52 protein-coding genes (2 of these 52 cut by a window edge) are annotated in these 55,670 nt (G+C 70.9%); 25 read left to right on the plus strand and 27 right to left on the minus strand.

Annotated elements, in window-relative coordinates:
* The 6 genes from BM109_RS01850 to BM109_RS01875 all read left to right on the plus strand — a co-directional run.
* On the plus strand, positions 1-1,269 hold the 3' portion of the coding sequence (locus BM109_RS01850; protein WP_093340078.1) for an ABC transporter permease. Its footprint begins 441 nt before the window's first position; only the last 1,269 of its 1,710 coding nucleotides appear in the window; the start codon falls outside the window, past its left edge; its stop codon occupies positions 1,267-1,269.
* Entirely contained in the window at positions 1,266-1,952 is a 687-nt protein-coding gene (locus BM109_RS01855; RefSeq protein ID WP_093340080.1) for an ABC transporter ATP-binding protein, read from the plus strand. Before BM109_RS01850 ends, BM109_RS01855 begins: the two co-directional genes overlap by 4 nt.
* A 97-nt stretch (positions 1,953-2,049) precedes the next feature.
* Positions 2,050-2,745 carry a glutathione S-transferase family protein gene (locus BM109_RS01860; RefSeq protein WP_093340082.1) on the plus strand — a complete coding sequence of 232 codons (696 nt, stop codon included), beginning with the start codon at positions 2,050-2,052 and terminating at the stop codon, positions 2,743-2,745.
* A gap of 62 nt (positions 2,746-2,807) precedes the next feature.
* Positions 2,808-3,221, plus strand: coding sequence for a lactoylglutathione lyase (gene gloA / locus BM109_RS01865; RefSeq protein ID WP_093340085.1), 414 nt, complete (start codon positions 2,808-2,810; stop codon positions 3,219-3,221).
* Positions 3,222-3,227: 6 nt separating this feature from the next.
* On the plus strand, positions 3,228-3,836 hold the full coding sequence (locus BM109_RS01870; RefSeq protein WP_093340087.1) for a DUF1697 domain-containing protein: 609 nt from the start codon (positions 3,228-3,230) through the stop codon (positions 3,834-3,836).
* Positions 3,837-3,945: 109 nt separating this feature from the next.
* Positions 3,946-6,132 (plus strand): gamma-glutamyltransferase family protein, encoded by a 2,187-nt coding sequence (locus BM109_RS01875; protein ID WP_143129055.1) that lies wholly within the window; start codon positions 3,946-3,948, stop codon positions 6,130-6,132.
* 60 nt (positions 6,133-6,192) lie between these two features.
* Here BM109_RS01875 and BM109_RS01880 read toward each other — a convergent pair whose 3' ends face one another.
* The 4 genes from BM109_RS01880 to BM109_RS01895 all read right to left on the minus strand — a co-directional run bounded on the left by BM109_RS01880 (position 6,193) and on the right by BM109_RS01895 (position 10,185).
* On the minus strand, positions 6,193-6,924 hold the full coding sequence (locus BM109_RS01880) for a haloacid dehalogenase type II (RefSeq protein WP_093340091.1): 732 nt from the start codon (positions 6,922-6,924) through the stop codon (positions 6,193-6,195).
* A 7-nt stretch (positions 6,925-6,931) separates the two neighbouring features.
* On the minus strand, positions 6,932-7,579 hold the full coding sequence (gene eda, locus BM109_RS01885) for a bifunctional 4-hydroxy-2-oxoglutarate aldolase/2-dehydro-3-deoxy-phosphogluconate aldolase (protein WP_093340093.1): 648 nt from the start codon (positions 7,577-7,579) through the stop codon (positions 6,932-6,934).
* Positions 7,570-9,408, minus strand: coding sequence for a phosphogluconate dehydratase (gene edd / locus BM109_RS01890; RefSeq protein WP_093340095.1), 1,839 nt, complete (start codon positions 9,406-9,408; stop codon positions 7,570-7,572). The genes eda and edd overlap by 10 nt, the downstream gene beginning before the upstream one ends.
* Before the next feature lie 222 nt (positions 9,409-9,630).
* The gene (locus BM109_RS01895) at positions 9,631-10,185 is read right to left on the minus strand and encodes an OmpA family protein (RefSeq protein ID WP_256222270.1); all 555 of its coding nucleotides are present in this window, start codon (positions 10,183-10,185) and stop codon (positions 9,631-9,633) included.
* A gap of 69 nt (positions 10,186-10,254) precedes the next feature.
* Here BM109_RS01895 and BM109_RS01900 point away from each other — a divergent pair, with 69 nt between their 5' ends.
* Complete coding sequence (locus BM109_RS01900) at positions 10,255-11,064, plus strand: gamma-glutamylcyclotransferase (protein WP_256222271.1); 810 nt, start codon at positions 10,255-10,257, stop codon at positions 11,062-11,064.
* Entirely contained in the window at positions 11,061-11,603 is a 543-nt protein-coding gene (locus tag BM109_RS01905) for a superoxide dismutase family protein (protein WP_057597176.1), read from the plus strand. The genes BM109_RS01900 and BM109_RS01905 overlap by 4 nt, the downstream gene beginning before the upstream one ends.
* A 9-nt stretch (positions 11,604-11,612) precedes the next feature.
* Here BM109_RS01905 and BM109_RS01910 read toward each other — a convergent pair whose 3' ends face one another.
* Positions 11,613-12,197, minus strand: coding sequence for a nucleotidyltransferase family protein (locus tag BM109_RS01910; protein WP_093340099.1), 585 nt, complete (start codon positions 12,195-12,197; stop codon positions 11,613-11,615).
* A 32-nt stretch (positions 12,198-12,229) separates the two neighbouring features.
* On the opposite strand from BM109_RS01910, the gene pdxH reads away from it, so the two are divergent.
* Positions 12,230-12,883, plus strand: a complete 654-nt coding sequence (gene pdxH / locus BM109_RS01915; RefSeq protein ID WP_093341212.1) for a pyridoxamine 5'-phosphate oxidase — start codon at positions 12,230-12,232, stop codon at positions 12,881-12,883.
* Positions 12,884-12,887: 4 nt separating this feature from the next.
* On the opposite strand, the gene BM109_RS01920 is transcribed toward pdxH, so the two are convergent.
* The 8 genes from BM109_RS01920 to msrA all read right to left on the minus strand — a co-directional run bounded on the left by BM109_RS01920 (position 12,888) and on the right by msrA (position 21,479).
* Positions 12,888-14,096 carry an OmpA family protein gene (locus BM109_RS01920; RefSeq protein ID WP_093341213.1) on the minus strand — a complete coding sequence of 403 codons (1,209 nt, stop codon included), beginning with the start codon at positions 14,094-14,096 and terminating at the stop codon, positions 12,888-12,890.
* Positions 14,096-14,482 (minus strand): hypothetical protein, encoded by a 387-nt coding sequence (locus BM109_RS41110; RefSeq protein ID WP_177239219.1) that lies wholly within the window; start codon positions 14,480-14,482, stop codon positions 14,096-14,098. Before BM109_RS41110 ends, BM109_RS01920 begins: the two co-directional genes overlap by 1 nt.
* A 150-nt stretch (positions 14,483-14,632) precedes the next feature.
* Entirely contained in the window at positions 14,633-15,583 is a 951-nt protein-coding gene (locus BM109_RS01930) for an AEC family transporter (protein WP_093340103.1), read from the minus strand.
* Between the two features lie 67 nt (positions 15,584-15,650).
* On the minus strand, positions 15,651-17,750 hold the full coding sequence (locus BM109_RS01935) for a TonB-dependent receptor (protein WP_093340105.1): 2,100 nt from the start codon (positions 17,748-17,750) through the stop codon (positions 15,651-15,653).
* A 78-nt stretch (positions 17,751-17,828) separates the two neighbouring features.
* A complete protein-coding gene (locus BM109_RS01940; protein ID WP_093340107.1) occupies positions 17,829-18,239 on the minus strand; it encodes a hypothetical protein in 411 nt (136 codons plus the stop codon).
* Positions 18,239-20,428 (minus strand): TonB-dependent receptor, encoded by a 2,190-nt coding sequence (locus BM109_RS01945; protein WP_093340109.1) that lies wholly within the window; start codon positions 20,426-20,428, stop codon positions 18,239-18,241. Before BM109_RS01945 ends, BM109_RS01940 begins: the two co-directional genes overlap by 1 nt.
* 81 nt (positions 20,429-20,509) lie before the next feature.
* Positions 20,510-20,908, minus strand: a complete 399-nt coding sequence (locus tag BM109_RS01950; protein WP_093340111.1) for a hypothetical protein — start codon at positions 20,906-20,908, stop codon at positions 20,510-20,512.
* A 19-nt stretch (positions 20,909-20,927) separates the two neighbouring features.
* Positions 20,928-21,479 carry a peptide-methionine (S)-S-oxide reductase MsrA gene (gene msrA / locus BM109_RS01955; RefSeq protein ID WP_093340113.1) on the minus strand — a complete coding sequence of 184 codons (552 nt, stop codon included), beginning with the start codon at positions 21,477-21,479 and terminating at the stop codon, positions 20,928-20,930.
* Between the two features lie 100 nt (positions 21,480-21,579).
* Here msrA and BM109_RS01960 point away from each other — a divergent pair, with 100 nt between their 5' ends.
* The 4 genes from BM109_RS01960 to BM109_RS01975 are packed head-to-tail and all read left to right on the plus strand — an operon-like array spanning position 21,580 to position 24,928.
* On the plus strand, positions 21,580-22,293 hold the full coding sequence (locus BM109_RS01960) for a TetR/AcrR family transcriptional regulator (protein ID WP_093340115.1): 714 nt from the start codon (positions 21,580-21,582) through the stop codon (positions 22,291-22,293).
* Positions 22,294-22,334: 41 nt separating this feature from the next.
* Positions 22,335-23,012, plus strand: coding sequence for a protein-L-isoaspartate O-methyltransferase family protein (locus tag BM109_RS01965; protein ID WP_093340116.1), 678 nt, complete (start codon positions 22,335-22,337; stop codon positions 23,010-23,012).
* A gap of 14 nt (positions 23,013-23,026) precedes the next feature.
* Positions 23,027-23,365 (plus strand): rhodanese-like domain-containing protein, encoded by a 339-nt coding sequence (locus BM109_RS01970; protein WP_057596286.1) that lies wholly within the window; start codon positions 23,027-23,029, stop codon positions 23,363-23,365.
* Between the two features lie 24 nt (positions 23,366-23,389).
* Positions 23,390-24,928: a TolC family outer membrane protein gene (locus tag BM109_RS01975; protein WP_093340118.1), complete on the plus strand. Its 1,539-nt coding sequence runs from the start codon at positions 23,390-23,392 to the stop codon at positions 24,926-24,928.
* A 4-nt stretch (positions 24,929-24,932) separates the two neighbouring features.
* Here the strand turns inward: BM109_RS01975 and BM109_RS01980 are convergent, their stop codons facing one another.
* Positions 24,933-26,363 (minus strand): 3-deoxy-D-manno-octulosonic acid transferase, encoded by a 1,431-nt coding sequence (locus BM109_RS01980; RefSeq protein WP_256222272.1) that lies wholly within the window; start codon positions 26,361-26,363, stop codon positions 24,933-24,935.
* Between the two features lie 6 nt (positions 26,364-26,369).
* On the minus strand, positions 26,370-27,752 hold the full coding sequence (locus tag BM109_RS01985) for a phosphomannomutase/phosphoglucomutase (RefSeq protein ID WP_093340119.1): 1,383 nt from the start codon (positions 27,750-27,752) through the stop codon (positions 26,370-26,372).
* Positions 27,753-27,866: 114 nt separating this feature from the next.
* On the opposite strand from BM109_RS01985, the gene BM109_RS01990 reads away from it, so the two are divergent.
* From BM109_RS01990 to BM109_RS02000, 3 genes are all read left to right on the plus strand, one after another.
* Entirely contained in the window at positions 27,867-29,480 is a 1,614-nt protein-coding gene (locus BM109_RS01990; protein WP_093340121.1) for a DNA-3-methyladenine glycosylase 2 family protein, read from the plus strand.
* A 6-nt stretch (positions 29,481-29,486) separates the two neighbouring features.
* Positions 29,487-29,984 carry a methylated-DNA--[protein]-cysteine S-methyltransferase gene (locus BM109_RS01995; RefSeq protein ID WP_093340123.1) on the plus strand — a complete coding sequence of 166 codons (498 nt, stop codon included), beginning with the start codon at positions 29,487-29,489 and terminating at the stop codon, positions 29,982-29,984.
* 64 nt (positions 29,985-30,048) lie between these two features.
* On the plus strand, positions 30,049-30,981 hold the full coding sequence (locus tag BM109_RS02000; RefSeq protein WP_093340125.1) for a DMT family transporter: 933 nt from the start codon (positions 30,049-30,051) through the stop codon (positions 30,979-30,981).
* 7 nt (positions 30,982-30,988) lie between these two features.
* Here the strand turns inward: BM109_RS02000 and BM109_RS02005 are convergent, their stop codons facing one another.
* Positions 30,989-31,651: a DUF1345 domain-containing protein gene (locus BM109_RS02005; protein ID WP_093340126.1), complete on the minus strand. Its 663-nt coding sequence runs from the start codon at positions 31,649-31,651 to the stop codon at positions 30,989-30,991.
* Between the two features lie 180 nt (positions 31,652-31,831).
* Here BM109_RS02005 and BM109_RS02010 point away from each other — a divergent pair, with 180 nt between their 5' ends.
* Both BM109_RS02010 and BM109_RS02015 read left to right on the plus strand, forming a co-directional pair.
* Positions 31,832-32,590, plus strand: a complete 759-nt coding sequence (locus tag BM109_RS02010; RefSeq protein ID WP_371268768.1) for a c-type cytochrome — start codon at positions 31,832-31,834, stop codon at positions 32,588-32,590.
* Positions 32,591-32,600: 10 nt separating this feature from the next.
* Positions 32,601-33,893, plus strand: a complete 1,293-nt coding sequence (locus tag BM109_RS02015; RefSeq protein WP_093340128.1) for a c-type cytochrome — start codon at positions 32,601-32,603, stop codon at positions 33,891-33,893.
* 10 nt (positions 33,894-33,903) lie between these two features.
* Here BM109_RS02015 and BM109_RS02020 read toward each other — a convergent pair whose 3' ends face one another.
* Together BM109_RS02020 and BM109_RS02025 are read right to left on the minus strand one after the other, a co-directional pair.
* Positions 33,904-35,208 (minus strand): ATP-binding protein, encoded by a 1,305-nt coding sequence (locus BM109_RS02020; protein ID WP_093340130.1) that lies wholly within the window; start codon positions 35,206-35,208, stop codon positions 33,904-33,906.
* The gene (locus tag BM109_RS02025) at positions 35,205-35,945 is read right to left on the minus strand and encodes a response regulator (RefSeq protein WP_093340132.1); all 741 of its coding nucleotides are present in this window, start codon (positions 35,943-35,945) and stop codon (positions 35,205-35,207) included. The genes BM109_RS02020 and BM109_RS02025 overlap by 4 nt, the downstream gene beginning before the upstream one ends.
* 165 nt (positions 35,946-36,110) lie before the next feature.
* On the opposite strand from BM109_RS02025, the gene BM109_RS02030 reads away from it, so the two are divergent.
* From BM109_RS02030 to BM109_RS02040, 3 genes are all read left to right on the plus strand, one after another.
* Positions 36,111-36,581 carry a DUF2147 domain-containing protein gene (locus BM109_RS02030; protein ID WP_093340134.1) on the plus strand — a complete coding sequence of 157 codons (471 nt, stop codon included), beginning with the start codon at positions 36,111-36,113 and terminating at the stop codon, positions 36,579-36,581.
* 14 nt (positions 36,582-36,595) lie between these two features.
* Positions 36,596-37,756, plus strand: a complete 1,161-nt coding sequence (locus tag BM109_RS02035; protein WP_093340136.1) for a cytochrome c biogenesis protein DipZ — start codon at positions 36,596-36,598, stop codon at positions 37,754-37,756.
* A 189-nt stretch (positions 37,757-37,945) separates the two neighbouring features.
* Entirely contained in the window at positions 37,946-38,776 is an 831-nt protein-coding gene (locus BM109_RS02040; RefSeq protein ID WP_093340138.1) for a hypothetical protein, read from the plus strand.
* Between the two features lie 42 nt (positions 38,777-38,818).
* Here the strand turns inward: BM109_RS02040 and BM109_RS02045 are convergent, their stop codons facing one another.
* The 3 genes from BM109_RS02045 to BM109_RS02055 are packed head-to-tail and all read right to left on the minus strand — an operon-like array spanning position 38,819 to position 42,371.
* Complete coding sequence (locus BM109_RS02045; protein WP_093340140.1) at positions 38,819-40,372, minus strand: acyl-CoA synthetase; 1,554 nt, start codon at positions 40,370-40,372, stop codon at positions 38,819-38,821.
* Positions 40,373-40,375: 3 nt separating this feature from the next.
* The gene (locus tag BM109_RS02050; RefSeq protein ID WP_093340142.1) at positions 40,376-41,512 is read right to left on the minus strand and encodes a DUF5938 domain-containing protein; all 1,137 of its coding nucleotides are present in this window, start codon (positions 41,510-41,512) and stop codon (positions 40,376-40,378) included.
* 55 nt (positions 41,513-41,567) lie between these two features.
* A complete protein-coding gene (locus BM109_RS02055) occupies positions 41,568-42,371 on the minus strand; it encodes an SDR family NAD(P)-dependent oxidoreductase (protein ID WP_093340144.1) in 804 nt (267 codons plus the stop codon).
* A gap of 213 nt (positions 42,372-42,584) precedes the next feature.
* Here BM109_RS02055 and BM109_RS02060 point away from each other — a divergent pair, with 213 nt between their 5' ends.
* The gene (locus tag BM109_RS02060) at positions 42,585-43,268 is read left to right on the plus strand and encodes a TetR/AcrR family transcriptional regulator (RefSeq protein ID WP_093340146.1); all 684 of its coding nucleotides are present in this window, start codon (positions 42,585-42,587) and stop codon (positions 43,266-43,268) included.
* A gap of 1 nt (position 43,269) precedes the next feature.
* On the opposite strand, the gene BM109_RS02065 is transcribed toward BM109_RS02060, so the two are convergent.
* From BM109_RS02065 to BM109_RS02080, 4 genes are all read right to left on the minus strand, one after another.
* Positions 43,270-44,232 (minus strand): LysR substrate-binding domain-containing protein, encoded by a 963-nt coding sequence (locus BM109_RS02065; RefSeq protein ID WP_093340148.1) that lies wholly within the window; start codon positions 44,230-44,232, stop codon positions 43,270-43,272.
* Between the two features lie 92 nt (positions 44,233-44,324).
* Positions 44,325-45,947: a tannase/feruloyl esterase family alpha/beta hydrolase gene (locus BM109_RS02070; RefSeq protein ID WP_093340150.1), complete on the minus strand. Its 1,623-nt coding sequence runs from the start codon at positions 45,945-45,947 to the stop codon at positions 44,325-44,327.
* Positions 45,948-45,982: 35 nt separating this feature from the next.
* Entirely contained in the window at positions 45,983-47,398 is a 1,416-nt protein-coding gene (locus BM109_RS02075; protein ID WP_093340151.1) for an FAD-binding oxidoreductase, read from the minus strand.
* Between the two features lie 73 nt (positions 47,399-47,471).
* Positions 47,472-48,788, minus strand: coding sequence for an MFS transporter (locus BM109_RS02080; RefSeq protein ID WP_093340153.1), 1,317 nt, complete (start codon positions 48,786-48,788; stop codon positions 47,472-47,474).
* Positions 48,789-48,997: 209 nt separating this feature from the next.
* Here BM109_RS02080 and BM109_RS02085 point away from each other — a divergent pair, with 209 nt between their 5' ends.
* A complete protein-coding gene (locus BM109_RS02085) occupies positions 48,998-49,954 on the plus strand; it encodes a TIGR03571 family LLM class oxidoreductase (RefSeq protein WP_093340155.1) in 957 nt (318 codons plus the stop codon).
* A 3-nt stretch (positions 49,955-49,957) separates the two neighbouring features.
* Here BM109_RS02085 and BM109_RS02090 read toward each other — a convergent pair whose 3' ends face one another.
* Both BM109_RS02090 and BM109_RS02095 read right to left on the minus strand, forming a co-directional pair.
* Complete coding sequence (locus BM109_RS02090; RefSeq protein ID WP_093340157.1) at positions 49,958-51,211, minus strand: glutamate carboxypeptidase; 1,254 nt, start codon at positions 51,209-51,211, stop codon at positions 49,958-49,960.
* A gap of 114 nt (positions 51,212-51,325) precedes the next feature.
* The gene (locus tag BM109_RS02095) at positions 51,326-52,192 is read right to left on the minus strand and encodes an IclR family transcriptional regulator (RefSeq protein WP_093340159.1); all 867 of its coding nucleotides are present in this window, start codon (positions 52,190-52,192) and stop codon (positions 51,326-51,328) included.
* 171 nt (positions 52,193-52,363) lie between these two features.
* Here BM109_RS02095 and BM109_RS02100 point away from each other — a divergent pair, with 171 nt between their 5' ends.
* Both BM109_RS02100 and BM109_RS02105 read left to right on the plus strand, forming a co-directional pair.
* Positions 52,364-53,341, plus strand: a complete 978-nt coding sequence (locus BM109_RS02100) for a Bug family tripartite tricarboxylate transporter substrate binding protein (RefSeq protein WP_093340161.1) — start codon at positions 52,364-52,366, stop codon at positions 53,339-53,341.
* A gap of 26 nt (positions 53,342-53,367) precedes the next feature.
* A protein-coding gene (locus BM109_RS02105) for a cytochrome P450/oxidoreductase (RefSeq protein WP_093340163.1) crosses the window boundary here: on the plus strand, positions 53,368-55,670 show its 5' portion. The gene runs 55 nt beyond the window's last position; only the first 2,303 of its 2,358 coding nucleotides appear in the window; it begins with the start codon at positions 53,368-53,370; its stop codon lies off the right edge, out of view.

Genomic DNA, 55,670 nt, shown 5'->3' on the forward strand with positions numbered 1-55,670 from the left:
GACCTGCGCTCGATGGGCGGCGCGGTCTTCGTGCTCGGCTTCGTGCTCTATCCCTACGTCTACATGACGGCGCGCGCGATGTTCATGAGCCAGCCCGCGCACCTGATGGAGGCCGCGCGCATGCTCGGCGAGAACCGGCGCGGCGCCTTCTTCCGCGTCGCGCTGCCGCTGGCGCGCCCGGCGCTGGCCGTGGGCCTGAGCCTGGCGCTGCTCGAGACGCTCAACGACATCGGCGCGTCCGAATTCCTCGGCGTGCAGACGCTCACCGTGGCCGTCTACACGACCTGGATCACGCGCTCCGACCTCGCGGGCGCGGCGCAGATCGCCTGCGCCATGCTCGCCATGGTGATCGCGCTGGTCTGGCTCGAACGCAACGGCCGGCGCCACCAGCGCTACGGCTCGGCGCAGCGCATGCGCGCGCTGCAGCCGCGGCCGCTGCGCGGCGCCATGGCCTGGGCCGCCACGGCGGCGGCCTCGCTGCCGGTGCTGATCGGCTTCGTCGCGCCGGCGCTCTACCTGGTCTGGGAAAGCGCCAAGCGACTGCGCCAGGGCGGCGGCATCTCGCACGGGCTGCTCGCGAGCCTGGCCAACACCATCGCGCTGGCGGCCGGCGTCACGGTGGCCGCGGTCGCGGCCGGGTTGCTGGTGGCCTGGGCCGCGCGCAACCCGGGTGGCCAGGGCGGCGCCGCGCGGCGTGGCCGCTGGCCCGCGCGCGTGGCCACGCTGGGCTATGCGGTGCCGGGCACGGTGCTGGCCATCGGCCTGCTCACGCCGGCGCTGGCCTTCGATGCCGCGCTCGCCACCGCGTTCGGCTGGCAGGGCCTGCCGCTGATGGGCGCGGGCGTGGTGCTGGTGGCCGCCTGCACCATCCGCTTCCTCGCGATGCCGGTCGGCAGCATCGAGGCCGGGCTCGCGCGCATCCCGCCGGCCATCGAGCAGGCCGCGCGCCTGCTCGGCGAGACCGCCCTCGGCGCGCTGCGGCGCGTGCACCTGCCGCTGCTGCAGCCCTCGATCGCCGCCGGCGCACTGCTGGTCTTCGTCGACGCGATGAAGGAGCTGCCCGCCACGCTGCTGCTGCGGCCCGCCAACTTCGACACCCTCGCGACCTGGCTCTATGCCGAGGCCGCGCGCGGCACCTACGAGGAAGGCGCGATCGCGGCGCTGCTGATCGTGGCGGCCGGGCTGCTGCCCGTGATGCTGCTGGCGCGCAGCCAGCTCGCGGCCGCGCACTCGGCCGATCCCCTGCCCGTATCCTCCGCCACGCCATGAGCGCCAACCTGCACATCGACGCCCTCCGCCTCGCCTACGACACGCCGCGCGGCCCGCACGTCGTGGTCGACGGCTTCTCGCTCGCGCTCGCGGCCGGCGAGATCGCCTGCCTGTTCGGCCCCTCGGGCTGCGGCAAGACCACGGTGCTGCGCGCCATCGCGGGCTTCGAGCCGCTGCGCGCGGGCGAGATCCGGCTCGGCGAGCGCACGCTGTCCTCGCTGCAGCAGCACCTGCCGCCCGAGGCGCGGCGCGTGGGCATGATGTTCCAGGAGTACGCGCTGTTCCCGCACCTCGACGCGGCGCGCAACATCGCCTTCGGGCTGCGCCGGCTGCCGCGCGCGCAACAGCAGGCGCGCGTGGCCGAGATGCTGGCGCTGGTCGGCCTGGCCGAGGCCGGCGAGCGCTATCCGCACGAGCTCTCGGGCGGCCAGCAGCAGCGCATCGCGCTGGCCCGCGCGCTCGCGCCGGCGCCGGCGCTGCTGCTGCTCGACGAGCCCTTCTCCAACCTCGACGGCGCCACGCGCGAACGGCTCACGGTGGAAGTGCGCGCGATCCTGCGCCAGGCCGGCCAGACCGCGATCCTCGTGACCCACAACGAGGCCGAGGCGCAAGCGATGGCCGACCGCATCGGCGTGATGCACGGGGGGCGCATCACGCGCTGGATCGAGACCTCGGCCCGCTGAGGCCTAGCACAAGACGCTCTTTTGCCGAATGGGCTTTTCGGGAAAAGGTTGTTCGCCCCCGGAAGAATCCGGCCCCACCGATTCATCCGGAGCGCCCATGTCCCAGCCCCTCACCCTCGTCAGCCACCTGCTGTGCCCCTATGTGCAACGCGCCGCGATCGCGCTGCACGAAAAGGGCGTGCCCTTCGAGCGCGTCGTGATCGACCTCTCGGCCAAGCCCGACTGGTTCCTCGCGATCTCGCCGCTGGGCAAGGTGCCGCTGCTGCGTGTGCAACGGCCCGACGGCGGCGAGACCGTGCTGTTCGAGAGCAACGTGATCTGCGAATACCTCGAGGAGACCCAGCCCGGCGCGCGGCTGCATCCCGAGGACCCGCTCGCGCGCGCCGAGCACCGCGCCTGGATGGAGTTCGGCTCGGCGATCCTGGCCGACCTCTGGGGCTACGAGACCACCAAGGACGCCGAGGTGTTCGCGCAGAAGCGGCAGGCCCTCGCCGACAAGTTCGCGCGCGTCGAAGCCGCGCTCGGCGACGGCCCCTTCTTCGCGGGCGAGCGCTTCAGCCTGGTCGACGCGGTGTTCGCGCCGGTGTTCCGCTACTTCGAGGTGTTCGACCGCCTCGTCGACTCGAAGCTCTTCGACGCCCTGCCACGCGTCGATGCGTGGCGCAAGGCGCTGGCCGCGCGGCCCAGCGTGCGCGCGGCGGTGGTGCCCGAGTACCCCGAGCACCTGATGGACTTCCTGCGCAAGCACGAGTCGCTGCTGCTCACGCGCGCCGAGGAAGTCCGAGCGGCTTGATCGGGACGCCGGGAGACCGACAATAGCGGGCTCCCCACGACAACACCCACGGACTCCACGCGATGAGACTCCTCCACACCATGCTGCGCGTCGGCAACCTGCAGCGCTCGATCGACTTCTACACGAAGGTGCTCGGCATGAACCTGCTGCGCACCTCCGAGAACCCCGAGTACAAGTACAGCCTGGCCTTCGTCGGCTACGACGAGGGCAACCCCGGCCAGGCCGAGATCGAGCTGACCTACAACTGGGGCACCGAGAGCTACGAGCTCGGCACCGCCTACGGCCACATCGCGCTCGGCGTGCCCGATGCCTACGCGGCCTGCGAGAAGATCAAGGCCGCAGGCGGCAACGTCACGCGCGAAGCCGGCCCAGTGAAGGGCGGCACCACGGTGATCGCGTTCGTGACGGATCCCGATGGCTACAAGATCGAGTTGATCCAGCGCGCCGAGCAGGCGGCCGGCGGCGGATTGCGCTGATCGGCGATGGCCACCGGCGCCGCGAAGAAGAAACCGGCCGCGAAAAAGGCCGGTGCCAAGGCCGGCACAAAGGCCGGTAACAAGGCCGTGCGCCATGTCGCGCTGCTGCGCGGCGTCAACGTCAACGGCATCACCATCCGCAGCGCCGACCTGCAGGCGCTGTTCGTCGAGCTCGGCTTCGGCGCGGTGCGCACCGTGCTCGCGAGCGGCAACGTGCTGTTCGACACCGACGAGATCGACATCGCTACGCTGCGCCAGCGCATCGAGCAGGCGCTGCGCGAGCGCTTCGGCTACGAAGCCTGGATCGTGCTGCTCGCGCAGGCCACGGTGGCGCGCATGGCCGCGGGCTATCCCTTCGAACGCGTCGACGAGGAGCGCCATCCGTACATCGTGTTCGGCTCCGATCCCGCGATGCTCGACGAGGTGATGGCCAAGGCCGAGGAACTCGAGACGTACACCGACCGGCTGCAGCGCGGCGACGGCGTGCTCTATTGGGAGCTGCCGCGCGGCGAGAGCACCGACACGCCGGTGGCGAAGCTGCTCGCGAAGACGCGCTACAAGTCGAGCACCACCACGCGCAACCTGCGCACGGTCGAGAAACTGATCGCGGGTTGAGCCGCCCAGGGGCCACGGCATAGGGGCAACCGCCCCTGCGCAAGGCACGGGATTTGCAATAGATTGAAAGGCCGACCGACGCGTCGGCCTTTTTCATTCGAGCGCCACGATGCACCCCTCCAGAATCATTCCAACAGTCCTGCTCGCCGTGACCGCGGCGACGCTTTCCGCCTGCGGCGGCGGTTCCAGCGGCGGCTTCGCCGCGCTTCCCATCGGCAGCGCGCCGCCGCCACCTTCCGCGCCCCCGCCCGGCGCGCGCTTCGATCCCGCGCTGTGCGTGCAGCAGGCCGGCACGCCGCACGGCCAGACGGCCGGCATCAGCGGCACCAGCCTGATGGTGACCTCGGCCCACTACGAAGCCTCGAAGGCCGGCTGCAAGGTGCTGGCCACCGGCGGCAGCGCGATCGACGCGGCCATCGCGGTGCAGGCGGTGCTCGGCACGGCCGAGCCCTTCGCCTCGGGCCTCGGCGGCGGCACGCTGATCACCTACTACGACGCGGCCACCCGGGCCGTGCGCACCTTCGACGGCCTCTCGGCCGCGCCCGCGGCCACCGGCGGCGCGGCCACGCTCTACCAGGCCGTGGCGCAGGACGTGTCGAGCGCCGCGCCCTACAACGTCTGCAAGAGCGGCCTCGCGGCCGGCGCGAGCATCTCCTCGCAGCAGGGCAACACCAACATCTCGGCGCGCGCGGTCGGCATTCCCGGCACGGTGGCGGTGCTCGACCTGGTGCACCGCGCCTACGGCCGCAAGGCCTGGAACGCCCTGTGGGACGACGCGATCGCGCTGGCCGAGAACGGTTTCCCGATGACCCGGTACATGTACTCGACGCTCTATGCCGACAGCGCCGAGTTCGACGACGACGGCAACCCGGTGGACGCCGGCAGCGGCGTGCCGGCCTGGGTCAACTCGGCCGGCACGGTGCGCGGGGCGGCGCGCTGCAAGTATCCCGACATCGCGAAGCGCTACTGCGACCCGGCCGACGCCACGATGCAGAAGCCGCTGCCGATCGGCACGCTCATCAAGAACCCCGAGCTCGCCCAGACCATGAAGCTGGTGCGCGACGGCGGCAGCGCGGCCTTCTACGATCCGGCCCGGCCCACGGTGCAGGCGATCGTGCAGCGCACCACCGCCGGCAGCCTGCCCTGCCGCTCGGTCCTGCCGACCGCGGGCACGCCCGCCAGGCCGGCGGTGGCGACCACCATCGCCTCGATCCCGAGCCTGATGCAGCCGACCGACTTCGCGGCCTACCAGGCGGTCGAGCGCAAGCCACTCGTGGGCACGCGCTTCGGCACCACGATCTACACCCAGCCCGCGCCCTCGTTCGGCGGCTTCGTCACGCTCTATTCGCTCGGCATCCTCGAGCGCAAGAAGCTGCAGGACGAGAAGGCGCTCGACACGCCGCGCTTCGTCTATTACGCCGCGGAGGCGAGCCGGCTCGCCAACGTCGACCGGCGCGCCGTGATCGGCGACCCCGCCTGGTCGAACGTCAACGCGCGCGCCTCGGTGCTGCTGGGCGAGGCCGAGCTCGACCGCCGCGCGGCGCAGATCGGCGACAAGGCCTTCGACACCGCACCCGCGGGCAACATCGGCAGCTTCGTGGCGGCTGACCCGGCGGGCTACGACACCATGACCGCGCTCGGCAAGGGACGCGCCGCCGCGCCGGCCACTCGGCTGGCGCAGGCTCGCCCCACGGCGCGCGACGAGGACTGGAACACCACCAGCAACGTGGCGGTGGTCGATGGCTACGGCAACGCGCTGTCGATGACGACCACGATCAACACGCACTGGGGGGCGCACATGGAGGCGGCCGGCATCATGCTCAACGACGTGATGTCGAACTTCTCCGCCGGCTCGAGCGCGCCGCCGAGCACGGGCTCGGACGTCAACGGCTACCAGGGCACGAAGCGGCCGCGCACCTCGATCGCACCCGCGATCGCCTTCGATGCCGAGGGCCGGCTGCGGCTGGTCTGGGGGTCGGCGGGCGGCGGCCCGATCCCCGACTACATCGTCAAGAGCTTCATGGGCCACGTGGTCTACGGCCTCGACCTGCAGACCGCGATCAACGCGCCCAACTTCACGGGCCAGAACGGCGTGGCCGAACTCGAGGCCGGCTCGGCGCTGGCGCCGCTGGCCGACAGCCTGCGCGCGAGCTACGGCTACGACACCGACACCCTGCGCGTGACGGGCCTGCTCAGCGGCCTGAGCGGCATCGCGGTGACGCGCGACGCGAACGGCCGCGCGGTCTACAGCGGCGCGGCCGACAACCGGCGTTCGGGCGCGGCCTTCGGCTACTGAGCCCGCGCGGCGCACACGAAGAAAAGCCTGGCGGTGCCAGGCTTTTTCGTGTGGCGCGGATCAGCAGCCGAGCAACTCGGCCAACTCGAGGATGTCGCGCGCATGCAGGTTGTTGGCCGCCACCGGCGTCACGTCCTTGGGCTGCGCGCGGCCGAACTCGAAGGGCCGCTCGATGTAGCCGGTCTTGAGGCCGCAGGCGCGCGCGGCCGCGAGGTCGTCGTGGTGCGCGGCCGCCAGCATCACTTGGCCCGGCGTGGCGTCGAACACGCCGGCCACGCCGAGGTAGGTGCGCGGGTCGGGCTTGTAGGCCTTGAAGACCTCGGCCGACAGGACGCAGTCCCAGGGCAGTCCCGCGCGCTTGGCCATCTCGGTCAGCAGGCCGATGTTGCCGTTCGACAGCGAGCAGATGGTGAACTTGCGCTTGAGGCGCGTGAGCCCTTCCACCGCATCGGGCCAAGCCGGCAGCCGGTGCCAGGCGCGGCTGAGTTCGCGCCGCGCGGCGGCATCGAGGCGGTCGCTGAGGCCGAAATCGCGCAGCACCTGCTCGAGCATGCTCAGGTGCAGCTCGTCGAGCAGGGTGAAGCCGCCCTCGCCCGCGGCGATGCGCTCCATCACCTGCTTCATCGCGGGCTGGTAGCCGGCGCGCCAGGCCAGCGCGAAGGTCGCGCCGTCGACACCCGGCAGGGCCTGCTCGGCCTCGGCGGCGATGCCGCTGTGCCAGTCGACCACGGTGCCGAAGACGTCGAAGGCCACGACCTTGAGGTCGCTGGTGTCGAAATCCGCGTTGCCCATGGCAGCCTCAGCGCGCGAGCTGGCTCGCGGCGCGCGCCAGCTGTTCGATGCGCGCCCAGTCGCCGTCGCGGATGGCGTCGGTCGGCACGATCCACGAGCCGCCCACGCAGGCCACGTTCGACAGCGCGAGGAACTCGGCCGCGTTGCCCGCATGGATGCCGCCCGTGGGGCAGAAGACGACGTCGCCGAACGGGCCCTGCCAGGCCTTGAGCATCGGCAGGCCGCCGGCCTGCAGCGCGGGGAAGAACTTGAGCTGGGTGTAGCCGTCCTCCTGCGCCGACATGATCTCGCTGCCGGTGGCCACGCCGGGCAACAGCGGCAGGCCGAGGTCGTGGCAGGCCTTGCCGACCGCGCGCGTGTAGCCCGGGCTCACGCCGAACTTCGCGCCGGCCAGCGCCGAGGCCTGGGCATCGGCCGCGCTGCGGATGGTGCCCGCGCCGGCCACGGCCTCGGGCACTTCCTTGGCGATGATCTCGATGCATTCGAGCGCCTGCGGCGTGCGCAGCGTCACCTCGAGCATGCGGATGCCGCCGGCGACCAGCGCGCGCGCGAGCGGCACGGCGTGCTTCACGTCGTTGAGCACGATCACCGGGATCACCGGCGCGTCGCGCATCACGTCGAGGGAAGTCAGTGCGTTCTTGTCGTTTACAGCCATGAGCAGGCTCCTTCTTCAGCAGTCAATGCATTGCGCCGCATGCCGGCGAACAGTTCGCGCCCCAGGCCGTGGCCGTCGGCGATGCGCTGGGCCTCCGACAGCGTGGCGGCCTCGCGCTCGGCCCACTCGTCGGCGGGCAGCAGGACCTCGAGCGTACCCGCGACCGCGTCCAGGCGTATGACGTCGCCGTCGCGCACCTTGGCCAGCGGCCCGCCCGCGGCCGCCTCGGGCGACACGTGGATGGCGGCCGGTATCTTGCCCGACGCGCCGCTCATGCGGCCGTCGGTGACCAGCGCCACGCGGAATCCCTTGCCCTGCAGCACCGACAGCGGCGGCGTGAGCTTGTGCAGCTCGGGCATGCCGTTGGCCTGCGGGCCCTGCCAGCGCACCACGCAGACCACGTCGCGCTCGAGCTCGCCGGCCGTGAAGGCCTTCTGCAGCGCGGCCTGCGAATCGAACACCCGCGCGGGCGCCTCGACCACGTGGCGGTCGTCGGGCACCGACGAGACCTTGATGACGCTGCGGCCGAGGTTGCCGCTCAGCAGCTTCAGGCCGCCGGTGGCGCTGAAGGGCGCGGCGGCGGGCCGCGTGACGGCGTCGTTCTGCAGCGCGGCGGCTGGCGTCCAGCGCAGGCGCTTGGCATCGGCCTCGTCCTCGAGCGACGGCACGCCGGCGAATTCGCGGATGCCGCCCGAACGCACCGTCAGCACGTCGGCATGCATCAGGCCGGCCTCGACCAGCTCGCCGATCACGAAGCCCGGGCCGCCCGAGGCCTGGAACTCGTTCACGTCGGCGCTGCCGTTGGGGTACACGCGCGTGAGCAGCGGCACCACGTCCGACAGCTTCGAGAAATCGTCCCAGTCGATCACGATGCCCGCGGCACGCGCCACGGCCACCCAGTGGATCAGGTGGTTGGTGGAACCGCCCGTGGCGAGCAGCGCGGCCATGGCGTTGACGATGCAGCGCTCGTCGACCATCTCGCCAATGGGCGGGCACTGGAAGGCGGCTTCACCCGCCTTGCCCAGCACCGTGCGCACCGCCTCGCGCGTGAGCGTCTCGCGCATCGCGTCGCCCGGTTGCACGAAGGCCGTGCCGGGCACGTGCAGGCCCATGGCCTCGAGCAGCATCTGGTTGCTGTTGGCGGTGCCGTAGAAAGTGCAGGTGCCGAGCGTGTGATAGGCCGCCATCTCGGCCTCGAGCAGGCCCTGGCGGCCCACGAGCCCCTGCGCGGCCTGCTCGCGCACCTTCGACTTCGCGTTGTTCGACAGGCCCGAGGGCATCGGCCCCGCGGGCACGAACACGGTGGGCAGGTGGCCGAAGTGCAGCGCACCGATCAGGAGGCCCGGCACGATCTTGTCGCACACGCCGAGCATCAGCGCGGCATCGAACATGTCGTGCGTGAGCGCGACCGCGGTGCTCATCGCGATCAGGTCGCGGCTGAACAGGCTCAGCTCCATGCCGGGCGTGCCCTGCGTCACGCCGTCGCACATGGCGGGCACGCCGCCGGCCACCTGCGCGGTGGCGCCGAGGCGGCGCGCCTCGTGCTTGATGATGTCGGGATAGCCCTGGTACGGCGCATGGGCCGAGAGCATGTCGTTGTAGGCGGTGACGATACCGATGTTGGGCGCGCGCTCGGCGACCACGCGGAACTTGTCGTTGGCCGGGATGCCGGCCACGGCATGCGCCACGTTGGCGCAGCCCATGCGGTCGGAGCCGCGGTCGCGCTGCCGCAGTTCGGCGAGGCGCGCGAGGTAGGCGTCGCGCTGCGCCTTGCTGCGATCGCGGATGCGATCGGTGACGTCGAGGACGGTGGGGTGTGTGCTGCTCATGGGGATGTTGTCGGTGGCTCTGCCGATGGGGTCGCCACTGTCGCGTGGGCGACCTCGAGATGGGTTCATCGTAGCAAGGACGACGCCAGGCCTCGATGGAAATCGGGCACCGTGCCAATACGAATCCACGCCCGGATACGGATGCTTGCAAAACACCCTGACGCGGGCTCGCGCAAGCCCGCGTGGCGGCGCATTCCGCGCGCCGCGGCGGCCTGCCCGGCCTCAGTCGAGCAGCTTGACCTCGACCCGGCGCGCCTGCGCGTCGTTGCCGCTGCCGGCCGTGACGGGCGGGCGCAGCAGGTCGATCTTGTCGGCCGGCACGCCGAGGCCGACGAGCACGTCGCGCACCGTCTCGGCACGCTTCTTCGCGAGCTGTTCGTTGACCGCCGCATCGCCGGTGGTGTCGTGGAAGCCCGAGACCACCGCCTTGCGGCCGGCCTCCACGCCCTTGATGACCGCGGCCAGCGCTTCCGCGGCACCGGGTGCGAGGTCGGCGCTGCCGGTGGCGAAATAGAAATTCACCACGCCGTTGGCGACGCGGATGCTGGCGCCGTCGGGGATCGTGACGGTGACCGTCTCGGTCACCTCGGCCACCGTGGTCTGGGTGGCGGGCGCCGCGGCCGGCACCGTGATGGCGGTCCGTGCCGTCGCGGAAGCCTTGGCGGGCGTCTTGTGCCATGCCGCGAAGGCGATCACCCCACCGACGATCAGCAGCAGCAGGATCGCGATCAGTCCGAGGGCGAAATTCTGCTGGCTGTCGTCGGTGTTGTTCGTCACGCGTGCTCCATAGGATGAAAGCGGCCGGTAAATAATGGGGTGGTCAACCATGATCAGGAAATTGTAGGCATGGGTCCTTCTCCCGACACTGTAGGCGCTGGCCCCACCTCGGGCTCGGACCCGGCGCCCAATCCCGGGCCGCCGGGTCTGGATCCGCTGCCCAAGCCGCTGCGCGACCCGCAGCCGATGCTCGAGCGCACCATCGCCGAATGGGGCGGCCACGAGGACCTCTGGCTGTTCGGCTACGGCTCGCTGATCTGGCGGCCCGAGTTCGATTTCATCGAACGCCGCCCGGCCTGGGTGCGCGGCTGGCACCGCGCGCTGAAGATGTGGAGTCGCGTCAACCGCGGCAGCGTGCAGACGCCGGGCCTGGTGTTCGGCCTGCTCTCGGGCGGCAGCGTGCGCGGCATGGTGTTCCGCGTGCCGGCCGCGCAGGGCCTGGACACGCTGCGCCGGCTCTGGCTGCGCGAGATGCCCACCGGCGTCTACGACCCCAAGTGGCTGCGCTGCACCACCGCTTCGGGGCCGGTGAGCGCGCTGGCCTTCACGCTGTCGCGGCGCAGCCCCAACTTCACGGGCGAGCTCAGCGACGAGCGCTACCGCCACATCTTCGCCAATGCCGTGGGCCGCTACGGCAGCTCGCTCGACTATGCGCAGCAGACGCTCGAGGAGCTGCGCCGCCATGCGATCCACGACGTGGCGCTCGCGCGGCTGGTGGCGCTGGCCGTCCCCGCCGACACATCGGCGGCGCACACTGCATCGCCGGCCCCGACCGATTGCGATGTGGTGCCGCCTCCGGTATACGTCGCAGGGTCTTCCGACAAGAAATCCTCTCAACCTTCCGGACCCTCCGGATCTCCCGACAAGGACCAACAATGAAGAACTCCTCCCGCCGCCTCGCCGGCGCCGCCACCGCCGTGCTCGCGGCCTCGCTGCTGGCCGCCTGCGGCACGCTGGGCGGCAAGCCCGCCACCACGGTCGAGCTGGTGCCCACCGGCGCGATCACGCCGAACCCGACCACGGGCACCGTCACCTTCACCGCGCTCGAGCATGGCGTGCGCGTGGCCGGCATCGTGCGCGGCCTGCCGCCGAACACCGAGCACGGCTTCCACATCCACGAGAAGGGCGACTGCGGCGACAACGGCAATGCCTCGGGCGGCCACTTCAACCCCAGCGGCGGCACGCACGGCAAGTTCGCCGCGCCGGGCAGCCATGCGGGCGAACTGCCGAGCCTGGTGGCCAACGGCGCCGGCGAGGCCCGCTTCAGCGTCGAGAACCATGCGATCTCGCTGACGCCGGGCGCCGCCAACAGCGTGATCGGCCGTGCGCTGGTGGTGCACCGCGACAAGGACGACTTCACGACCCAGCCGGCCGGCAACTCGGGCCCGCGCATCGCCTGCGCGGTGATCGGCAAGTAAGGGCTTCGTTCAGCCGGCGCGCGGTGCGCCGGCTGCCTCGCGCGCGCGCCACAGCGCCTCGGCGCGCGCCAGGGCCTCGGGAGTGTCGATGTCGGTCACGACGCCGGCATCGTCGAGCGCCAGGTCAGCTACCGAATCCATAGCACGCAAAGCCCGCAGGACGGGCGCCGCGCCGAAGTTGCCTTCGAGCGCGGCGAGCGCCGCATGGCAGCCCGCGGCAAAGCCCACCGGATGCCCGCGCTCCCCTTGGTAGCTCGGCTGCGCCGCCTGCACGCCGCCCGCGAGCGCCGCGGCCACGGCGCGCATGGTCTGTGGCAGCACCAGCGGCAGGTCGCCCGGCAGGATCAGCCAGCCGGCCGCGCCCGCCGTGACGCGCACCGCGGCCGCGATCGAATCGCCCATGCCCGGATGGCCCGCATCCTCCACATGCCACGGCAGGCCGCTCGCGCGCACCGCGTCGAGCGTGCGTTCGAGCACCGGTTTGCCGGCCAGCGGCGCGCGCAGCTTCGAGCCGCTGCCGCCGGCGGCCACGAAGCGTTCGCCGCGGCCCGAGGCCAGCACGATCACGGTCGGGGGATTCGCGAGGGTGGTCACGGCGCGAGTATCGCTTGGGCAACAATGCCGGCATGACTTCCCCGACTTCCAAAGAATCGCTGGCCGCGCTGCGCAAGAGCTACGAGCGCGCCGAGCTCGGCGAGGCGCACAGCGCCGACGATCCGCTGCGCCAGTTCGAGCGCTGGCTCGACGAGGCCATCGACGCCCAGGTGCCCGAGCCCAACGCGATGACCTTGTGCACCGTCGGCAACGACCTGCGGCCCTCGAGCCGCATCGTGCTGATCAAGGGCTACGACGCGCGCGGCCTGGTCTGGTACACCAACTACGAGAGCCGCAAGGGCCGCGAGCTCGCGGGCAACCCCTATGCCTCGCTGCAGTTCCACTGGGTCGAGCTCGAGCGCGTGGTGCGCATCGAGGGCCGGGTCGAGAAGGCCGGCGCCGACGAGAGCGACGCCTACTACGCGAGCCGCCCGCTCGATTCGCGCCTGGGCGCCTGGGCCAGCCCGCAGAGCGAGGTGATCGGCGGGCGCGAGGTGCTGGTGAAGAATGCGGCCGTCGCCGCGGCGAAGTACCTGCTCTCGCCGCCGCGCCCGCCGCACTGGGGCGGTTACCGGCTGGTGCCCGACCGCTGGGAGTTCTGGCAGGGCCGCAAGAGCCGGCTGCACGACCGGCTGCGCTACCGGCTCGAGGCCGGCCAGTGGACACGCGAGCGGCTAGCCCCCTGATAAATCAGGCCTCGCAGGCCGTCACCTTGAATTCGACGCGACGATCGAGCGCGTCGCTCGCATCGTCGGCGCCCGTGCCCACGATGTTCTCGCGGAAGCCGGCGCCGGCTTCGCGCAGCTTCTTCGCCAGCGGCGGAGCCTCGCCCACCAGCCGGGTCTTGACGGTCACCGCGCGCTGCAGCGACAGCCGCTCGTTGACCGCCTCCGAGCCCGTGCGGCTGGTGTGGCCGGTCACGACCACGCAGGAATCGATCTGCGCCGCCTGGCGCGCGATCTGGCGCAGCCACATCGGGTAGGCGGCGCTGATCTTCGGGTCGGCAAGGAAGTCGGTCGAGCCCGGCTTGAACAGGAACTTCACGCTGAGGTTGTTGGTTTCGAGCCCCAGCCGCGCGAGCGTGCCGAAGGTCTTCTCGGCATCGGCGGTGCGACCGAGCTGCGACTGCGTGAGGTACAGGCCGCTGTAGACGCGCAGCTGCTGCCCGTCGGGGCGGCGCGAGGCGGCGTCGTAGCGCGCCAACGCCTCCTGCAGCCGGCCGGCCTCGTAGGCGGCGGTGGCCTCCTGCATCACGGTCGCGGTCGGCAGGCGCTCGAGGTAGAGCGCGTCGGCGGCCTGGCCCGGCTGGGTCTCGGCGGTGCGGATGTAGCCCTCGACGCCGCGGTCCTTGCCGTTGACCGGGCTGTCGCGGAAGAAGGCCGTGGGCCGGGTGTCGAGCGAGGCATCGCTGATGCGCGCCACCGACTGCGCGATCACCACGCCGCTCTTGATCTCGGTCAGCGCGAGGTTCAGCCGGTAGGGCGAACCGCCCGCCTCCTTGTCGCGCACCAGCGTGCCGTTGAGCACGTACTGCGCGGTGGCGATCTCGGTGCTGTTGAACGGCGTCACTGTGAACTGCTTGAACTGCGCCTGCATGCGCTGGACGATGCGCTGCTCGGCCACGCGCGTGACCTCGGTCTGCTGGCCGCTGGCGCTCTCGAGCAGCGGGTCGATGACGATGCGGCTCTGCTTCATCGACGACTCGACCTTGGCGAGGAAGCCCGGCAGCTTCTTGGTCTGCACCATCAAGTCGTCCACCGCCTGGTCGACGGCCTGTTCGAAGGGCATCGCGTTGCCCGGCTGCGGGCGCTGCGCCGCGCAGGCCGCGAGCAGCACGGCGGCGGCGCCGAGCGCCATCGCGCGCAGCGCGCTGCGCAGGCTGGAGGGGATCTTCATCATCAGCATTGGCTCCTCAAGTACGTCATGTCCTGGTCCGACAGCGGCTCGCCCACGGCGGCGCGCATGTTGATCTCGGTGCAGCGCTTCGTCGGCGCCGGCCGGCGCACGGGCGCGGGCCGGTCGGCCTCGTGCTCCGCCACGCGGGCCGGCGGCGCCTCGGCCGGCGCGCGCGGCTTGGGCGGCGGCCGCGCGGCCGCCTTCTCGCTCGGCCGGTCGACGGCGGCCGGCGGCTTCGCCGGTTCGGGCGCCGGTTTTTCCTCCGGCTTGGGCACGGCCAGACAGGGCGTGCGGCACGGCTTGGCCTGCGCCGCCGCCGGCGTGGCGGCGCCCAGCAGCAGCCATGGCGCGATCGCCGTCGCGATCAGCACCATCGCAGCAACGGGCATGGATCGCGTCTGGCAAATCATCAGCGGGGAAATGTAGAGCGGCCGGCGGCGCTCCACATCTCGCCAAACGGCCACCCTGCCGAACGGCATAGGGGCACGGGGCGAGGAGGAGATCGAAAGGCTACGGTTTCGCGTGGCCCGGGACGGATGTCAGGGCAACCACTGCACCCAGAGCATCACCAGCGTGAGCGTGACCAGCGCCAGCAGCGTGGAGACCGCGACGCTGGCGGTCACCAGGTCCTCGGCGCTGCGGTAGCGCTGCGAGAACAGGAACACGTTGGCACCGATCGGCAGCGCGGCCGCGACCACCATCACCGTGAGCGGAATGCCGCGCACGCCGAGCGCCCAGCCGATGATCGCCACCAGCAGCGGATGCAGCAGGTTCTTGACGCCGGCCTGCACCATGGCGCTGCGCCAGTGGCGCCCCACCGGCGTGAGCGCCAGCGTGATGCCCACCATGACCAGCGCCACCGGGCCGAAGGCCTGGCCCAGCAGCTCGATGGTGCGGTCGACCGGCTGCGGCATGACCCAGCCGCTCTGCGCGAACAGCAGGCCCGCGATGATCGGCAGCGGCACCGGATGGATGATGGCGTTGCGCAGCGCGCGCAGCACGGTGCGCAGCATCGAGCGCTTCTCGGCGCCGCCGACCACCGCATGCTCGCGCGCCACCGCGAGCTCGAGCACCACGGTGGCGCTGGTCATCAGCACCAGCGAATGCAGCGAGATCAAGGTCAGCAGCACCACCATGCCGGCCTCGCCATAGGCCAGGCCGACCAGCACGATGCCGATCATCACGGTGTTGCTGTAGGTGTTGGCGAGCGCGAGCACCGCGCCCGTGCGGTTGAAGCCGCGCAGCGCCAAGGTGGCCGCGAACAGCAGCCCCGAGGCGATGAAGTAGGCGGCCACCGGCTTGAAGCGCAGCTCCTCGACGTGCACGCCGCTCATCGCGCGGAACAGCAGCGCCGGCGCGAGCAGCAGGAAGATCAGGTTGGAGAGGTCCTTGACCGCGGGGCCGCCGATCCAGCGGCGCCTCCCGGCCAGGTAGCCCGCCGCGATCAGCAGCACGACGGGCAGGAGGGAGGAGATGACGAACGAATTCACCGGTCGAGGATAGCCGAGCGTTCGCGCCCGCCTCCCTCCCCCGCCGGGGGAAGGAGGCCCCGTCCGGTCAGAAGGTCACGCGCACGCCCACCTTCAGCGAGCGCCCCGGCAGCGGCGCGGCCGGGTACACCGTCGTCGTCAGGATCGAGGTCGCGCTGTAGGCCAGCTTGTTGCCGATGTTGTCGACGCGCGCATACCAGGTGAGGTTGGCGCGCTGCACCTTCATGCGGTAGGCGATCGAGGCGTTCCACAGCGTGTAGGCATCGGTCTCGCGCGCGCCGACGCCCGGCACGCGGTGCTGCGCGGCGTTGTAGTCGAAGCCGACGCGGCCGCTCCACGGGCCGTTGCCGTAGACCAGCGTGGCGCCCACGCGCACCGGCGCGATGCGCGGCAGCGGCTCGCCGGTGTCGGTGTTCTTCGCGCGCACCAGGTCGCCGCGCCACTCGAGGTCGAGCGTGCCGGCGTCGTTCATGCGCGCGAAGCCGTCGCTGCCCAGCAGGCGCAGGTTGCCGCTGGCCTCGATGCCGGTGAAGCGCGCGCGCACGCCGTTGTAGAGGTACTCGGCCAGCGTGTCGGTGACCTCGGGATCGGTCACGACCTGGCCTTCCTCGTCGAGCGTGCGGCCCGAGGCGGTCAGGCCGATGTAGTTGCGAAAGCGCGTGACGTAGGCATTGACGCGCGCCGTGTTCGGTCCCGACTTCCATTGCGCGCCGAGGTCGAAGCCGGTCGACTGCTCCTTGCTGAGGTTCGGGTTGCCGACCTCCCACGCGGCCGTGGCCACGTGCGGGCCGTTGGCCAGCAGCTCGTAGTCCTTGGGCGCGCGCTCGGTGTAGGCGATGTTCGAGGTCAGCTGCCACTGCGGCGCGAGGTTGATCAGGGCGCCGAAGGCGGCGCTGTTCGGGTTGAAGGTGCGCTCGCCGATCGCGAAGCGGTTGATGCTGGGATCGTCGGGATAGCCGAGCGAGCGCACGGTGACGCGCTCGGTGCGCGCGCCGAAGCTCAGCTTGCCCCATGAGGTGCCCATCTCCTCGTAGAGGAACAGCGCGCGCGAGCGCGTGCGGCTGTGCGGCGCGAAGGCTTCCTCGCCGTCGGCTGCGAAGCGGTTGGTCTCGGCGCTGAAGCCCATCAGGCCTTCCAGCGGGCCGATCTTCTCGTGCCGCACCTCGACGCGCAGGTCGTTGCTCATGTTCGAGAAGGTGGTGCCGGCCTCGGCGCCCTCGAACTCGGTGTGGCGGTAGTTGGTGTGGCTGAGCTTGGCGTGGACGCTGCGGATGATGCCGCCCGGGCGCCATTCGCCCTCGATCGCGTAACGGTCGGACTTCATCGCGATGGTCACGTCGTCCTCGGCCACGGTGCCGTAGTTGCTGCGGTAGGTGCTGGCCGAGGCGCCGATCCAGCCCCGGTCGAAGAACAGCGTACCGCCGATCGCGCCGCCGTGCGCCTCGTTGGCCGAGTTGCAGATCTTGCGCGCGCGCCAGGGCGAGCCGGGCTTCTCGCAGTTGAGGTCGATCGGCGCCGAGACGTCGCTCGAGTCGCGCTTGAAGGCATCGGCATGCAGCGCGAAGCGGCCGTTGCCGCCCTCGAGCATCACGGCGCCGTTCTTCTCGCGGTTGCCGGTGGCATAGCCGAGGTCGACACGGCCGCCGAAGCCCTCGATCGGCTCGCTCGGGATGCGGTTGTCGATCAGGTTCACCACGCCGCCGACCGCGCTGCCGCCGTACTGCAGCGCCGACGGGCCGCGCAGCACCTCGACGCGCTCGGTGACCAGCGCGTCGACCGGCACCGCGTGGTCGTAGCTCAGCGCCGAGGCGTCGGGCGCGCCGCCGCCGTTCTGCAGGATGCGGATGCGGTCGCCGTCCTGGCCGCGGATGATCGGCCGGCTGGCATTGGGGCCGAAGTAGGTGCTGCTGACGCCGGGGATGTTGTCGAGCGTCTGGCCCAGCGTGGACTGCGAGCGCAGCAGCAGTTCGTCGCCCGAGAGCGTGGTGGTGGGCGCGATCAGGTCGCTGGCGCCGAGCGGGTTGCCGGTGACGGTGATCTCGCGCAGGCTGGTGGTGGGTTGCGGGTTCGGCGAGGGATCGGCGGGTGCGGTCTGGGCCAGGGCCGCGGCCGAGGCGAGCGAGAGAACGGCAGCGCCGATGGCGTTGCGACGGAATTGGGGGGTCATGATGAAAACTCGTTGAATCGATGAGCGACCGCCGGCCACCCGTGCGCGACGGGTGGCGGCGAATCGGAAACGGAAAATTCAGCGAGCGACAGGCGGCCCGCGGGCCTCGAACGGCGCGGCCCAGCGGACGATGGCCTCGCCCTGCAGGTAGGCGAAGCGCGCCGCCGGCAGCTGCATCGGCAGCAGCACCAGCGGCACGCCCAGGGCGCCGGAGCCGTGCGCGAGCCGGTCGTACAGCCGGCACTCGGCATCGGTGCGATCGCCGAACAGCGCATGCAGCCAGCCGTGCCGCGCGGCGGAAGCATGCGCCTGCGCCTCGTGCACGCCCTGCGTCGCATCGGCGGCCGCGGCCATGCGCCGGGCCTCCACGGTGCGGGTCCAGTCGCCCGGCACGTGCAGCGTGGCATGCACGAGCCCGAGGGTCGACGCCGCCCACACCGCGAGCAGCAGCGTGAGAACGACGGCGCGCGACAGCCTCGAGTGCTTCATCAGAAGTGCGTGGTCATGCTCATGTAGACGCTGCGCCGCGTGCCGTATTGCGGTGCGCCCACGCCAACGCCGGTGCCGTCGCGCAGCAGGTAGCTCTTGTCGAACAGGTTCAGGATCGCGACGCGGCCGACCACGTCGCTGCCCGAGGCGTACTTCCAGGTGTGGGCGTAGGCGGCGTTGACCACCGTGTAGTTCGGCAGCGCGGCGCTGTTGGGCGCGCCGCCGTCGGGCGTGCGACGCAGGCCGCTGCCGAAGATCACGTCGCCGCTGATCTGGTCGTCGCCGAAACGGTAGCTGGCGCCGGCCGAGGCCGTCCAGGTCTGGTCATGGTCCAGGTACACGTCATGGTTGGCGATGTAGCCCAGCTCGTCGGCGCCGAACAGCGACTGGCTCGACACGATGTTCCTGCCCATCGCCTTCTGGTGGGCCAGGTTCGCATAGGCCGACCAGTGCTCGTCGTTGTAGCGCGCCGACAGCTCCACGCCGCGCGCGAAGCCGTCGGCGTAGTTGAACGGCGACAGGATCAGCGCCTGGCCGAACTGGCCTTCGTCGACCAGGTTCGTGATGTTCTTGTAGTAGACGTCGGCCGACAGCGACAGGTTCGGGCTCAGCTTGTGGTCCACGCCCAGGTCGAAGTAGTGGGTGCGCTCGGCCTTCACCGGATCGGACACCGCGATCTCGGGCTGGTTGGTGGTGCCCGCGTAGAGGTTGATGCTCTGCTGCGACGCCAGCTCCTGCGGCGGCGGCGTGAAATAGCGCGCGTAACCCGCGTGCAGCGCCGTGTCGTCCGACAGCTTGTACGCGAGGTTCAGCCGCGGGCTCCACTGGTGCTCCTTGGTGAAGGCATCGACGCTGTCGTAGCGCAGGCCGTAGTTGAGCGTGAGCTTCGGGTCGATGCGCCACTCGTCCTGCAGATAGAGGCTGGCGAGCTGGCCGACCTTGCCGGAGTTGTCGTTGATCAGCACGGGTGTGTCGCCGGCCTGCGCGCCGCTGTCGTCGACCGGGAACACGTTCACCGCATTGATGCTGCGCGTGGTCTGCCGCGTGTAGGCGCCGCCGAAGCGCAGCGTGTGCGCGCTGCCGAGCTTGTACGAGGCATCGGCCTGGAGGCCGTTGGACGAATTCGAGCGCAGGGTGTCCGAGGCCACGCCGTTGTAGACCAGGTCGCCCACGGGGTCCGGCAGGTAGTGCAGGTTCGAGTACTGGTGGAAGGCCGAGACCTGGAAGTCGAGCGCGCCGAGGGTCTTCTGGAACGACAGTGCGACGAAGCGCGTGGCCTCGGTCTGCCGCTCGCGCACGTCGGACGACGGCAGCGCGTTGAAGCCCGAGCCCAGGTCGCTGAAGCCGGCGAGCGAGAAGGCCGGGGCCTGGCCGGGATTGGTCGGGATCTGGAACTTGCCGTTGTAGGTGCCGAACATCAGGCCCAGGCGCGTGTCGGCGTCGAGGTAGTACGACAGGGTGCCGAAGGTCTTGCCCTGGCGCGTGCGGTCGTTCTGCGCGTTGAGCGTGGGCTGGGGGTTCTCGATGCCGCTGGTGTTGGACACCAGGCTGCCCGACAGGTAGTAGCTCAGGTTGCCCGTGGTGCCGTAGAACGACGCGTTCTCTTCCAGCGTGTTGTGGCTGCCGAAGGTGAAGCCGAGCGAGCCGCCGGGCTTGCCGAGGCCCTGCCTGGTCTGGATGTCGACGATGCCGGCGGTGCGCAGGCCGTACTGCGCGGGCAAGGCGCCGGTGAGGAAATCGACCGAGTCGATGTAGCGCGTGTCGAGCGACTGGCCGAAGCCCGAGATGCCCTCGGGCAGCTGCACGCCGTTGACGCGGTACTGCACGTTGCCGTGGTCGTCGCGCACGTGCAGCGAGCCCGAGGCCTTGGAATCCTTGGCGACGCCCGGCAGGGTCAGCAGCACGTCGTCCAGCGGCGTGGCGTCGCCCTTGCCGAGCGCGTCGATGGCCGAGCGGTCGATGCGGTAGACCGTGGCGCCGACCGCGGGCGACAGCTCCATGCGCGCCTTCTTGAGGCGCTCGGACTGCGCCTCCACCGTCACCGCCGGCAGGGCACCGGCGGCGGGCAGCGCGCCCGCGGAAGCATCGGCGGCGGGCGCCGGCGCGGCGAGCTCCTGCGCGACGGCTGCCAGCGACAGCAGGGAAAGAACGGCAACGCCGATGGCGTTGCGACGGAAATGGGGAATCATGAATGGACACTCGTTGAATCGATGGGCGGCCCGCCGCCACCCGTGGCGAACGGGTGCGGCGAACCGGGACACAAGGGGGATTCAGCGAGAGGAAGGCGGGCCGCGCGCGTCGAACAGCGCGACCCAGCGGGCGAGCACCTCGCCCTGCAGGTAGGCGAAGGTGGCCGTCGGCAACAGCATCGGCAGCACCACCAGCGGCACGCCCGGTGCGCTGGAGCCGTGCGAGAGCTGGTCGTACAGGCGGCACTCGGCATCGGTGTGCTCGCCGAACAGGCCGGCCAGACCGTGCGCGGCATGGTCGTGTCCGGCGTGGTCGTGGTCCACGTGCGCGGCCGCGGCCGCGGCCGCCGCGGGCAGGCCCGGCGCGTGCAGCGAACGGTGCATCAGCCCGAGCGTGCCCGCGAGCCACAGCGCGATCGCCAGCGCGAAGACGAGCGCGCGCTGCGAGCGGGTCGGGCCGGACGAAAGGGCGAGGTGCACGGGCGCGGCGGAAAGAGGATCAGGCCTTGACGCGCGCGGCGAAGGTCTTCTGGAACTTCTCGACCTTCGGCCCCACGACGAAGGCGCAGTAGCCCTGATTCGGGTGGTTCAGGAAGTAGTCCTGGTGGTAGGCCTCGGCGGTCGAGTAGTTGTCGAGCGGCTTGACCTCGGTCACCACCGGCGAGGCATAGGTTTTGCCGGCCTCGATCTCGCGGATGACGTCGTCGGCCACCTGCTTCTGCGCCTCGGTCGTGTAGTAGATGCCGCTGCGGTACTGGGTGCCGACGTCGTTGCCCTGGCGGTTGAGCGTCGTGGGATCGTGCACCACGAAGAAGATCTCGAGGATCTCGCGCAGGGCGATCTGCGCCGGGTCGAAGGTCAGCTTCACCACCTCGTTGTGGCCGGTGCGGCCGGTGCAGACCTGCTCGTAGCTGGGATTGACCGTCTGGCCGTTCGAATAGCCCGATTCCACGTCGACCACCCCCTGCACGCGGTCGAACACCGCCTCGGTGCACCAGAAGCAGCCGCCGCCGAGCACGATGGTTTCGGTGGTGGAAGGCGAAGAGGTCATGGGGGACTCCAGGAACGGACTGACAAGGGAACCCGATATTGTCGCGGCTTGACGCATTCGATGCGGCTCACTACATTACTAACCCGCGAGTCATTAAACAATGCCCACTCCCCGATTCCTTGCCGACAAGATCTGCCCGGTCCGCGCCAAGCGCGAGCGGCGCAAGGAGGCGCGCCCCGGCGAACTGCTGGCGGCGGCGCTCGATCTGTTCGTCGAGAAGGGCTATGCCGCCACCCGCTCGGAAGAAGTGGCGGTGCGTGCCGGCGTCTCCAAGGGCACGCTGTTCCTCTATTTCCCGAGCAAGGAAGAGCTGTTCAAGGCCGTGGTGGTCGAGAACCTCGGCGGCCGCTTCACCGAGTGGAACCAGGAATTCGAGACCTTCGAGGGCACCACGGCCCAGATGCTGCGCTACTGCATGCGCGTGTGGTGGGAGCGCGTGGGCCTGACCCAGGCCTCGGGCCTCACCAAGCTGATGATGAGCGAAGGCGCCAACTTCCCCGAGCTGGCGGACTTCTACCGCCAGGAGGTGGTGCGGCCGGGCCATGCGTTGCTTCGGCGCATCATCCAGCGCGGCATCGACCGCGGCGAGTTCCGGCCGGTCGACGTCGACCACACCATCTACTCGGTGGTCGCGCCGATGATCTTCCTGATGCTCTGGAAGCACTCGGCCAACCTGTGCGTCGACGAGGGCGACAACTTCGACCCGCTCAAGTACATCGAGATGCAGGCCGACGTGGTGCTCTACGGCCTCAGCACCCAGCCGCGGGCGCAGGCGGAACCCGACGAAGCCGCTGGCCCGTCGGGTGCCGCCTAAAATTGAAGGTTTGTCCTGACCCGCCCCCAGAAGGAAAACCCATGAGCACCGCCCCCACCCTCGAGCGCTTGCGCTTCAACATGATCGAACAGCAGATCCGCCCCTGGGATGTGCTGGACCTGGAAATCCTCGACCTGCTGGCGGTCATCCGCCGCGAGGACTACGTGCCCGAGGCGCACCGCGCGCTGTCCTTCTTCGACATGGAGCTGCCGCTGCTCGACGGCTCGGTGCCCGGCGAATTCATGCTGTCGCCCAAGGTCGAGGCGCGCACGCTGCAGGACCTGCACGTGCAGAAGCACGAATCGGTGCTCGAGATCGGCACCGGCTCCGGCTTCATGGCCGCCCTGCTCGGCGCCCGCGCCGCCAAGGTGCTGTCGCTCGAAATCAACCCCGAGCTGGCCGCCCGCGCCGCCGAGACCCTGCGCCAGAACGGCGTGACCAATGTCGAGGTGCGCCATGCCGACGGCGCCGTGCCGCTGCCCAGCGGCCCGAGCTTCGACGTGATCGTGCTCAGCGGCTCGGTCGCGCGCATTCCGCAGAACCTGCTCGGCTCGCTCAAGGTCGGCGGCCGCCTGGCGGCGATCGTCGGCGACGAACCCATGATGCGCGCCCACTTCGTGACCCGCAGCAGCGAAAGCAAGTGGGACACGATCCAGCCCTGGGACACGGTGGCGCCGCGCCTGCTGAACTTCCCCGAGCCGTCGCGCTTCGCGTTCTGATCCGGGCCCGCCGCATGATCGATCAAGTCCGCCCCGCCGACCTCGCCGCCTGGTTTGCACAGGACGCCGACGCACCCGCCGTGCTGCTCGACGTCCGCGAGCCCTGGGAGCTGCAGACCGCGAGCGTCGCCCCGGCGGGCTTCACGCTGCTGGCGATCCCGATGAACGAGATCCCCGCGCGCCTGTCCGAGCTCGACGAGAACCAGCGCATCGCCTGCCTGTGCCACCACGGCGCCCGCAGCCAGCGCGTGGCCGCCTTCCTGCACCAGAACGGCTTTGCGCAACTGGCCAACGTGGCCGGCGGCATCGACGCCTGGTCCGCGCAGCACGACCCCGCCGTGCCGCGCTACTGATTCTTCCGCTCCCAAGGACTTTCAATGCCTCCCAGGCCCCGGCTCCTGCCTCTTTCCGCAGCCATCGCAAGCCTTCTTGCCACGCTGCTCGCATCGCCGGCCCAGGGCCAGACACTGAACGAACTCTACGAATCGGCGCGTGGCTTCGATGCCACCTACCAGGGCGCGCGCGCCCAGTACGACGCCAGCGTGGCGCGCGCCGCGCAGGCCAGGGCCGGCATCCTGCCGGCCGTCGGGCTCAGCGCGGGCGTGAACCGCAACAACCTCGACATCGACGTCATCACGGGCAACCAGCAGGGCAGTTCCTCGCGCGACTTCACGCAGCAGAACGTCGGCATCAACGCCACCCAGCCGCTGTACCGGCCCGCCAACTGGGCCACCTGGGAGCAGGGCAAGCGCCAGGCCGAGATCGCGCAGTCGGTGTTCACCATCGCCGAGCAGGACCTGATCGTGCGCGTGAGCCAGGCCTACTTCGACGTGCTCGCGAGCCAGGACAGCCTGTCGCTGGTGCGCGCGCAGAAGGCGGCCGTGTCCGAGCAGCTCGCCTCGGCCAAGCGCAACTTCGAGGTCGGCACCTCCACCATCACCGACTCGCGCGAGGCCCAGGCCCGCTACGACCTCGTGGTGGCGCAGGAGATCGCGGCCGAGAACGACCTGCGCGTGAAGAAGATCGTGCTCGACCAGCTGGTCGGCCGCCCCGGCAGCGTGCCGGTGCCGCTGGCCGTGCCGGTGGTGCTGCCGACCGCGCAGCCGGCCGACATCGAGGCCTGGGTCTCGCAGGCCGATGCGGGCCACCCGGCGATCCGCCAGGCGCAGCTCGGCGTCGATGTGGCGGGCCTCGAGATCGAAAAGGCGCGCGCCGGCCACAAGCCCACGCTGGACGCCAACCTCGGCTACAACGTCACGCGCAACCCGAACGGCACCAGCACCAGCACCGTGGGCACGCGCATCAACGCCGCCACCGTGGGCGTGACCTTCAACCTGCCGCTGTTCGCGGGCTTCGCGACCGAGAACCGCATCAAGGAAACGCTGGCCCTCGAGGACCAGTCGCGCAGCGTGCTCGACGGCACGCGCCGCAACGTGGCGCAGGCCACGCGCGCGGCCTACCTCGGGCTGGTCTCGGGCGCGGGCCAGGTCAAGGCGCTCGAGGCCGCCGAGGCCTCGAGCCAGAGCGCGCTCGACGCCAACCGCCTGGGCTACCAGGTCGGCGTGCGCATCAACATCGACGTGCTCAATTCGCAGAGCCAGCTCTACCAGACCAAGCGCGACCTCGCGCAGGCGCGCTACAACGTGCTGCTGGGCAACCTGAAGCTGCGCCAGGCCAACGGCACGCTGACCGTGGCCGACATGGATGCCATCAACGCCACGCTGGCGAAGAACGGCAGCGTGCCCGCGGTGCCGGCCCCATCGACCACGCCGGCCGATCCGAACGCCGTGGCCGTGCCGCCCGCGCGGCCCAGCGTGCCGGTGGTACCGCCGGTGCCGGTGGCGCCGTTCAATCCGCCGCCGCCCGCGATCCCCGTGGCACCGCCGCCGCCGCCGGTGCTGAACCCGGGGCGCTGAGACCCTAGTCGAGCGTGGGCTCCGCGCGCTCGCGCGGACCTTCGGGCGCCGGCTGCGCAGCCTGGACCGGCGGCTTCGCCGGCTCGTCGGCCAGCGCCGGCTCCACCGGTTCCTCGGGCTCGGCCGCCATCGCGATCGTGAGCACCGCGGCCGCCGTGCGCTCGGCCGCGCCGCGGTTCGAGGACGAGAAGGCCTGCGCGGCCTGCGACATCGCCTCGCGGCGCTCGCGGTTCTCGACCAGCTTGAGCGCGCTGGTCACGGCCTGTTCCATGGTCTCGACGCGCAGCGAGGCACCGGCCGCGAGCGACAGTTGCGCGGCTTCCGCGAAATTGAAGGTCGACGGCCCCATCACGACCGGGCAGCCGCAGGCCGCGGGCTCGATCAGGTTCTGACCGCCCAGGGGTTCGAAGCTGCCGCCGAGCAGCGCGACGTCGGCCAGGCCGTAGTACAGCGCCATCTCGCCGAGCGAATCGCCGAGCCAGATCTCGGCCTCGGCCGGCTGGCCCGCCGTGCTGCGGCGCGCCACCGCGAAGCCCTCGGCCTCGATCAGCGCGGCCACCTCGTCGAAGCGCTGCGGATGGCGCGGCACGATCATCCACTGCACGTCGTGCACCCGCTTCGAGATCGAGCGGACCGCGCCCTGCTCGGGCGGCACCGGCGCGGTGGCGCCGAAGCGCCGCAGCACCTCGAGCAGCAGGCGCTCCTCGCCGTCGCGCGAACTGGCCAGCACCACGATCGGCTTGGGCAGCGTGCCGCGCAGCTTGGCGGCCGCATGCAGCTGCCGCACGTCGGGCGTGGCGTCGAACTTGAGGTTGCCGTAGATGCCCGAGACCTTGGCGCCCAGCGACACCAGCCGGTGCGCGTCGGCCTCGGTCTGGGCCCAGACCGCGCTCAGCGCCGAATAGGCCGGCCGCGCCAGCCAGCCCAGCCGCTCGGCCGAGGCCAGCGATTTCTCGTTGAGCCGCGCATTGGCCAGCACCAGCGGGATGCGGCGCTCAGCGCAGGCCGCGGCCATCTCGGGCCAGACCTCGGTTTCCATCAGCACGCCGATGCGCGGCTGGAAGCGGTCGAGGAAGCGCGCCACGGCGCCCGGCGTGTCCCAGGGCTGCCAGACCTGCGTGTCGCCCTCGCGCAGCAGCTTGGCGCCCTCCTCGCGGCCGGTGGCGGTGCCGTGCGTGAGCAGGATCGGGATCTCGGGGAACTGGCGCCGCAGCTCCTCGATGAGGATGGCGGCGGCGCGCGTCTCGCCGAGCGAGACCGCGTGCACCCAGCACTGGGCATGGCCGGTGGTGGCGGCGTCGTAGTGGCCGAAGCGCTCCTCGACCGCCACCGCGTAGCCGGGCTCGGCCGCCGCGCGGCGCCGCAGCTTGCGGCGCACCAGCGGCTGGGCCAGGGTGGTGAAGGCGCCGTACAGGCGCAGCAGCAGCGAACGCACGGTGTCCTAGTGCGCCGCTTCGGCCAGCGTGGCGTCGGGCTTCACCGTCTTGAGCAGCGCCAGCATGCGGGCCTCGATGCGCTCGAGCGCCGCCTGGGTCTGGCCCTCGAAGCGCAGCACCAGCACCGGCGTGGTGTTGGAGGCGCGGATCAGGCCGAAGCCGTCGGGCCAGTCGACGCGCAGGCCGTCGATGGTCGACACCTGCGCCGGGGCCTCGAAGCTCGCGCTCTTCAGCAGTTGTTCGACCACCGCGTGCGGCTCGCCCTCGGCGCACTTCACGTTGAGCTCGGGCGTGGAAAAACTCGTGGGCAGCGCGTTGAGCACGTCGCTGGCATTCGGGCTCTTGCTGAGGATCTCGAGCATGCGGCAGCCGGCATAGGTGCCGTCGTCGAAGCCGAACCAGCGCTCCTTGAAGAAGATGTGGCCGCTCATCTCGCCGCCCAGCGGCGAATCGAGTTCCTTCATCTTCGCCTTGATCAGCGAATGGCCGGTCTTGAAGATCAGCGGCTTGCCGCCCGCGGCCTCGATGGCCGGGCCCAGGCGCTGCGAGCACTTCACGTCGTAGACGATGGTGCCGCCCGGCACGCGCGACAGCACGTCCTGCGCGAACAGCTGCATCTGGCGGTCGGGGAAGATGTTCTGGCCATCCTTGGTGACGATGCCCAGCCGGTCGCCGTCGCCGTCGAAGGCCAGGCCCAGTTCGGCGTCGCCCTGTTGCAGCGCGGCGATCAGGTCCTTGAGGTTCTCGGGCTTGCTGGGATCGGGGTGGTGGTTCGGGAAGTCGCCGTCGACCTCGCTGAACAGCTCGGTCACCTCGCAGCCCAGCGCGCGGAAGATCGCGGGGGCCGAGGCGCCGGCGATGCCGTTGCCCGAATCGACCACGATCTTCATCGGCCGCGCCAGCCGCACGTCGCCCACGATGCGCTGCACGTAGGCCTCGGTCACGTCGACCTCGCGCACGCTGCCGCCGGGCGCGAGCGTCGCGCTGCCTGCTTCCATGGTCTTGCGCAGTGCCTGGATCTCGTCGCCGTAGATCGCGCGGCCGGCCAGCACCATCTTGAAGCCGTTGTAGTCCTTGGGGTTGTGGCTGCCCGTGACCTGGATGCCGCTGGTGGCGAGCGTGTGGGCCGCGAAATACAGCATGGGCGTGGTGACCGCGCCCACGTCGATCACCTCGACGCCGGTGGCCACCAGGCCGCGGATCAGCGCTTGCGAGAGCGCCGGGCCCGACAGGCGCCCGTCGCGCCCCACGGCCACGGAGGTCTCGCCGGCCGCGCGGGCCGCGCTGCCGAAGGCCCGGCCCAAGGCTTCCGCCACCTCGGGATTCAGCGTGGAGGGCACCACGCCGCGAATGTCGTAGGCCTTGAAGATCGACGCGCTGAGCTGCATGAAAAAGGATTCCTCTGTGGATTCGTGGACCCCGGGGATTGTAGGCATCGCCAGGGGTACCCACATGTCCGAAAACGGCCAGTCGAAACGCCTCGAAACCTTAACATTCGAGCCATGACAAACGCCAACGCCTCCCCCGACGTGCTCGAGAGCGATGCCTGCTACCTGGCGCTGAAGACGCACGACGCGCGCTTCGACGGCTCGTTCTTCACCGCGGTGACCTCCACCGGCATCTACTGCCGCCCGGTCTGCCGCGTGAAGCTGCCGCGGCGCGAGAACTGCCGCTTCTTCCGCCATGCGGCGCAGGCCGAGGCCGAGGGCTTCCGCCCCTGCCTGCGCTGCCGGCCCGAACTGGCGCCGCGGCCCATGGGCACGGCCAACTGGTCGACCGAGGATGCCTCGCGCATCCTCGCGCAGCAGGCGGCGCGGCTGATCGACGAGCCCGACGCCTGGACCGACGAGGGCCCGGGCGCCGCGCAGATCGCGGCCCGGCTCGGCGTCAGCGACCGCCACCTGCGCCGCATCTTCGAGGCCCAGTTCGGCGTCTCGCCGCTGCAGTACCTGCAGACCCGCCGCCTGCTCGCGGCCAAGCAGCTGATCGCCGACACCCGCCTGCCGATGACGCAGGTGGCGCTGGCCAGCGGCTTCGCGAGCGTACGTCGCTTCAACGCGGCCTTCGTCGAGCACTACGGGCTCAATCCGAGCGCCTTGCGGCGCGCCGGCGGCGCCGAGGGCGGCGACGGCCGCGCGATCGAGGTGCGGCTGGGCTTTCGCCCGCCCTACGACCCGAACGCGATGCTCGGCTTCTTCGCGCGGCGCGCGCTGCGCGGGGTCGAGAGCATCACGGCCGAGGACGGCAAGGTGCCCACGGCCGGCAAGAACGCCAAGGCGCCGGCCCCGGCCTTCACGCGGCTGGCGCGCACGCTGCGCGTGCAGCACGGCGCGCAGGTGCATGCGGGCTGGCTGCAGCTGCGCTTCGACATGGCGCGCGAACAGATGCTGCTGTCGGTCAGCGATTCGCTGGCGCCCGTGCTGCCGGTGGTGATCAGCCGCGCCCGCGCCATGCTCGACATCGACGCCGACCCGATGGCCATCAACGCCGCGCTGCACGAGGCCTTTCCGCATGGCGACGGGCTGCGCGTGCCGGGCACGGTCGACGGCTTCGAGCTCGCGGTGCGCGCGGTGCTGGGCCAGCAGATCACGGTGGCCGCGGCACGCACGCTGGGCTCGCGGCTGGTCGAGGCCTTCGGCGAACCGATCGCCACGCCCATCGACGGGCTCGACCGCCTGTTCCCCACGCCCGCCGCCATCGCGGCCGCCAGCGGCGATGCGCTGGGCCAGCTCGGCATCGTGCGCCAGCGCCAGGCCGCGCTGCATGCGCTGGCGCGCGCGGCGGCCGAAGGCCGGCTGCCGCTGCATGCGGGCGCCGATGTGCCCTCGACCATCGCCGCGCTGCAGGAACTGCCGGGCATCGGCGCCTGGACCGCGCAGTACATCGCGATGCGCGCGCTGCGCTGGCCCGATGCCTTTCCGGCCGGCGACGTCGCGCTGCAGAAGGCGCTGGGCGTGAGCACCGCGCGCGCCGCGAGCGAGGCCTCGCAGGCCTGGCGCCCGTGGCGCAGCTACGCGGTGCTGCGCGCCTGGCACGCACCCGTCCCTTCCACGCCGTCCGCCGAGCCCACCGCCGCGGACATCCCTTCCACTCCCACGGCAGGCCTCACCGCCTGAGAAGCCATGAAGTTCAAGAAGACCGTCATCTACACCTCGCACTACGACAGCCCGCTCGGCGGCATCACCATGGCCGCCACCGACGCCGGCCTGGCCGGCGTCTGGTTCGACCAGCAGCGCCACTGGCCCGACACCACGGGCTGGCAGACGCGCGACGACCACCCGGTGTTCGTCGAAACGGCCGCGCAGCTGCGCGACTATTTCGCCGGCAAGCGCGACCGCTTCGAGTTGCCGCTCGACCTGTCGCACGGCACCGCGTTCCAGCAGAGCGTCTGGCAGGCGCTGCTCGCGATCCCCGCGGGCGCCACCACCAGCTACGGCGCGCTGAGCGCGAACGTCGGCAACCCGGCCGCGGTGCGCGCGGTGGGCGCGGCCGTGGGCCGCAACCCGATCAGCGTGATCGTGCCCTGCCACCGCGTGCTCGGCGCCAACGGCTCGCTGACCGGCTATGCCGGCGGGCTCGAGCGCAAGAGCGCACTGCTCGAGCTCGAAGGCGTGCGGTAGGCTCGCGGGTCGGGAACGCCTGGCCCACGGCCAGGCGCAAGAGAACACACAACGACAACACCGCATGACCACCTCCACCACCACCGCCGCCGGCGCGCCCAAGCCCAAGGGCTGGCTCGTCGACCTCGTGCTGCTCGGCGCGCTCTGGGGCGCCTCTTTCCTGTTCATGCGCATCGGCGCCGCCGAGTTCGGCGCGCTGCCGACCGCGGCCGTGCGCGTGAGCATCGCCGCGCTGTTCCTGCTGCCGATCGCGCTGCTGCGCGGCCAGGGCCCCGCACTGGCGCGCCACTGGAAGCCCAGCTTCTCGGTCGGCGTCTTCAATTCGGGCCTGCCGTTCGCGCTGTTCAGCTTCGCGGTGCTCAGCATCAACAGCAGCCTCGCGGCCGTGCTCAACGCGGCCACGCCGATGTTCGGCGCGCTGGTGGCCTGGGCCTGGTTCCGCGAGCGGCCCGACGGCTCGCGGCTGGTCGGCCTGGTGATCGGCTTCATCGGCGTCGCCATGCTCGCCAGCGGTGGCGCCGGCCTGCACACCGGCGCCAGCAATCTCGCGGCCCTGTGGGCCATGCTGGCCTGCCTCGCGGCCTGCCTGTGCTACGGCATCTCGGCCAGCGCCACGCGGCGCTTCCTCACGGGCGTGCCGCCGCTGGCCACCGCCACCGGCAGCCAGATCGGCGCCTCGCTGTTCCTCGCCGTGCCCGCGATCTGGCTCTGGCCCGCGCAGATGCCCGGGGCGCGCGCCTGGCTCGCGCTGCTCGCGCTCGGCATCGCCTGCACCGGCGTGGCCTACATCCTGTTCTTCCGGCTGATCGAGCGCGCCGGCCCGGCGCGCGCGCTGACCGTGACCTTCCTGGTGCCGGTGTTCGCGGCCTTCTACGGCGCCGTGTTCCTCGGCGAGACCATCACGCAGTGGATGCTGACCTGCGCCGTGGTGATCGTCTGCGGCGTGGCGCTGTCGACCGGCCTCGTGAAGCTCTGGCCGCGCGCCGCCAAGGCCTGAGCCGGGATCAGATCGCGCCGGCCACCACGTTGACCGACAGCGCGAGCACCAGCATGTTGAAGGCGAAGGCCAGCACGCTGTGGATCAGCGTGATGCGCCGCATCTCGCGCGAGGTGGCCTGCACGTCCGACACCTGCGAGGTCATGCCGATCACGTAGGCGTAATAGAGGAAGTCGAAGTAGTCGGGGTCTTCCTTGCCCGGGAAGTCCAGCCCGCCCGCGTCGGGCCCGCGGTGCTTCTCGTCGTTGTAGTAGCGGTGCGCGTAGTGGAAGGCGTAGATGGAGTGCATCATCAGCCACGAGCCCGCGAGCGCCACCAGCCCGAGCCCGATGTGGACCGCGCGCTCGATGCCGCTCAACTGCTTCACCTGCTGCAGCAGCATCGCGATCGCCACCACGCTCGCGCCCACCACCACCAGCATCGACACCAGGATCATCAGGTTCGGCTGGTCGAGCGACTGCGCGCGCTCGCGCGTGCGCTTGGCGTCGAAGGTGTCGGCCAGCCACCAGGTCAGCACCTGGTAGACCAGCACGGCCGCGCACCAGCCGGCCAGCCCGCGCGCCATCAGGCCCAGTGGCCAGGGGATCGCCGCGATGGCGACGCCGACGATGCCGCCATACAGCAGGCGCTGCGGACCGGTGGTGGTGGACAGGGGGTGGAGCGTGGACATGGGGCGCAGCTTAGCGCCGTGGCCACGGCGCGGTGCGAGCGATGGGACTTTTTGTCCCAGCGTACGCCGCAACGTGCGCGCGCTGGTATGGTCACGACGTCCCCGGGGCACCGCGCCGGGCCCGACGACGTTTTCCCACGAAGCAACGACGTGCGGCCGATGCAGCCGCGCCCTTCCGCCATGAGACACGTGCGACTTCCTTCGCGACCACTGCACCACGGGCTGCGCGCCACGCTGGCGACACTGGCCGTCGCGACCTTCGGCCTGATCGGCCTTGTGGGCCTGCAGCCCGCGCGCGCGGCCGAACCGGCCAGCGTGCCCGACACCATCGAGCAGCGCGTGGCCGCCTGCATCGCCTGCCATGGCCGCCAGGGCTCGACCGGCAACGCGGCCTTCTTCCCGCGGCTGGCCGGCAAGCCCGCGGGCTACCTGTTCAACCAGCTGCGCAGCTTCCGCGACGGCCGGCGCTCCAACACCGACATGAACTACATGGTGCGCCACATGTCCGACGCCTACCTGCAGGAGATCGCGGACTACTTCGCCGGCCTCGACCTGCCCTATGCCGCGGTCTCGCCGACCAGCGATGCACCGCCCGCCCAGCTCGCGCGCGGCCGCCAGCTCGCGCTCGAGGGCGACGCCACGCGCAACATCCCGGCCTGCGTGCATTGCCACGGCGCCGCGCTCACGGGCGTGCAACCCGCCATCCCTGGCCTGCTGGGGCTGCCGCGCCTGTACGTCTCCTCGCAGCTCGGCGCCTGGCTCACCAACGAGCGCCATGCGCTCGCGCCCGACTGCATGGCCGAGATCGGACGGCGCATGACCACCGCCGACATCAACGCCGTCGCGAGCTGGCTCGCGGTGCAGCCGATGCCCGCCAACCCCAAGCCGGTGTCCGCGCCGGCCGCGCCGCTGCCGATGGCCTGCGGCGGCATGCAGTGAGGCCGCGACGATGACCGCGCTCAAACGCCTCTCCTGGATCCTGCTGGTGCTCGTGCTGCTGCTGGCCGCCGTGGCCGGCGGCGTGGTCGCGCTCAACCTGCGCGGCGAGGCCGCCATCCCCGAGCAGGCCGAGGCCTTCGAAGCCACGCCACAGCGCATCGAGCGCGGCCGCTACCTCGCGCTGGCCGGCAACTGCGCGGGCTGCCACACCACGCGCGGCGGCCAGGCCTACGCGGGCGGCCTGCCGATCGAGACGCCCTTCGGCACCATCCACTCGACCAACCTCACGCCCGATGCGCAGCACGGCATCGGCGGCTGGAGCAGCGCGCACTTCTGGCGCGCGATGCACAACGGCCGCTCGAAGGATGGCCGGCTGCTCTATCCCGCCTTCCCCTATCCGAGCTTCACGCGCGTCACGCGCGAGGACTCCGACGCCATCTACGCCTACCTGCGCAGCCTGCCGGCCGCCGACACGCCGAACCGGCCGCACCGCCTGCGCTTCCCCTACGACACGCAGGCCGCGCTCGGCGTCTGGCGCGCCCTCTTCTTCACGCCGCAGACCTTCGTCGCCGACGCGGGCAAGCCGGCCGAATGGAACCGCGGCGCCTACCTGGTCGACGGCCTGGGCCACTGCATCGCCTGCCACGGCAGCCGCAATGCCTTCGGCGCCACCGAGACGCAGCGCGGCCTCTCGGGCGGGCTGATCGCGGTGCAGAACTGGTATGCGCCCTCGCTGGCCGATCCGCGCGAGGCCGGCGTGTCCGGCTGGCCCGCCACCGAGGTGGTGGCGCTGCTGAAGAACGGCAGCGCGCCGCGCGGCTCGGTGATGGGCCCGATGGCCGACGTGGTGTTCGAGAGCACGCAGCACCTGTCCGAGGCCGATCTCTCGGCGATGGCCGCCTACCTCAAGGACCTGCCGGCCGTCGCGCAGGAGGCCGCAGACGCCAAGCCCGCGCGCCCCACCACCTACCGGCGCGATGCCGGCGAGATGGCGCGCGGCAACCGCATCTACGACCAGCGCTGCGCCTACTGCCATGGCGACCAGGGCCAGGGCGCGCCAGGCGCCTACCCGCCGCTCGCGGGCAGCCGCGCCGTCAACATGGCACGGCCCGTCAACCTGATCCAGGTCGTGAGCCATGGCGGCTTCCTGCCGACCACCGCGGGCAATCCGCGCCCCTACGGCATGCCGCCCTTCGGCGAGACGCTCGACGGCACCGACCTCGCGGCCGTGCTGACCTACATCCGCGGCTCGTGGGGCAACGACAGCGCGCCGGTCACGCAGCTCGACATCGCGCGGCGCTGAGGCGCGATCGTCATTCGGGGTTCGCGGGCAGGCTCAGCATCGCTTCGAGGCCACCCTCGGAGCGGTTCGACAGGCGCAGCCCGCCACCGAGCGCGGCCGCCAGCTCGCTCGCGATGGCGAGCCCCAGGCCCGTGCCGCCGGTCGCACGATTGCGCGACGACTCCACGCGGTAGAAGGGCTCGAGCACCTTGTGCAGCTCCGTATCCGGAATGCCCGGCCCGCTGTCGCGCACGGCGATACGCAACTCGGTGTCGGTTCTTGCCACGACCACGCGCGCGCCGCCGCCGAACTTGATCGCGTTGTCGAGCAGGTTCACGAGCGTGCGTCGCAGCGCGAGCATGCGGGTCTTCAGCGGTGCGCCGGCCTGGCCCTCGAGCGCCACCTGCGCGCCGGCATCGAGCGCATCGCAGACCAGGCCGTCGAGCAGCGCATCGATGTCGACGGCGCGAAACGGCTCCTGGCCCGCATGGGCGGCCCGCGCATAGGCCAGTCCCTCTTCCACCAGCGCCTGCATCGCATCGAGATCGCCCGCCAGGCGCGCGCCGCAGGGGTCGTCCTTCCAGGGCTCGAGCCGCAGCCGCATGCGCGTGATGGGCGTCTGCAGGTCGTGCGAGATGGCCGCCAGCAGCCGGTGGCGCTCGGCCAGGTGCGCATCGATGCGCCGCTGCATGTCGTTGAAGGCGCGCGCCGCCTGCACCACCTCCACGGGCCCCGCCTCCTTCAGCGCGACGGCCTGCGTGCCGGGCTTGATGGCATTCGCGGCCCGCGCCAGCGCGCCGAGCGGCCGCACCGCGACGCGCACGCCCCACCAGGTCGCGGCGCCCAGCAACAGCACCTGCAGCGCGAGCAGGGCGATGGCGCGGCCCGAGAGGCCCAGCGCGGGCGGGCGCAGCGTCAGCGTGAGCATCGTGCCATCGGCCAGGCGCAGCGGCAGCAGCAAGGGGGCACCCTCTTCATCGCCGCGCCCACGCAGCATCGGCCCCGTGCGCGTCTCGCCCACCGCGGCCGCCACGCTGCGCGCCAGGCTGAGCGACAGCGCATCGCCCGCGGGCCCGGCCGCCGGCAGCGCGGCGATCGCATAGTCGTAGTTCCTGCGCGCCAGCCGCGGCAGCCATGCCGCGCGCTCCGAGGGCGGCACGCGGTCGAGGATCGCCAGGGCGCTCGCGACCTCGCTGCCCAGGTACGAGGCCATCATGTCGCGCGCCAGCAGGCCGCGCTCGTAGAGCAGCACCGCGAAGGTCAGCGCATGCGCCAGCGCCAGGCCCGCGAACACCACGACCGCGACCCGGCCGAACATCGTCTGCGCGCGCTTCATGGCGCCTCGGCCTCGGCGCGCACCTCGCAGCAGAACACATAGCCGGCCGCGCGCACCGTCTTGATGTAGCGCGGCTCGCGCGAGAGGTCGCGCAGCCGGCGGCGCAGGCGGCTCACCAGCAGGTCGATCGAGCGGTCGAAGGCATCGCTGTCGCGGCCCTGGATCAGGCTTTGCAGCTGGTCGCGGTGCAGGATGCATTGCGGCCGCTCGAGCAGCACCTGCAGCAGCCGGTACTCGGCGCCCGTGAGCGCCACCAGCGTGCCGCTCGCGTCCACCAGGTGCCGCCCCAGCGTGTCGAGCCGCCAGTCGCCGAAGGCCAGGAAGCGCGGCTGCTGCGCGCGCCGCAGATTGGGCGGCAGCATGCGCGTGCGGCGCAGCACCGAGCGGATCCGCGCGAGCAGCTCGCGCGTCGCGAAGGGCTTGGTCAGGTAGTCGTCGGCGCCCATCTCGAGGCCGAGGATCCGGTCGGCCTCGTCGGCGCGCGCGGTCAGCATCAGGATCGGTATGGCCGCCGCGTCGCGCGCACGCAGGTCGCGGCACAGCGAGAGGCCGTCCTCGCCGGGCAGCATCAGGTCGAGCACGATCAGGTCCACCGCGTGGGCCGCGAGCACCTCGCGCATGCGCGCGGCATCGCAGGCCGTGCTCACGCGCAGCCCGCCCTGCGTCAGGTAGTCGCGCAGCAGCGCGAGGATCTGGCGGTCATCGTCGACGACGAGCACATGGTCGGGGCGTTCCATCGCGGCACGATAGTCGCGACGGCGCACGGCGCGGCCGCGGTTTTGTATCGCAGTTTGTCCGGGCCGTGCGCGGACAAGCATTGCTACAGATCCGCCGGCTTTTCGACATCGCCGCGGCGACGCCGGCCGATGCAATGGCGGCTCCTTATCACCCATGGAGCCTCCATGCACTCGATGACTTTCGCCTGCCGCGCCCTCGCGCTCGGCCTTCTGCTCGCCGCCGCCCCGGCGGCCTTCGCCCAATCGGCCGCCGGCGATCCGCGCGGCCGCTGGATCACCGCCAACGGCAACCTCGAGGTCGAGGTCTCGGCCTGCGGCGACGCGCTGTGCGGCACCGTCACGCAGGTGCTCGGCAACCGCTCGATGGCGCCCGAGGGCGGCGAGATGCAGGCCGTCGACACGCGCTCGCCGCTCGGCATGACGCTGCTCAAGGACTTCAGGCCCACGGCCGCCACCGAGCCGGGCGGCGAATGGGAAGGCACGATCTACAACCGCGAGAACGGCAAGACCTACCGCTGCCGCATGTCGGTCGCCACCGCATCGATCGCCGCCGGCGAGCTGGTGCTCCATGCCTATGTCGGCCTGCCCCTGTTCGGCAAGACGCAGCGCTGGACCCGCGCGCCGTCGCGCCACTAAAGCAAGGCCGGCACATGCTGCAAACCCTGCTCGCCCTCGGCGCCGGCGTCGCGACCGTCGGCAGTCCCTGCATCCTGCCGATGCTGCCCCTGCTGCTCGGCGCCACGCTCGCGCCCACCGTGCCGTCCGCGCGCACGGCATCGCTGCGGCCGCTGCTGATCGTGGCCGGCTTCGTGCTGTCGTTCGCCGCCGCCGCGCTGGCCTTCGGCGCCTCGACGCGCGTGCTCGGGCTCTCGCCGCAGGCGCTGCGCCACGCGAGCATCGCGGTGCTGCTGGCCTTCGGGCTGCTGCTGTCGTGGCCGCGCCTGCTCGACCGCCTGGCCGCGCCGCTGGGCTTTCTCGCCGATGCCGGGCAGAGGCTCGGCGACCGCGCCGGTGCCAGCCATGGCGGCGGGCTGCTGCTGGGCGCGAGCCTGGGTCTGCTGTGGACGCCCTGCGCCGGCCCCGTGCTGGCCTCGGTGCTCACCCTGATCGCGACCGAGGAGCAATCGTGGACCGCTGCCTGGCTGCTGCTGATGTACGCCATCGGCGCCGGCGTGCCGATGCTCGCGATCGCTTACGGCGGACAGGCCGCGAGCGCGCGGATCCGCGTCGTGGCGAAGCACATGCACGCCCTGCGCCGCGTGTTCGGCCTGCTGATGATGGCGACCGCCGTGGCCATGGCCCTGCGGGTCGACACGCAGCTGTCGGCGTGGCTGTCGCGCGCCGCGTGGTCTTCGGGCGGTTCGTCCTCCACGGCGTCCGTCACGACGGCGCCGGACTTCGTCGGCATCGACCAGTGGTTCAACTCGCCCGCGCTCACGATCGAGGGCCTGCGCGGCCAGGTCGTGCTGGTCGACTTCTGGACCCACGGCTGCGTCAACTGCGTCAACACCCTGCCCCACCTGCGCGAATGGGCCCGGCGCTACCGCGAGCGCGGCTTGGTGGTGGTCGGCGTGCACACGCCCGAGTTCGCGTTCGAGCGCGACGCGGCAGGGCTGCAGTCGGCGATCCGGCGCCACGGCATCGACTACCCCGTGGCGCAGGACAACCGCTACAAGACCTGGAAGGCCTGGGGCACCGAATACTGGCCCAGCCTCTATCTCGTCGACCGCACGGGGCGCGTGATCTTTCGCCACGTGGGCGAAGGCGACTACGAACACATCGAGCGGCAGATCGAGCAGGCGCTGCAATGACGCAGGTGCGGACCAACAGGCGCATGGCCCCTTCTCCTACAAGCACCGTCGCCATCGACGCATAGGCGCGTGCGCGCTCTCTTATTAACTTGTGGGTCATCAACAGGGAGCAGCACCTCAGGAAGCCGAGCAACGCGCAAGGTCCGGGGTTTCCTTTTTTTGCCTTTCATCCTTCGAAGGACCTTCTTCATGCCCTTGCTTCGCTCGCGCGCCCGCGGCCACGCCACTCTCGTCGCCGCCCTGGCCGGCAGCGGACTGCTCGCAGCCGCCACGCCCGCCCTCGCCGACCCGTCGCCGGCGCTCGACCGCTTCAGTCTTTCCGTCGGTGCCTATGGCGCCGATCCCAAGTTCGACGCCTCGGTGGGCACGCCCTACGGGTCGCTGCACACCGGCGACATCAAGCCCGGCCGCGTGACCATGCCGCGCATCACGGCCGACGTGCTGCTCGGCGACACGCAGGGCATCTCCTTCGACTACTTCCGCTACAAGCGCGACTACTTCGGCGGCCTCTCGGGCGCCAGCTCGCTCGGCGGCTTCGGCACCATCGCGGCCTTCGGCAACGCCAACGTCGACACGCAGGTCGACTTCGCCAAGCTCTCGTACAAGTGGTGGATCGGTTCGGGCAACACGGTGCTGGGCCTCGGCGCCGGCGCGGCCTACTACCGCATCAAGCTCGGCGTGAGCGCGCTCGCGGGCGTCAACGGCCAGTACGGCACCTTCAGCGAAAGCTCGAGCCGCGACGCGATCGCGCCGCTGCTCGAGATCGGCGTGCGCCACGCGATCACGCCCGACCTGCGCCTGTTCGCCGACGCCTCGGGCGTGTGGAAGAACGGCGGCAGCTCGCACGGCAACATCTACAACGCCGCGGCCGGCGTGGAGTGGTTCCCGGTCAAGAACGTGGGCCTGGTGCTGGCCTACAACGTGACCAACATCGACATCACGCGCGACAGCGGCACGGCCGACGCGCGGCTGAAGATCCGCCTGCAGGGGCCGACGGCCTCGCTCAAGGCGCGCTTCTGATCGCGGGGAGATCGGCGGCGCAGTGCCGCCGATCTCCTGCCCCTATTCGCCCGGCTCGCGCGTCGAGGTCGCGAGCAGGATGGTGCGCACGTCCTTCTTGAGCACCTTGCCGACCTTCGAGCGCGGCAGGTCGGCCCACACCTCGACCTGCTTGGGCGCCTTCACGCTGCCGATGCGCGCCTTGACGAAGGCCTTGATCGCCTCGGCGTCGATGCTGCGGCCCGCCTGCGGCTGCAGCACGGCCACCACGCGCTCGCCCCATTTCTCGTCGGGCAGGCCGATCACCGCGCTGTCCTGCACGTCGGGGTGCTGCATCAGCGCCTGTTCGACCTCGGCCGAATAGACGTTGAAGCCGCCCGAGATGATCATGTCCTTGGCGCGGTCGACGATGTAGAGGAAGCCGTCGTCGTCGAGCCGGCCGATGTCGCCCGTGTGATGCCAGCCGAAGCGCGAGGCCTCCTGCGTGGCCTTCGGGTCCTTGTAGTAGCCCTGCATCACGAGCGAGCCGCGCACCACGATCTCGCCGCTCTCGCCCGTGGGCAGCAGCTCGCCCTCGGCGTTCATCACGCCCACCTGCACCAGCGGCCCGGGCCGCCCCGCCGAGGCGAGGCGATGTTTCGCCACCGAGCCGTCGACATTGAAGTGCTCGCGCGGCGACATCATCGAGATCATCATCGGCGCCTCGGTCTGGCCGAAGAGCTGGGCCATCACCGGGCCGATCTTCGTGAGCGCCTCCTCGAGCCGCGCGGCCGACATCGGCGCCGCGCCGTACCAGAAGCACTGCAGCGAATCGCGCTTCGTCGCCGCGAGCTCGGGATGCTGCAGCAGCATGTAGATCAGCGTCGGCGGCAGGAAGGCATGGGTGATGCGGTGGCGCTCGATCAGCGCGAGGAACTCGCCGAGGTCGGGCTTGGGCATGATGACCACGCGTCCGCCGAGCGCCATCACCGGCAGGCACAGCACGCCGGCCGCGTGCGTGAGCGGCGCGAGCGCGAGGTAGGCCGGCCGGCCCTCGAAGGGATAGCCCATCAGCGTGAGCGCCGACATCGCCTCGAGGTTGCGCCCCGTGAGCATCACGCCCTTGGGCTGGCCCGTGGTGCCGCCGGTGCCCGCGATCATCGCCACGTCGTCGGGCGGCGCGATGTCGAGCGGCGCGTCGTCCAGGCCCTCGAGCCAGTCGTCCATCGAGGGCGCGAAAGGTTGCCGCGCGTCGAGGCAGACCAGCGCGCGCAGCTTGGGCAGCTGCGAACGCATCTGCTCGACCATGGGCGCGTAGTTGCCGTGGAACACCAGGCAGGCGCAGTCGAAGGCATCGAGCACGAATGCGTTCTCGCTCGCTTCGTTGCGCGGATTGATCGGGCACCACACGCAGCCCGCGCGCGAGATGCCGAACACCGTGGCGAAGGCCATCGCATCGTTGCTCGAGAGCACGGCCACCTTGTCGCCGGGCTCGAGGCCCGCGCGCTGCAGGCCGCGCGCCACGCGCCAGCTGATGCGCTGCACCTGGGCATAGCTGAGGTCGGCCTCGCCCAGGGTCAGGCAGGGCGCATCGGCGCCCAGCTGGGCGCCCTTGTCGAGGTAGTCGACGAGACGCATCGGTCAGCCCATGCGCGTGAGCACGGGTTCCTGCACCAGGCCGAAGCCGCGCAGCGCGCCCAGCAGCTCGCGGTGGCCGAAGGCCTGGCAGCCCGAGGCGAAGCCCGCGCGGCGCGGCGGCTGCTGCAGCAGCGAGGCCGCCGCATAGGCCTGCAGCATGCCGGTCTGCTTGTAGTTGCAGTTGCCGAAGATCACGCAGTGCACGCGGCCCAGCGGACCGGAGGCATGCACCGAGTCGACCGACTTGTTGATGCGCGGGTTCTCGCGCGGCGGCATGGTGTTCATCACGCTCGATGCCGTCTGCGCCAGCGCCGCGTAGCGGTCCTCCTCGTTCATGCCCTCGGTGGCCTTCAGCGCGGCGGCCACGATCTGCGGCACGCCCATCATCAGCGGCTTGTTGAAGACGCCGCCGAGCACCTTGACGTTGGCCACGCGCGGATCGCGCTTGAACCACACGGGGTGCGAGGTGCCGCCCCAGGGCAGCGCGAGCGCGGCCTCGTGCTGGCCCGGGATCGACAGGTGGTAGAGGCCGGCATCGGGCTGCCACTCGACGTACTCGTTCTGCTCGAGGTAGTAGGCCTTCGACGTCGCTGCATTGACCAGGATGGTCTGCGTCGACGCGATGGTCGGGCTGCCGCCCCAGAACACGGCGATGTCGAGCGTGTCGAGCCCGGGCGTCTCGAGGCACAGCTGCGCCGCGATCTCGCCCGTGGTGTACATGTGGGCCAGGCCCGGCGAGAGCAACAGCCCCGCGGCGGCGAACTTGGCGCCCCATTGCTGGTCGAGCGTGATCAGCCAGTCCTGCTCGCCCGTGGTGTCGGTGTAGTGGCAGCCGGCGTTGAGGCAGGCCTCGACCACTTCGGGGCCGAACTTGGCGAACGGCCCCACGGTGTTGAGCACCACCGAGGCGCCGGTGAAGAGTTCGGTGAGCGCCTCCACCGAATGCGCCACCTCCACCACCTCGTAGCGCGCGGTCTCGATGCCGGGCACGTTCGATTTCATCGCGGCGTCGAGCTTCTCCTTGCTGCGGCCCGCGGCGATGAACGGGATGTTGTACTCGCGCAGGTACTCGCAGACCAGCCGCCCGGTGTAGCCCGAGGCGCCGTACACGATGACCGGCTTCTTGTTCTTGCTGCTCATGTCGTCTCTCCTTTTTCTTGCCTGATGTGTGACTCGTTCTGTTCGCGCATGGCCTTCACATGCCCATGCCGCCGTCCACCGCGAGGCCGGCGCCGGTGATGAACCGGGCCGCGTCGGAGCAGAGGAAGACCACCACGTCGGCCATGTCGCCGACCTCGCCGAGCCGGCCCAGCGGCGTCTGGCCGATCACGTCGCCGACGGCCGCCTCCACGCTGGGCGCGAGGCCCGCGGCGACGATGTCGTTCGCGAGCTTCATGCCCATGTCGGTAGGCACCAGCCCCGGGTAGATGCAGTTGACGCGCACGCCGTAGCCCAGCTTGCCGGACTCCATCGCGGCCACGCGGGTCGCGCGGTCGACCGCCGACTTGGTGGCCGAGTAGCCCGCGATGGCGGGAAAGGCGATGGTCGCGGCGACCGAGGCGATGTTGACCACCGCGCCGCCCGCACCCGCGGCGCCGCCCGGGCGCATCGCGCGGAACGCGTGTTTCATGCCCAGCAGGGTGCCGGTCACGTTCACGTCGAGCATGCGGCGCAGGTCCTCGGCCTGCACGTCGACCACCAGCGAGGTGATCTCGATGCCCGCGTTGTTGACCACGATGTCGAGCCCGCCGAGCTCCTTCACCGTGGTCTCGACGGCGGCGGCCCAGGCCGCGTCGTCGGTGACGTCGAGCGGAACGAAGCCCGCCTTCGCCCCGCCGGACGAGAGGCGCTGGGCGGTCGCCCGCCCCACATCGGCGAGCACGTCGCCGATCATCACCGCCGCGCCGGCCTCGGTCAGCGCCTGCGCAATGCTGGCGCCGATACCGCGCGCGCCACCCGTCACGAGCGCCTTGCGCCCCTTCAGATCGAACTGTCCCATCGCTTGTCTCCTGTGGTCTGGTTGTGAGATGGAGCGGCCATCCTAGAAATCGTCTTGACGAGTGTCAAGATTTTCTTTGACGACCGTCCAGATTTTTTAGAATGGCGCCCGGAACAGGCTGGAACGCCGTTTCGCACGGGCGTGCCATGCGTGCTATGGTTTGCAGATCAACGGACAACGAGAGCGGCTCGCGCATCGCGCGGCGCGGTGGAAATGACGACACGACAGCAGGAACAACCGTCGACGGCCCGGGTGCCGAAGGCCAGGGTCGACAAGTTCGAGGAGCGGCGCGCCGAGCTCGGCGAGGCCGCGCTGACCACGCTCGCCACGCTCGGCTACGCGCGCACCAGCCTGCGCGAGATCGCGCAGAACACCGAGTTCTCGCACGGCGTGCTGCACTACTACTTCACCGACAAGGTCGACCTGATCGTCTGCAGCGTGAAGCAGTACAAGGCGCGCTGCGTCAAACGCTACGACCACGCGGTCGACAGCGCCACCAGCTTCGACGAACTGACGGAAGGCTTCCTGCAGAGCCTGGCCGACACGCTGCGCGACGAGGGCCACATGCACCGCCTCTGGTACGACCTGCGCTCGCAGGCGCTGTTCGAGGCCGCCTTCCGCGACGACGTGACCGAGATCGACAAGAGCCTCGAGGCGATGATCTGGCGCATCATGGTCCGCTTCGAGGAGCTCGCGGGCGTGCCCACGGGCCTGCCGCCCGCCGCGGCCTATTCCCTGTTCGACGGCCTGTTCCAGCAGGCGCTGCTGCGCCACCTGTCGGGCGAGGCCGATGCGGCCGAGCGCATGAAGGACGACGTGCGCGCGGCGATCCTGCGCCTGTTCCCGCGGCCCGCCGAGCTCCGCAAGCCGGCCGCCGCGCGCAAGCGCCGCGCCTGACTCAGGCCTTCGTCTTCTTCGCGGCCTGCACGGCCCGCGCGCCGGCCCATTCGCCCGACGCGCACAGCCCCTGCATCACCTCGGCGATCAGCGCGCAGATCGCGCGCTTGGCATTGCCGGTCGGCAGGTGCACCGACACGCACAGTCCCAGCGTGCGGAACATCGCGCCGGAGGCAATGCGGTGCGCCGCGAGCCGCCCTTCGCTGACTTCGCGCTGCGCGAGCCCCAGCGGCATGATGGTCGGCCCGAGCCCCGCCTCGACCGCGGCCTTGAGCGTGTAGACCGAATTGATCTCGGCCGCCACGCGCGCGGCCGGCTGGCCCGCGGCCTCGAGCACCGCGTCGACCAGCCAGCGCGTGCAGTGCCCGTGCGCATTGGCGGGCCACACCAGCGGCCGCGCGGTCGCCTGTTCGATGCTCACCTCGCCCTCGGGCAACGCATGCGGGCTCTGCGGCGATTCGAGGAACACGAAGTCCTCCTCCACCAGCGGCGTGAAGGCCACGTCCTCGGCGGGCATGGTCGGCGAGAACACCGCCACGTCGACGCGGCCGCGCGTGAGCTGGTCGGCCATGTTGCCCGTGAGCTCCTCGTTGAGGTGCAGCACCACGTCGGGATAGCGGCGCGCGGCCGCGCGCATCAGCGGCAGCGCGATCATCGGCGACACGCTCTGCGGCAGCGCCGCCACCACCGAACCCACCACCGAGTCGGCCGCCACGTGCACCGCGGCGCGTGCGTCGCTGACCTGCTTGGTGATGCCTTGCGCGTATTCGTAGAACACCTTGCCGGCCTCGGTCATCGCCACGCCGTTGCGGCTGCGCAGCAGCAGCTGGGTGTCGAGCTCGGCCTCGAGTTCGGCCATCTGCTTGCTCAGCGCCGATTGCGCCACGTAGAGCTGCTGCGCGGCGCGCGAGAGGCTGCCGCAGTCGACGATGGCAACGAAATACTTGAACTGGCGCAGTTCCATCGGCGGGGGGTCTCCGGCCATTCGCCACAGGGTTGCGGGAACGGCCGGCCATTCTAGGCCGCGCGTTCGCGGCCTATGGGTCGGACAAGGCCTCAGTTCACGCAGTCGAAGCTTGCCGCATCCTTCGTGTCGCCCGCGCCCTTGTAGCGCGGGTACGCGGGGTATTTGCACATCGGCCGCGCGAGCGCGGTGGCGCCCGTGGCCACGTCGAGCTTGCGCTGCACCAGGCCTTGGGCCGACGCGGGCACGCCTTGCTCGACCCAGGTCGCCATCGCCTTCAGCAGGTCGACCTTGTCGGCGCCCGGCCCGCCCGCGCAATGGCCCACGCCCGGCGCGAGGAACAGCTCGACGGTCTGGTCGGCCTTGGGCTGCCCCAGCTTGCCGACCACCTGGTCGTAGTAGCGCGAGGTGTCGCGCGCACTCACCGAGGTGTCGTTGGTGCCGTTCCACAGGATCAACTTCGCGCCGCGCGCATGCAGCCGCTCAAGGTCGGGATCGGCCGCGCTGAACAGGCCGCCGACCACGCCCATGCGCGCGAGCCACTGGTCGGGGTTCCAGGCCAGCGTGTCGAAGGCCGGGTCCTGCGTGATGAACGAACGCACGAAGCCGTCCGAGAACATGCCCTGGATCGAGTTGCCGCCGAGCGCGGCCTGCGGCCAGATGTAGGAGCCCCAGCCATCGGCCGTGTTCTCGAGGCCGAAGTTGTAGCCCGGGTGCGACCAGGCGCCGTCGGCGGTGGCGACCGCCGAGGTGATGGTCTTCACCGTGGCGATCTGCGCATCCGACAGGCAGGCATCGCCGGTGTCGGTGCCGCCCGCGCAGCGCAGTGGCGCGGGGTCGTAGTGGCAGGCCGCGGGCTTCGAGACGATGCCGTCGGCCACGCCGTCGAGCGCATCGCACTGCGCGAGCACCGCGTTGGCCAGCAGGGTCTGCTTGGCCGGATTCAGCGTGTTGGCCGGCACGCGCACCTGCTTCGAGATGCGGTTGAACTGCACGAACAGGCCCATGATGTTGCCCGCCGGCGCGCGCGCCACGATGCCGTCGAAGTCCTCGGGAAAGCGCTGCGCGAGCATCAGCGCATCGTGGCCGCCCATCGAGCAGCCCTCGAAGTAGCTGCGCGCGGGGCCGCTGCCGAAGAAGGCCGCGATCAGTTCCTTGCCCGGCGGCAGCGCGCGGTGCTCCGACTGCTGCGTGAAGTCGAGCAGCTTCGCGGGATCGGCCGCGAAGCGCGCCGCGAAGTAGCCCGCGTCGCGCACGCCGGGGTAGTCGTAGCCGCCATTGGTGCCGATCGTGGCGTAGCGCTCGCTGAAGATCGAGGCGCTGAACTGCGGATCGGTCGCGCTCGGCAGCGCGCCGTCGAAGCCGCCGCCGCCGATGAAGGCCAGCTTGCCGTTCCAGCCCGAGGTCGGCAGGCGCGCCTCGAAGCGCAGGCTCGAGCCCTGGAAGCTCGCGGTGAGCACGCAGTACTCGGGCTGCACGCCGGTGGCAGCGACCACCTTCGCATCGTCGACGCGCACCGCGCCTTCGGCGACGGATCGGCCCTTGAACGCAGGGCATTTCTCGGCCAGCGACTGCGCGGGCGGCGGCGGCGCCGGCGGTGCGCTCGCCGGTGGCACCAGCGGCACGAAGCCGCCGCCATCGCCCCCGCCGCCGCATCCCGCCATCAACGCTGCCGCGGCCATCGCGACCCATGTGTGCTTGTGCGAACGCTTCATCGTCTTGTCTCCTGTGTTGTCGTATTCGGGGGTACTCAGTCCGCGACGTGGCCCACGACCTTGCCGGGATTGAAGATGTCGTGCGGATCGAGCGCGCGCTTGATCGCGCGCATCAGCCCCACCGCCTGCGCGCCGTGCTCCTCGACCAGGTACTGCATCTTGTGCAGCCCCACGCCGTGCTCGCCGGTGGAGGTGCCGCCATGGCGCAGCGCGCGCTGCACCAGCCGGTGGCTGAAGGCCTCGGCGGCAGCGTTCGCGGCGGCATCGTCGGGATCGACCAGCACCAGGCAATGGAAGTTGCCGTCGCCCACGTGGCCGAACACCGGCGCCAGCAGCCCGTGTTCGGCGATGTCGGCCTGGGTCTCGTCGATGCATTGCGCGAGCGCCGACAGCGGCACGCAGGCATCGGTCGTGAGGCTGCGGCTGCCGGCCTGGAGCTGCAGGCAGGCGAAGTAGGCGTGATGGCGCGGCGTCCACAGCCGCGAACGTTCTTCCTGCCGCAGCGCCCACTGGAAGGCGCCGCCGCCATGGCCGGCCACGATCTCGCGCACCAGCGCGGCCTGTTCGTCGATCTGCGCCTTGCTCGCGCCGAACTCGAGGAACAGCGTCGGCTGCTCGGTGAGCGTGGTGCGGCTGTGGGCGTTCACGGCGCGGATCGTCAGTGCATCGAGCATCTCGGCGCGCGCGAGCGGCACGCCGAGCTGGATCGCCTCGATCACCACGTCGACCGCCGCGCGCACCGAGGGGAAATGCACCACCGCCGCCGCATGCGCCTCGGGATGCGGATGCAGGCGCACCGTGGCCTCGGTGATCAGACCCAGCGTGCCTTCGGAACCGCAATAGAGTTGCGTGAGGTTGTAGCCGGCCGAGCTTTTGCGCGCCTGCGTCGCGGTGCGCACCACCTCGCCGTCGGCCGTCACCACCGTGAGGTTCACGAGGTTGTCGCGCATGGTGCCGTAGCGCACGGTGTTCGTGCCCGAGGCGGCGGTGGCGACCATGCCGCCGATCGAGGCGTCGGCACCGGGGTCGACCGAGAAGAAGAAGCCGCTGTCCGCGAGCGCCGCGTTGAGCTGGCCGCGCGTCACGCCGGCCTCGACGGTGGCCGTGAGGTCGCCGCCGCGGATCGCGAGCACGCGGTTCATGCGCGAGAAGTCGATGCACACGCCGCCCTGCACCGCGAGCAGGTGGCCTTCGACCGACGAGCCCACGCCGAAGCCGATCACCGGCACGCGCTCTCGTGCGCAGGCGCGCACCACGAAGGCGACCTCGTCGGTGCTCTGCACGAACACCACCGCGTCGGGCGGCTGCGGCGCATAGGCCGATTCGTCGGTGCCGTGCTGCAGCAGCACGGCCTGGCTGGTCGACAGGCGTTCCTCGAAACGCCGTTGCAGGAGCGCGAGCAGTTCGGCCGAGGGCGAACGACGCGCAGGGGAGATCACGACCGCATCCATGGGGTGGGACTTTCTGTGGGGAACCGGGAATGAAGCGCCGCGGGCGAACGCCGTGGCGCGGAAAGACGAAGGCTCAGCGCCGCGCGGCGGCCGGCTTGACCAGCAGCACCAGCACCGCGCCCGCCACCAGCAGGCCCGCGAGCATGTGCAGTCCCGCGTCGGTGCTCTGCGTCGCGTCCTTGATCAGGCCGATGAGGAAGGGTGCGCTGAAGCCCGAGAGGTTGCCGAAGGAGTTGATCAGCGCGATGCCCGCGGCGGCGGCGGCACCGCCCAGGAAAGCCGTCGGCATGCCCCAGAAGATCGGCAGGGTCGACATGATGCCCATGGTGGCCAGCGTGAGCCCGGCCATCGCGAGCACCGCGTTGCCGTGGAAGGCCACGCTGAGCACCAGCCCGATCGCGCCCACGATCGCGGCCAGCGCGCTGTGCCAGCGGTACTCGAGCCGGCGGTCGGCGCTGCGCGCCATCAGGTACATCGCGATCACGCCGAAGGTCCAGGGGATCGCGCTCAGCAGGCCAATGTCGAGCGCGCCCTTCACGCCGATCGCCTTGATGATGCTCGGCAGCCAGAACGAGATGCCGTACAGGCCCGAGGTGTAGGCAAAGTACACCAGCGCCAGCAGCCAGACGCGGCCGTTACCCAGCACCTCGAGGATGCGCGGCTCGGCCTTGCCATGGTTCTCGGCCGCGATGTCGCGCGCGATCAGCTCGCGCTCGGCTGCGCTGAGCCATTGCGCGTCCTTCACGCGGTCGTCGAGGTAGCGCCACACGACCAGGCCCAGCGCCACGGTCGGCAGTCCCTGCAGCAGGAACAGCCATTGCCAGCCGGCCCAGCCGTTGACGCCGCCCATGCCCTGCAGGATCCAGCCCGAGATCGGGCCGCCGAGGATGCCCGCGAACGGGATCGCCGCGAGGAACAGCGAGGTCGCCTTGCTGCGCCGCGCGGCCGGGTACCAGTAGGTCAGGTACAGGATGATCCCGGGGAAGAAGCCCGCCTCGGCCGCGCCCAGCAGGAAGCGGATCACGTAGAAGGACATCGGCGAGCTCACGAACATGGTGGCGGCCGACAGCAGGCCCCAGGTGATCATGATCCGCGCGATCCAGCGGCGCGCGCCCACGCGGTGCAGGACCACGTTGCTCGGCACCTCGAACAGGAAGTAGCCGATGAAGAAGATGCCCGCGCCCAGGCCGTACACAGCCTCGCTGAACTGCAGGTCGCCCTGCATCTGCAGCTTGGCGAAGCCGACGTTGACGCGGTCGAGGTAGGCCACGATGTAGCAGACGAAGAGCAGCGGGATGAGCCGCCAGCCGACCTTGCGGTAGACGGCATCGGCGCCGCCGTCCTCTTGCGCCGCCGCTACCCGGGGCCGTGTGATCGCGCTCGTGTTCATGGAGTGGGTGTCTCGCTGTGCTTGTGATTCGGTGCGCCGATGGTCGCGGCGGCACGCGAAGGCGCCGCAGCGGGTTTACGCGCAAGATTCATATGGATTGAAGATCGGCGCATCTCCGATCGAGATGCTTGGCGCGGCGGCCTTGTCCCCACGCGGCGCCGGTAGCGATGCGCGTGCGATCATTTCCTTCGCCCCACTTCCTGCCGCCCATGCCCTCCTTCAACCGCGCCTACCAGCAGACCCTCCAGGCCGGCCGACTCACGCTCGGCCTCATGACACCGATCGCGCGCCCCGACGAGGCGATGGCCGACCTCGCCGTCGAACGCGATCTCGCGCAGCGTGCCGACGCACTGGGCTTCGCGGCGCTGTGGACGCGCGACGTGCCGGTGCTCGCGCCGCAGGGCGAACAGATGATGCCGACGGCCCCGCTCGACGAGCCCTTCCTCTGGCTCGCCACGCTGGCCGCCGCCACGCAGCGCATCGCGCTCGGCACGGCCGCCGCGGTGCTGCCGCTGCGCCATCCGCTGCACCTGGCCAAGGCCGCGCTGTCGCTGAACCGGCTGTCGGGCGAGCGCTTCATCCTCGGGCTCGGCTCGGGCGACCGCGAAGCCGAGTTCGCGATCTTCGGCGAAGACATCGCGCAGCGCGCCGAGACCTTCCGCGAGCGCTGGACGCTGGTGCGCTCGGCCCTCTCGCCGCTGGCTGCCGAACGCGCCGTGCTGCGCGAGGCCACGGCGGGCCACGAGCTGATGGCGGCGCCGGCCGAACGCATCGGCATGGTGGTGGTGGGGTCGGCGCGGCAGTCGCTGCAATGGACCGCGTCCCATGCCGACGGCTGGGCCACCTACCACCGCGACGAGGCGCGCCAGCAGGGCCGCATCGGCCTGTGGCAGACCGCGCTGCGCGAGCGCGCGGGCGGCGAGGCCAAGCCCTTCATCCAATCGCTGCAGCTCGAATTGCTCGAGCGCGCCGATGCGCCGGCCGAGCCGATCGAGCTGGGCCTGCGCACCGGGCGCGACGCGCTGGTGGCCTACCTCGACCGGCTGGAAGACGCGGGCGTGGCTCACGTGCTGATGAACATCGCGCGTGGACCGCGCGACGCGCGCGAGATCGTGGAGGAACTCGGGCGCGAGGTGCTGCCGCGCCTCCAGGGCGCGGCCGCCTGAAGCTCAGTTCGCGCTCAACGCCATCAGCATCCGCGACAGCAGGTACAGCCGCGGCACGATGCTCTCGACCTCGGCGTACTCCTCGGGCGTGTGGATGCCACCGCCCACGATGCCGAAGCCGTCGAGCACCGGTACGCCGACGCCGGCCACCAGGCTCGCATCGGCGGCGCCACCGCTGCTCTCGATGGTGAGCTTCTTGCCGATCTCGGCGTAGATGCCCTCGGCGGTCGCCACCAGCTTGTCGGAAGCGGGCGAACGCGGCATCGGCGGCAGGCCGCGGATCAGGCGCACCTTGACCTCGGTGTCGGGGATCAGCTTGTTCTGCGAGATGCGCTGCAGGTCCTTCTCGACGCGGTCGAGTTCCTCGGGCGTGGCGGCGCGCACATCGCCGCGCGCGCTGGCGGTGGCGGGGATCACGTTGGTCGGGCCGTTGGCGGTCAGCACCGTGAAGTTGACCGTGGTCTTCTTCGCGGCATCGGCGGTCTTCGACAGCTGCAGCACCTGGTGCGCCACCTCCATCGCGGCATTGCGGCCGGCCTCGGGCGCCACGCCCGCATGCGCGGCCAGGCCCTTGACCTCGATCAGCGCGGTGGCCGAGCCCTTGCGCTCCACCACCAGGCCGTCGGCCGGGCGGCCCGGCTCGAGGTTCAGCGCCACGTCGTGCTGCTTCGCCACGCGCTCGATCAGCGCACTGGTGCCGACCGAGCCGGTCTCCTCGTTGGTGTCGATCAGGAAGGTGAGCTGGCCGTAGTCCTTGAAGCCCAGCTGCTGCAGGATCTTGAGCGCCTGCAGGCCCGCGACCACGCCGCCCTTGTTGTCCATCACGCCCGGGCCGTAGGCGCGGCCGTCCTTCACGTAGAAGGGCTTGGCCGCGGCGGTGCCGTCCTTGAACACGGTGTCGATGTGGGCCAGGATCAGGATCTTCTTCTTGCCGGTGCCGGTGAAGGTCGCGACCACGTTGCTGCCCGGATGCGGCTCGGCCGGGAAGGTCTCGATGCGCGCGCCGAGCTGGCGCAGTTCGTCCACCACCAGCGTGCGGACCTTCTCGAGGCCCTCGGCATTGGTCGAGCCCGAGTCGATGTTGACCAGGCGCTCGAGCAGCTTGAGCGATTCCTCCTTCTTCTGCGTGGCGGCGTCGAGCACCGCCTGGTTCGGCTGCTGCGCCGAAGCAGCACCCGAGAAAGCGCCCGCGAACGCGAGCGCGCAGGCCAGCGCGATGGCCGGGGTGCGAAGGGAGGGGAAGGCGAAAGTCTTCATAAGTCTTGTTGTCCGTTCTTTGTCGATGGCTGTTGGCTCCGCGAGGAGGCGCGCCGCTCCCCGCGACGCGCCGCCGCAGCCTATCGCCCCGCCCGCACGCGGGTCAAGCGCGGCTCAGCATTCCTTCGGTACCAGGTAGCCCAGCACCTCGCTGGTCGCGGCCGCCTCGCGCAGCACGGCGGTCGCGATCTCGCCATCGGCCGAGGGATCGAAGCCGCCGCTCGCGCCCAGCGCGGTGATGACGGCGCACACGCGACCCGTGAAGTCGTGGACCGGCGCCGCCACCGCGCTGATGCCGCGCAGGTAGGTGTCGCGCACCACCGCGCAGCGCAGCGCGCGCACCTCGGCGCGCAGGGCCTCGATCGGCTGCTTCGCGTCGAGCTGCGCGCGCATCTCGCGCGGCGCCGCGGCCAGCTCCTGCTCGGCCAGCTCGCGCACGCTGCGCTCGTTGAGCAGGCCGAGGAAGGCGCGGCCCGTGGCCGACCACAGCATCGACATCACCGAGCCCGCGCGCACGTTGACCGTGACCGGCAGGCCCGGCTCCTCGAAGCGCATCACGGTCGGGCCCTTGTTGCCCATCACGGCGACGAAGCAGGTGACCTCGAGCCCTTCGCGCAGCCGCACCAGCGCGGGCTCGGCCGCGCGCACCGGGTCGGACTGGCGCATCGCGGCCAGCCCGATGTTGATGGCCTCGGGGCCGAGCCGGTAGCGCTGCGAATCGACGTCCTGCGCCACCAGCCCTTCCTGCACCAGGCTCGCGAGATAGCGGTGCACCTTGGCCGGGCTCTCGCCCACGTGCGCCGCGAGGCCCGACAGGCCCGCGTTGCCGCCCATGCGCGCCAGGCCCTTGAGCACCGCCATGCCGGTCTCGGCCGACTGCACGCGCTGGCGCCGCTCGCGCGGGGCGGGCGCCGCAGGCAGCTTGGCGGCAGCGGCCTTCGGCTTGGCGGCGGGGGCTTTTTTCTTCGGGGTGGAAGCCATGTGCGGGTCGTCTCGTTCTCGAAAAAGGGGGCGGGCACCCGATGGTAAGTACGGTGGCACCAGGGCTTGCCTCGCGATTTACGCTATGCGTACAATCATTACGCAAAACTCGCCGTCGCGGATTTTGACCCCGGATTGCGCTTCCCAGAACCCTAGAAACCAGGAGACACGATGAAGAAGTTCCTGGCCGGCTGCCTGCTGGCCCTCCCCGCGCTCGCCGTCACGAGCACCGCCTTCGCCCAGGCCGCCGCCTACCCCGCCAAGCCCATCCGCTGGCTCGTGCCCTATGCCGCCGGCGGCGGTTCCGACTTCCTCGCGCGCACCATCGGCCAGACGCTGTCGACGCAGGCCGGCCAGCCGGTGCTGGTGGACAACAAGCCCGGCGGCAACACCGCCATCGCGGCCGCGGAGACCGCGCGCTCGGCGGCCGACGGCTACACCGTGCTGTCGGCCGACAACGGCACCATGGTGTTCAACCCCTCGCTCTACAAGTCGCTGTCGTACAGCCCCACCAAGGACCTCGCGCCGGTCACGCTGATGGGTCGCTTCCCGATGATCCTGGTGGTCAACCCGGCCAGCGGCATCGCCGACGCCAAGACCTTCATCGCCCAGGCCAAGGCCAAGCCCGGCAGCTTCTCGTACGCCTCGGCCGGCGCGGGCAGCCCGCACCACCTGGCGATGGAACTGCTCAAGACCGAAGCCGGCCTGTTCATGGTGCACGTGCCCTACCGCGGCGCGGCACCGGCCCTCACCGACGTGGCCGGCGGCCAGGTGCAGGCCATGATGGTCGACCTCGCCGCGGGCGCGGGCTTCATCAAGGGCGGCAAGGTCAAGGCCATCGCCGTGGCCAACGCCACGCGACTGCCGCAGCTGCCCGACGTGCCCACCTTCGCCGAGCTCGGCCACAAGGGCGTGGAAGCCGCCGCGCTGGTCGGCATGGTGGTGCCCGCCGCCACGCCGCCCGAGGTGGTGAACGCGCTCAACAAGCGCGTGGTCGCGGCCATCAACGAACCCACGGTGCGCAAGCGCCTCGAGGACTTCGGCGTCGAGCCCGTGGGCAACACGCCCGCGCAGTTCGGCGAACTGCTGCGCAGCGAGACCGTGCGCTGGCAGAAGCTGATCCGCGACCTGAAGATCACCCTGGACTGACGCGCCGCGCGGAAGGAGCCTTCTCGATGTCCACCGTTTCCGAAGCCGCCGCCGCGCGCACCGGGGGTTGCCCCGTGGCGCACGGCGACCTGTCCGCCGAACGCTCGCCCACCGGCTGCCCGGTGAGCCGGCGCGCCGCCGACTTCGATCCCTTCGAGGACGGCTACCAGCAGGACCCGCCCGAATACGTGCGCTGGGCGCGCGAGCAGGAGCCGGTGTTCTACAGCCCGAAGCTCGGCTACTGGGTGGTCACGCGCTTCGAGGACATCAAGGCCATCTTCCGCGACAACCTCACCTTCAGCCCCTCGATCGCGCTCGAAAAGATCACGCCCACCGGCCCCGAGGCCAACGCGGTGCTCGCGAGCTACGGCTTCGCGCTCAACCGCACGCTGGTCAACGAGGACGAGCCGGCCCACATGCCGCGGCGCCGCGTGCTGATGGACCCGTTCACGCCCGAGGCGCTCAAGCACCACGAGCCGATGGTGCGCCAGCTCGCGCGCGAGTACGTCGACCGCTTCATCGACGACGGCCGCGCCGACCTGGTCGACCAGATGCTGTGGGAGGTGCCGCTGACCGTCGCCCTGCACTTCCTCGGCGTGCCCGAGGAGGACATGGACACGCTGCGCCAGTACTCGATCGCCCACACCGTCAACACCTGGGGCCGCCCCAAGCCCGAGGAGCAGGTGGCCGTGGCACACGCGGTCGGCAACTTCTGGCAGTTCGCGGGCAAGGTGCTCGACAAGATGCGCCTGAACCCCGACGCGCCGGGCTGGATGCCCTACGGCCTGCGCAAGCAGAAGGAGCATCCCGAGGTCGTGACCGACTCCTACCTGCACTCGATGATGATGGCCGGCATCGTGGCCGCGCACGAGACCACCGCCAACGCCACGGCCAATGCGATGAAGCTGCTGCTGCAGCATCCGCAGGCCTGGCGCGACATCTGCGAGGACCCGGGCCTGATCTCGAGCGCGGTCGAGGAATGCCTGCGCCACAACGGCTCGGTCGCGGCCTGGCGACGTCTCGCTACGAAGGACGTGCAGGTCGGCGGCATCGACATCCCCGCCGGCTCGAAGCTCTTGATCGTCACCTCGTCGGCCAACCACGACGAGGCGCATTTCGCCGATGCCGACCTGTTCGACATCCGGCGCGACAACGCCAGCGACCACCTGACCTTCGGCTACGGCTCGCACCAGTGCATGGGCAAGAACCTCGCGCGCATGGAGATGCAGATCTTCCTCGAGGAGTTCACGCGCCGCATCCCGCACATGAAGATCGCCGAGCAGCAGTTCAGCTACGTGCCCAACACCTCGTTCCGCGGCCCCGAGCACCTGTGGGTCGAATGGGACCCGGCCCACAACCCCGAGCGCCGCGATGCCGCGCTGCTGGAGCAGCAGGTGCCCGTGCGCATCGGCGAGCCCTCGAAGCATGCGATCTCGCGCCAGATGGTGGTGCAGAGCGTGACCCCGGTCGCCGAGGGCGTGGTGAAGCTGCGCCTGGCCACACCCGACGGCCGCCCCGTGCCGCGCTGGACGCCGGGTTCGCACATCGACATCGAATGCGGCTCGCCCGAGCTCTCGCGCCAGTACTCGCTGTGCGGCGACCCGGCCGAGGCCGACGTGCTCGAGATCGCGGTGCTGCGCGAAGAAGAAGGCCGCGGCGGCTCGGCCTGGGTGCATGCCAACGTGCGCCCCGGCGACAAGCTCAAGGTGCGCGGCCCGCGCAACCACTTCCATCTCGACGAGAGCCGCCAGCGGCTGATCCTGATCGCCGGCGGCATCGGCATCACGCCCATCGCCGCGATGGCGCGCCGCGCCAAGGCCTTGGGCCTGGACTACGAGATCCACTACAGCGGCCGCAGCCGCGCGCGCATGGCCTTCGTCGACGAGCTGGCGGCGCTGCATGGCGAACGCCTGCACGTCTATGCGAAGGAGGAAGGCCTGCGCTGCGATCTCGCCACGCTGCTCGCCACGCCGCGCGAAGGCACCCAGGTCTATGCCTGCGGCCCCGCGCGCATGCTCGACGCCCTTGAGGCCTGCTGCGCCGCCTGGCCCGAGGATTCGCTGCGCGTAGAGCATTTCGAATCGAAGCTCGGCACGCTCGACCCATCGAAGGAACATGCCTTCGAGATCGAGCTCAAGGACTCGGGCATCGTCGTGCCCGTGCCCGCCGACCGCACCGTGCTCGACGCGCTGCGCGCCGCCAACATCGACGTGCAGAGCGACTGCGAGGAAGGCCTGTGCGGATCGTGCGAGGTGCGCGTGCTGGCCGGCAAGGTCGACCACCGCGACGTGGTGCTGACGCGCTCGGAGCGCGACGCGAATGCAAGGAT

Source organism: Variovorax sp. PDC80, from assembly GCF_900115375.1.
GTDB lineage: Bacteria > Pseudomonadota > Gammaproteobacteria > Burkholderiales > Burkholderiaceae_C > Variovorax.

Bases quoted from the DNA above. Each gene is read 5' to 3' on its own strand.
- BM109_RS01970 (WP_057596286.1), top strand. From the start codon at position 23,027: ATGATCGATCAAGTCCGCCCCGCCGACCTCGCCGCCTGGTTTGCACAG.
- BM109_RS01995 (WP_093340123.1), top strand. From the start codon at position 29,487: ATGAAGTTCAAGAAGACCGTCATCTACACCTCGCACTACGACAGCCCG.
- BM109_RS02050 (WP_093340142.1), bottom strand. From the start codon at position 41,512: ATGAGCAGCAAGAACAAGAAGCCGGTCATCGTGTACGGCGCCTCGGGC.
- BM109_RS02040 (WP_093340138.1), top strand. From the start codon at position 37,946: ATGCCCTTGCTTCGCTCGCGCGCCCGCGGCCACGCCACTCTCGTCGCC.
- BM109_RS41110 (WP_177239219.1), bottom strand. From the start codon at position 14,482: ATGCCCGTTGCTGCGATGGTGCTGATCGCGACGGCGATCGCGCCATGG.
- BM109_RS01855 (WP_093340080.1), top strand. From the start codon at position 1,266: ATGAGCGCCAACCTGCACATCGACGCCCTCCGCCTCGCCTACGACACG.
- edd (WP_093340095.1), bottom strand. From the start codon at position 9,408: ATGAGCAGCACACACCCCACCGTCCTCGACGTCACCGATCGCATCCGC.
- BM109_RS01880 (WP_093340091.1), bottom strand. From the start codon at position 6,924: ATGGGCAACGCGGATTTCGACACCAGCGACCTCAAGGTCGTGGCCTTC.
- BM109_RS01965 (WP_093340116.1), top strand. From the start codon at position 22,335: ATGAGCACCGCCCCCACCCTCGAGCGCTTGCGCTTCAACATGATCGAA.
- BM109_RS01935 (WP_093340105.1), bottom strand. From the start codon at position 17,750: ATGACCCCCCAATTCCGTCGCAACGCCATCGGCGCTGCCGTTCTCTCG.
- BM109_RS02095 (WP_093340159.1), bottom strand. From the start codon at position 52,192: ATGGCTTCCACCCCGAAGAAAAAAGCCCCCGCCGCCAAGCCGAAGGCC.
- BM109_RS02020 (WP_093340130.1), bottom strand. From the start codon at position 35,208: ATGAAGCGCGCGCAGACGATGTTCGGCCGGGTCGCGGTCGTGGTGTTC.
- BM109_RS02000 (WP_093340125.1), top strand. From the start codon at position 30,049: ATGACCACCTCCACCACCACCGCCGCCGGCGCGCCCAAGCCCAAGGGC.
- BM109_RS02065 (WP_093340148.1), bottom strand. From the start codon at position 44,232: ATGGAACTGCGCCAGTTCAAGTATTTCGTTGCCATCGTCGACTGCGGC.
- BM109_RS02015 (WP_093340128.1), top strand. From the start codon at position 32,601: ATGACCGCGCTCAAACGCCTCTCCTGGATCCTGCTGGTGCTCGTGCTG.
- BM109_RS02025 (WP_093340132.1), bottom strand. From the start codon at position 35,945: ATGGAACGCCCCGACCATGTGCTCGTCGTCGACGATGACCGCCAGATC.
- BM109_RS02035 (WP_093340136.1), top strand. From the start codon at position 36,596: ATGCTGCAAACCCTGCTCGCCCTCGGCGCCGGCGTCGCGACCGTCGGC.
- BM109_RS02010 (WP_371268768.1), top strand. From the start codon at position 31,832: ATGAGACACGTGCGACTTCCTTCGCGACCACTGCACCACGGGCTGCGC.
- BM109_RS01870 (WP_093340087.1), top strand. From the start codon at position 3,228: ATGGCCACCGGCGCCGCGAAGAAGAAACCGGCCGCGAAAAAGGCCGGT.
- BM109_RS01860 (WP_093340082.1), top strand. From the start codon at position 2,050: ATGTCCCAGCCCCTCACCCTCGTCAGCCACCTGCTGTGCCCCTATGTG.
- BM109_RS02060 (WP_093340146.1), top strand. From the start codon at position 42,585: ATGACGACACGACAGCAGGAACAACCGTCGACGGCCCGGGTGCCGAAG.
- BM109_RS01975 (WP_093340118.1), top strand. From the start codon at position 23,390: ATGCCTCCCAGGCCCCGGCTCCTGCCTCTTTCCGCAGCCATCGCAAGC.
- msrA (WP_093340113.1), bottom strand. From the start codon at position 21,479: ATGACCTCTTCGCCTTCCACCACCGAAACCATCGTGCTCGGCGGCGGC.
- BM109_RS01945 (WP_093340109.1), bottom strand. From the start codon at position 20,428: ATGATTCCCCATTTCCGTCGCAACGCCATCGGCGTTGCCGTTCTTTCC.
- BM109_RS02085 (WP_093340155.1), top strand. From the start codon at position 48,998: ATGCCCTCCTTCAACCGCGCCTACCAGCAGACCCTCCAGGCCGGCCGA.
- BM109_RS02090 (WP_093340157.1), bottom strand. From the start codon at position 51,211: ATGAAGACTTTCGCCTTCCCCTCCCTTCGCACCCCGGCCATCGCGCTG.
- BM109_RS01875 (WP_143129055.1), top strand. From the start codon at position 3,946: ATGCACCCCTCCAGAATCATTCCAACAGTCCTGCTCGCCGTGACCGCG.
- BM109_RS02055 (WP_093340144.1), bottom strand. From the start codon at position 42,371: ATGGGACAGTTCGATCTGAAGGGGCGCAAGGCGCTCGTGACGGGTGGC.
- gloA (WP_093340085.1), top strand. From the start codon at position 2,808: ATGAGACTCCTCCACACCATGCTGCGCGTCGGCAACCTGCAGCGCTCG.
- BM109_RS02075 (WP_093340151.1), bottom strand. From the start codon at position 47,398: ATGGATGCGGTCGTGATCTCCCCTGCGCGTCGTTCGCCCTCGGCCGAA.
- BM109_RS01960 (WP_093340115.1), top strand. From the start codon at position 21,580: ATGCCCACTCCCCGATTCCTTGCCGACAAGATCTGCCCGGTCCGCGCC.
- BM109_RS02080 (WP_093340153.1), bottom strand. From the start codon at position 48,788: ATGAACACGAGCGCGATCACACGGCCCCGGGTAGCGGCGGCGCAAGAG.
- BM109_RS02005 (WP_093340126.1), bottom strand. From the start codon at position 31,651: ATGTCCACGCTCCACCCCCTGTCCACCACCACCGGTCCGCAGCGCCTG.
- BM109_RS02070 (WP_093340150.1), bottom strand. From the start codon at position 45,947: ATGAAGCGTTCGCACAAGCACACATGGGTCGCGATGGCCGCGGCAGCG.
- eda (WP_093340093.1), bottom strand. From the start codon at position 7,579: ATGGCTGTAAACGACAAGAACGCACTGACTTCCCTCGACGTGATGCGC.
- pdxH (WP_093341212.1), top strand. From the start codon at position 12,230: ATGACTTCCCCGACTTCCAAAGAATCGCTGGCCGCGCTGCGCAAGAGC.
- BM109_RS01905 (WP_057597176.1), top strand. From the start codon at position 11,061: ATGAAGAACTCCTCCCGCCGCCTCGCCGGCGCCGCCACCGCCGTGCTC.
- BM109_RS01900 (WP_256222271.1), top strand. From the start codon at position 10,255: ATGGGTCCTTCTCCCGACACTGTAGGCGCTGGCCCCACCTCGGGCTCG.
- BM109_RS01985 (WP_093340119.1), bottom strand. From the start codon at position 27,752: ATGCAGCTCAGCGCGTCGATCTTCAAGGCCTACGACATTCGCGGCGTG.
- BM109_RS01990 (WP_093340121.1), top strand. From the start codon at position 27,867: ATGACAAACGCCAACGCCTCCCCCGACGTGCTCGAGAGCGATGCCTGC.
- BM109_RS02030 (WP_093340134.1), top strand. From the start codon at position 36,111: ATGCACTCGATGACTTTCGCCTGCCGCGCCCTCGCGCTCGGCCTTCTG.
- BM109_RS02100 (WP_093340161.1), top strand. From the start codon at position 52,364: ATGAAGAAGTTCCTGGCCGGCTGCCTGCTGGCCCTCCCCGCGCTCGCC.
- BM109_RS01920 (WP_093341213.1), bottom strand. From the start codon at position 14,096: ATGATGAAGATCCCCTCCAGCCTGCGCAGCGCGCTGCGCGCGATGGCG.
- BM109_RS02045 (WP_093340140.1), bottom strand. From the start codon at position 40,372: ATGCGTCTCGTCGACTACCTCGACAAGGGCGCCCAGCTGGGCGCCGAT.
- BM109_RS01940 (WP_093340107.1), bottom strand. From the start codon at position 18,239: ATGAAGCACTCGAGGCTGTCGCGCGCCGTCGTTCTCACGCTGCTGCTC.